The 57,671-nt window shown below is 61.8% G+C and carries 46 protein-coding genes, 1 tRNA gene and 1 pseudogene; 20 read left to right on the forward strand and 28 right to left on the reverse strand.

Annotated features, from left to right (window positions below; all coding sequences use genetic code 11):
- Positions 1–172: 172 nt before the first annotated feature.
- On the reverse strand, positions 173–1,057 hold the full coding sequence (locus MUO32_RS19085; protein WP_374708687.1) for a tetratricopeptide repeat protein: 885 nt from the start codon (positions 1,055–1,057) through the stop codon (positions 173–175).
- Positions 1,058–1,283: 226 nt separating this feature from the next.
- The gene (rpsU, locus tag MUO32_RS19090; RefSeq protein WP_257949983.1) at positions 1,284–1,511 is read right to left on the reverse strand and encodes a 30S ribosomal protein S21; all 228 of its coding nucleotides are present in this window, start codon (positions 1,509–1,511) and stop codon (positions 1,284–1,286) included.
- Between the two features lie 415 nt (positions 1,512–1,926).
- Here rpsU and MUO32_RS19095 point away from each other — a divergent pair, with 415 nt between their 5' ends.
- Genes MUO32_RS19095 through MUO32_RS19115 form a run of 5 tightly spaced genes read left to right on the forward strand, consistent with a single transcriptional unit; the run spans position 1,927 to position 7,453 of the window.
- Complete coding sequence (locus MUO32_RS19095) at positions 1,927–3,180, forward strand: sarcosine oxidase subunit beta family protein (RefSeq protein WP_257949984.1); 1,254 nt, start codon at positions 1,927–1,929, stop codon at positions 3,178–3,180.
- Positions 3,180–3,575 (forward strand): hypothetical protein, encoded by a 396-nt coding sequence (locus MUO32_RS19100; RefSeq protein ID WP_257949985.1) that lies wholly within the window; start codon positions 3,180–3,182, stop codon positions 3,573–3,575. The genes MUO32_RS19095 and MUO32_RS19100 overlap by 1 nt, the downstream gene beginning before the upstream one ends.
- Positions 3,576–3,589: 14 nt before the next feature.
- Positions 3,590–3,922 (forward strand): sarcosine oxidase subunit delta, encoded by a 333-nt coding sequence (locus MUO32_RS19105; RefSeq protein ID WP_257949986.1) that lies wholly within the window; start codon positions 3,590–3,592, stop codon positions 3,920–3,922.
- Positions 3,919–6,912 carry a sarcosine oxidase subunit alpha gene (locus MUO32_RS19110; protein WP_257949987.1) on the forward strand — a complete coding sequence of 998 codons (2,994 nt, stop codon included), beginning with the start codon at positions 3,919–3,921 and terminating at the stop codon, positions 6,910–6,912. The genes MUO32_RS19105 and MUO32_RS19110 overlap by 4 nt, the downstream gene beginning before the upstream one ends.
- Positions 6,905–7,453 (forward strand): sarcosine oxidase subunit gamma, encoded by a 549-nt coding sequence (locus tag MUO32_RS19115; RefSeq protein WP_257949988.1) that lies wholly within the window; start codon positions 6,905–6,907, stop codon positions 7,451–7,453. Before MUO32_RS19110 ends, MUO32_RS19115 begins: the two co-directional genes overlap by 8 nt.
- A 2-nt stretch (positions 7,454–7,455) precedes the next feature.
- Here MUO32_RS19115 and MUO32_RS19120 read toward each other — a convergent pair whose 3' ends face one another.
- From MUO32_RS19120 to MUO32_RS19190, 15 genes are all read right to left on the reverse strand, one after another.
- Positions 7,456–7,980, reverse strand: coding sequence for a GNAT family N-acetyltransferase (locus tag MUO32_RS19120; protein ID WP_257949989.1), 525 nt, complete (start codon positions 7,978–7,980; stop codon positions 7,456–7,458).
- A complete protein-coding gene (locus MUO32_RS19125) occupies positions 7,977–8,465 on the reverse strand; it encodes a MaoC family dehydratase (protein WP_257949990.1) in 489 nt (162 codons plus the stop codon). The genes MUO32_RS19120 and MUO32_RS19125 overlap by 4 nt, the downstream gene beginning before the upstream one ends.
- 64 nt (positions 8,466–8,529) lie before the next feature.
- A complete protein-coding gene (gene glgX, locus MUO32_RS19130) occupies positions 8,530–10,500 on the reverse strand; it encodes a glycogen debranching protein GlgX (RefSeq protein ID WP_257949991.1) in 1,971 nt (656 codons plus the stop codon).
- Position 10,501: 1 nt separating this feature from the next.
- Positions 10,502–12,133, reverse strand: a complete 1,632-nt coding sequence (locus MUO32_RS19135; protein ID WP_257949992.1) for an alpha-D-glucose phosphate-specific phosphoglucomutase — start codon at positions 12,131–12,133, stop codon at positions 10,502–10,504.
- Positions 12,134–12,136: 3 nt separating this feature from the next.
- The gene (glgA, locus tag MUO32_RS19140; RefSeq protein WP_257949993.1) at positions 12,137–13,576 is read right to left on the reverse strand and encodes a glycogen synthase GlgA; all 1,440 of its coding nucleotides are present in this window, start codon (positions 13,574–13,576) and stop codon (positions 12,137–12,139) included.
- A gap of 7 nt (positions 13,577–13,583) precedes the next feature.
- Positions 13,584–14,846 carry a glucose-1-phosphate adenylyltransferase gene (glgC, locus tag MUO32_RS19145; RefSeq protein ID WP_257949994.1) on the reverse strand — a complete coding sequence of 421 codons (1,263 nt, stop codon included), beginning with the start codon at positions 14,844–14,846 and terminating at the stop codon, positions 13,584–13,586.
- 20 nt (positions 14,847–14,866) lie between these two features.
- Entirely contained in the window at positions 14,867–17,080 is a 2,214-nt protein-coding gene (glgB, locus tag MUO32_RS19150; protein WP_257949995.1) for a 1,4-alpha-glucan branching protein GlgB, read from the reverse strand.
- Positions 17,080–19,539: a glycogen/starch/alpha-glucan phosphorylase gene (locus MUO32_RS19155; protein ID WP_374708688.1), complete on the reverse strand. Its 2,460-nt coding sequence runs from the start codon at positions 19,537–19,539 to the stop codon at positions 17,080–17,082. Before MUO32_RS19155 ends, glgB begins: the two co-directional genes overlap by 1 nt.
- Before the next feature lie 207 nt (positions 19,540–19,746).
- Positions 19,747–20,949, reverse strand: coding sequence for a pilus assembly protein (locus tag MUO32_RS19160; RefSeq protein ID WP_257949996.1), 1,203 nt, complete (start codon positions 20,947–20,949; stop codon positions 19,747–19,749).
- 141 nt (positions 20,950–21,090) lie between these two features.
- Complete coding sequence (locus MUO32_RS19165; protein ID WP_257949997.1) at positions 21,091–21,978, reverse strand: transglutaminase family protein; 888 nt, start codon at positions 21,976–21,978, stop codon at positions 21,091–21,093.
- A 22-nt stretch (positions 21,979–22,000) separates the two neighbouring features.
- Positions 22,001–24,367, reverse strand: a complete 2,367-nt coding sequence (locus MUO32_RS19170) for a circularly permuted type 2 ATP-grasp protein (RefSeq protein ID WP_257950291.1) — start codon at positions 24,365–24,367, stop codon at positions 22,001–22,003.
- A gap of 154 nt (positions 24,368–24,521) precedes the next feature.
- Complete coding sequence (locus tag MUO32_RS19175; RefSeq protein WP_257949998.1) at positions 24,522–27,854, reverse strand: DUF2126 domain-containing protein; 3,333 nt, start codon at positions 27,852–27,854, stop codon at positions 24,522–24,524.
- Positions 27,855–27,990: 136 nt separating this feature from the next.
- Positions 27,991–28,767 carry a VOC family protein gene (locus MUO32_RS19180; RefSeq protein ID WP_257949999.1) on the reverse strand — a complete coding sequence of 259 codons (777 nt, stop codon included), beginning with the start codon at positions 28,765–28,767 and terminating at the stop codon, positions 27,991–27,993.
- A 55-nt stretch (positions 28,768–28,822) separates the two neighbouring features.
- Positions 28,823–29,557 carry a thioredoxin family protein gene (locus MUO32_RS19185; RefSeq protein WP_257950000.1) on the reverse strand — a complete coding sequence of 245 codons (735 nt, stop codon included), beginning with the start codon at positions 29,555–29,557 and terminating at the stop codon, positions 28,823–28,825.
- Positions 29,558–29,638: 81 nt separating this feature from the next.
- Entirely contained in the window at positions 29,639–30,100 is a 462-nt protein-coding gene (locus tag MUO32_RS19190) for a MarR family winged helix-turn-helix transcriptional regulator (RefSeq protein WP_257950001.1), read from the reverse strand.
- Between the two features lie 85 nt (positions 30,101–30,185).
- On the opposite strand from MUO32_RS19190, the gene MUO32_RS19195 reads away from it, so the two are divergent.
- On the forward strand, positions 30,186–30,590 hold the full coding sequence (locus MUO32_RS19195) for a GFA family protein (protein WP_257950002.1): 405 nt from the start codon (positions 30,186–30,188) through the stop codon (positions 30,588–30,590).
- Between the two features lie 42 nt (positions 30,591–30,632).
- Here MUO32_RS19195 and ilvD read toward each other — a convergent pair whose 3' ends face one another.
- Positions 30,633–32,468 carry a dihydroxy-acid dehydratase gene (gene ilvD, locus MUO32_RS19200; protein WP_257950003.1) on the reverse strand — a complete coding sequence of 612 codons (1,836 nt, stop codon included), beginning with the start codon at positions 32,466–32,468 and terminating at the stop codon, positions 30,633–30,635.
- Positions 32,469–32,661: 193 nt separating this feature from the next.
- On the opposite strand from ilvD, the gene MUO32_RS19205 reads away from it, so the two are divergent.
- On the forward strand, positions 32,662–33,711 hold the full coding sequence (locus MUO32_RS19205) for a GntR family transcriptional regulator (protein ID WP_257950004.1): 1,050 nt from the start codon (positions 32,662–32,664) through the stop codon (positions 33,709–33,711).
- A 9-nt stretch (positions 33,712–33,720) separates the two neighbouring features.
- Positions 33,721–34,077 carry a VOC family protein gene (locus tag MUO32_RS19210; protein ID WP_257950005.1) on the forward strand — a complete coding sequence of 119 codons (357 nt, stop codon included), beginning with the start codon at positions 33,721–33,723 and terminating at the stop codon, positions 34,075–34,077.
- On the opposite strand, the gene MUO32_RS19215 is transcribed toward MUO32_RS19210, so the two are convergent.
- On the reverse strand, positions 34,078–35,607 hold the full coding sequence (locus tag MUO32_RS19215) for a UxaA family hydrolase (RefSeq protein ID WP_257950006.1): 1,530 nt from the start codon (positions 35,605–35,607) through the stop codon (positions 34,078–34,080).
- Between the two features lie 164 nt (positions 35,608–35,771).
- Here MUO32_RS19215 and MUO32_RS19220 point away from each other — a divergent pair, with 164 nt between their 5' ends.
- Positions 35,772–36,518: a FadR/GntR family transcriptional regulator gene (locus MUO32_RS19220; protein ID WP_257950007.1), complete on the forward strand. Its 747-nt coding sequence runs from the start codon at positions 35,772–35,774 to the stop codon at positions 36,516–36,518.
- 57 nt (positions 36,519–36,575) lie between these two features.
- Positions 36,576–37,724, forward strand: a complete 1,149-nt coding sequence (gene dgoD, locus MUO32_RS19225; protein ID WP_257950008.1) for a galactonate dehydratase — start codon at positions 36,576–36,578, stop codon at positions 37,722–37,724.
- A gap of 55 nt (positions 37,725–37,779) precedes the next feature.
- On the opposite strand, the gene MUO32_RS19230 is transcribed toward dgoD, so the two are convergent.
- Complete coding sequence (locus MUO32_RS19230; protein WP_257950009.1) at positions 37,780–38,184, reverse strand: GFA family protein; 405 nt, start codon at positions 38,182–38,184, stop codon at positions 37,780–37,782.
- A gap of 282 nt (positions 38,185–38,466) precedes the next feature.
- Between MUO32_RS19230 and MUO32_RS19235 the strand changes: the two genes are divergently transcribed.
- Positions 38,467–38,604, forward strand: coding sequence for a lipoprotein (locus MUO32_RS19235; RefSeq protein ID WP_257950010.1), 138 nt, complete (start codon positions 38,467–38,469; stop codon positions 38,602–38,604).
- Between the two features lie 31 nt (positions 38,605–38,635).
- Here the strand turns inward: MUO32_RS19235 and MUO32_RS19240 are convergent, their stop codons facing one another.
- Both MUO32_RS19240 and MUO32_RS19245 read right to left on the reverse strand, forming a co-directional pair.
- A complete protein-coding gene (locus tag MUO32_RS19240) occupies positions 38,636–39,664 on the reverse strand; it encodes a sensor histidine kinase (RefSeq protein WP_257950011.1) in 1,029 nt (342 codons plus the stop codon).
- Positions 39,665–39,815: 151 nt separating this feature from the next.
- Positions 39,816–41,300, reverse strand: coding sequence for a nucleobase:cation symporter-2 family protein (locus tag MUO32_RS19245; RefSeq protein WP_257950012.1), 1,485 nt, complete (start codon positions 41,298–41,300; stop codon positions 39,816–39,818).
- Between the two features lie 339 nt (positions 41,301–41,639).
- Between MUO32_RS19245 and MUO32_RS19250 the strand changes: the two genes are divergently transcribed.
- The gene (locus tag MUO32_RS19250) at positions 41,640–42,038 is read left to right on the forward strand and encodes a hypothetical protein (RefSeq protein ID WP_257950013.1); all 399 of its coding nucleotides are present in this window, start codon (positions 41,640–41,642) and stop codon (positions 42,036–42,038) included.
- Between the two features lie 36 nt (positions 42,039–42,074).
- Here MUO32_RS19250 and MUO32_RS19255 read toward each other — a convergent pair whose 3' ends face one another.
- From MUO32_RS19255 to MUO32_RS29325, 3 genes are all read right to left on the reverse strand, one after another.
- Positions 42,075–42,449, reverse strand: a complete 375-nt coding sequence (locus MUO32_RS19255) for a GFA family protein (protein WP_257950014.1) — start codon at positions 42,447–42,449, stop codon at positions 42,075–42,077.
- A 392-nt stretch (positions 42,450–42,841) separates the two neighbouring features.
- Entirely contained in the window at positions 42,842–45,235 is a 2,394-nt protein-coding gene (locus MUO32_RS19260; RefSeq protein ID WP_257950015.1) for a calcium-binding protein, read from the reverse strand.
- A 910-nt stretch (positions 45,236–46,145) separates the two neighbouring features.
- The gene (locus MUO32_RS29325) at positions 46,146–48,956 is read right to left on the reverse strand and encodes a beta strand repeat-containing protein (protein ID WP_374708689.1); all 2,811 of its coding nucleotides are present in this window, start codon (positions 48,954–48,956) and stop codon (positions 46,146–46,148) included.
- A 229-nt stretch (positions 48,957–49,185) separates the two neighbouring features.
- Here MUO32_RS29325 and MUO32_RS19280 point away from each other — a divergent pair, with 229 nt between their 5' ends.
- On the forward strand, positions 49,186–49,797 hold the full coding sequence (locus MUO32_RS19280) for a recombinase family protein (protein ID WP_257950016.1): 612 nt from the start codon (positions 49,186–49,188) through the stop codon (positions 49,795–49,797).
- A gap of 24 nt (positions 49,798–49,821) precedes the next feature.
- Here MUO32_RS19280 and MUO32_RS29390 read toward each other — a convergent pair.
- Positions 49,822–49,965: pseudogene (locus tag MUO32_RS29390) on the reverse strand (Rmf/CrpP family protein); the annotation flags it as partial.
- A 484-nt stretch (positions 49,966–50,449) separates the two neighbouring features.
- Between MUO32_RS29390 and istA the strand changes: the two are divergent.
- The 5 genes from istA (at position 50,450) to MUO32_RS19305 (ending at position 54,846) form a co-directional block, all read left to right on the forward strand.
- Positions 50,450–52,027: an IS21 family transposase gene (gene istA / locus MUO32_RS19285; RefSeq protein ID WP_257950017.1), complete on the forward strand. Its 1,578-nt coding sequence runs from the start codon at positions 50,450–50,452 to the stop codon at positions 52,025–52,027.
- The gene (gene istB / locus MUO32_RS19290) at positions 52,017–52,829 is read left to right on the forward strand and encodes an IS21-like element helper ATPase IstB (RefSeq protein ID WP_257950018.1); all 813 of its coding nucleotides are present in this window, start codon (positions 52,017–52,019) and stop codon (positions 52,827–52,829) included. Before istA ends, istB begins: the two co-directional genes overlap by 11 nt.
- 414 nt (positions 52,830–53,243) lie before the next feature.
- Complete coding sequence (locus MUO32_RS19295; RefSeq protein ID WP_257950019.1) at positions 53,244–53,672, forward strand: helix-turn-helix domain-containing protein; 429 nt, start codon at positions 53,244–53,246, stop codon at positions 53,670–53,672.
- Positions 53,669–54,370: a hypothetical protein gene (locus MUO32_RS19300; protein ID WP_257950020.1), complete on the forward strand. Its 702-nt coding sequence runs from the start codon at positions 53,669–53,671 to the stop codon at positions 54,368–54,370. The genes MUO32_RS19295 and MUO32_RS19300 overlap by 4 nt, the downstream gene beginning before the upstream one ends.
- Before the next feature lie 17 nt (positions 54,371–54,387).
- Complete coding sequence (locus MUO32_RS19305; RefSeq protein ID WP_257950021.1) at positions 54,388–54,846, forward strand: site-specific integrase; 459 nt, start codon at positions 54,388–54,390, stop codon at positions 54,844–54,846.
- Between the two features lie 145 nt (positions 54,847–54,991).
- On the opposite strand, the gene MUO32_RS19310 is transcribed toward MUO32_RS19305, so the two are convergent.
- A tRNA-Val gene (locus MUO32_RS19310) sits at positions 54,992–55,066 on the reverse strand.
- Between the two features lie 95 nt (positions 55,067–55,161).
- Positions 55,162–55,524 (reverse strand): response regulator CpdR1, encoded by a 363-nt coding sequence (cpdR1, locus tag MUO32_RS19315; protein WP_069061148.1) that lies wholly within the window; start codon positions 55,522–55,524, stop codon positions 55,162–55,164.
- A gap of 192 nt (positions 55,525–55,716) precedes the next feature.
- Here cpdR1 and MUO32_RS19320 point away from each other — a divergent pair, with 192 nt between their 5' ends.
- Complete coding sequence (locus MUO32_RS19320) at positions 55,717–56,601, forward strand: N-formylglutamate amidohydrolase (RefSeq protein ID WP_257950022.1); 885 nt, start codon at positions 55,717–55,719, stop codon at positions 56,599–56,601.
- A gap of 268 nt (positions 56,602–56,869) precedes the next feature.
- Positions 56,870–57,643 carry a histidinol-phosphatase gene (gene hisN / locus MUO32_RS19325; RefSeq protein ID WP_257950023.1) on the forward strand — a complete coding sequence of 258 codons (774 nt, stop codon included), beginning with the start codon at positions 56,870–56,872 and terminating at the stop codon, positions 57,641–57,643.
- Positions 57,644–57,671: the final 28 nt, after the last annotated feature.

Raw genomic sequence — 57,671 nt, forward strand, 5'->3', positions numbered from 1 at the left:
CGGCGATGCCAAGAAAATGACGGACGATATCGTCAAGGCCATGAACCACTGAAGCATTTCCGGTGAACCAGAGTTCATCGAAAACGCTTCAAAAGGTTCCGGCGTGTTCCGGAAATGAAAAAGCCCGCGATCATCTCGCGGGCTTTTTGTTTGGCGGGAGCTGCGTCGTATATCAGGCCGGCTTGGCGCCGCCGCGCGTGCGGGCGAGGCCGGCCTTGGCCGGGGCGTAGTTCGGGTCGAGGCGCAGCGCCTGCGAATAGGACTTCGACGCCTTGTTCATCTCGCCGCGGCGCTCATAGATCAGCGCCTGGTTCGCCCAGGATTCGGAAAGCTTGCCGTCTAGATTGATGGCGGTGTTGAAATCCTGGAATGCGTTGTCGTCGTCGCCCTTGGCGGCGTAGGAAATGCCGCGGCCGTTATAGGGTTCGGCGGAGTTCGGCGAGAGCGAGATCGCTCTCGAGAAGTCTTCGATCGCCTTGTCATGCTGGCGGCGTGCCTGGTAGATCAGGCCGCGATTGTGGTAGGCGCGCGGATCGGTCGTGTCGAGTTCGATCGCCTTGTTGAAGTCGCGGAAGGCTTCGTCGAGGCGCCCGGCCTGACGGTAGAGATTACCGCGGCCGATATAGGCGACGTCATAGCTCGGGTTGAGCTGCAGCGCCGTGTTGTAGTCGGCCGCCGCCTGCGTCTGGTCGCCCATGCTGCGCTCGACGAGCGCGCGATTGGCATAGGCCTGGTAGAAACGCGGCTTGAGTTCGATGGCGCGGTTGAAGTCTTCCAGTGCCCGGCGGTGTTCGCCGGCGCGACCGTAGGCCGAACCACGCACGTTGTAGGCTTCCGGATCCTGCGGATTGGCGGAGATGACGGCGGAGAGCGAGGAGATGTTCTCCTGCGAGCCCTGCGCGCGTTCGACCTTCAGCACATCCGTCGAGGTCGTCGACTGGCAGCCTGCCAGAAGGAGCGCAAGCGACGTGGCGGCCACGGCGGCCATCAGGGGGCGGCGCAGACGGGCGGCCGAGGAGGGGAGACGATCGATCGGGAACCCGGTAGATGCAGCCATGTCCAAGTGCAAATCCTCAAAATGGGCGTCTTCCACGCCTCATGCGTGAAGACATACGCTACTGCCTTGAGAGCAATTCCGGCAAGGGTGCGTAGCGATATCGCCCGGAATAGCACGGAAAAGTCTTTCACTTCCGTGAAAATCTTCCGGTCACATCAAAAAAGGCGGCGGCGAAATGTTCGCCCCCGCCCGGTCTTGCATCCGAAAGCGTCGAAAAGACGACCGATTAACGGGCGCCTGGACGAGCGCTGACGAGGCCTTCGCGCTGGGCGCGCTTGCGGGCCAGCTTGCGGACGCGACGAACGGCTTCAGCCTTTTCACGCGCACGCTTCTCCGACGGCTTTTCGAAATAGTCGCGCATCTTCATTTCACGGAAAATGCCTTCGCGCTGCATCTTCTTCTTGAGAGCGCGGAGAGCCTGATCGACGTTGTTGTCGCGGACAAGTACCTGCACGAGAATCCCGTTCCTTTGGTTGTTGTATGCCCCGCGAGCACAGGTCGCCAGGCAAATTGATTGCGTTCGCGCAGCCCGGAGGCCGGCAATTGGGGCGTCGCTTAGCAGATGCCGCCGGGCGAGTCCAGTCTGAAGCGTGCGCCTGCTAAGGATATTTGCGCGGCAGACCGGAAATCCGGGTGGATAAGGCGGGTGAAGGTGCCTCGTCGAGGCTATCGGGTGGCCGACTTTTCAAAGGGGGCGGTCTCCGGGCGCGCTTTTCGGGCCAAACCAGACAAGCGATGCCAGTCATGTCGCATGTGGTACAAGGTGCGCCTGAATGCGTCGCAAAGGATACGGCGTCCGGCATCAGGATTTGCTTTCTATCGGGGCAGGAAACAGCCGGCTGCGGTCGGCGAGCGTTTGAGGATACGGGATGCGCAAATATTCGGTTTTCGCCGTGGCCCGCGAGGCAATGCGTGGCCATAAGGGATGGGAGGCGCAATGGACCTCTCCCGAGCCGCGCAAGGAATACGACGTGATCATCGTCGGCGGTGGCGGCCATGGTCTGGGCGCGGCCTATTACCTCGCCAAGGAGCACGGCATTACCAACATCGCCGTGATCGAGAAGGGCTGGCTCGGCGGCGGCAATACCGGCCGCAACACGACCATCATCCGCTCGAACTATCTCTATGACGAGAGCATGGATATCTACGAGCATTCCCTGAAGCTCTGGGAAGGCCTGAGCCAGGATCTCAACTACAACGTCATGTATTCGCCGCGCGGCGTGATGATGCTGTCGCACAATGTGCACGACAAGCAGTCCTTCCAGCGCCATGTCCATGCCAACCGTCTCTACGGTATCGACAACGAATGGCTGACGCCGCAGCAGGCGAAGGACTTCGTGCCGGTTCTCGATATCTCGGCCTCCGCCCGATACCCCATCAATGGCGCAGCCCTGCAGCGTCGCGGCGGCACCGCCCGCCATGACGCCGTCGCCTGGGGCTATGCCCGCGCGGCGTCCGATCGCGGCGTGCATGTCATCCAGAACTGCGAAGTGAAGGGTATTCGCCGTGGTCCCGATGGTGCGGTGACCGGCGTCGAGACGTCGAAGGGTTTCATCGGCGCCAAGAAGGTCGCCGTGTCGGCCTCGGGCCATAACTCGGTCATCCTCTCCATGGCCGATGTGAAGCTGCCGCTGCACTCCGTTCCGCTCCAGGCGCTCGTTTCCGAGCCGATGAAGCCGATCTTCCCCTGCGTGGTCATGTCCAATTCGGTGCATGCCTATATCTCGCAGTCGGACAAGGGCGAGTTGGTCATCGGGGCGGGCACGGACCAGTACAATTCCTATTCCCAGACCGGCGGCCTGCAGATCATCACGCACACGCTGGATGCCATCTGCGAACTCTTCCCGATGTTCCGCCGCGTCAAGATGATGCGCCAGTGGGGCGGCATCACCGACAACACGCCGGACCGTTCGGCGATCCAGGGCGTCACGCCGGTGAAAAACCTGTTCGTCAACTGCGGCTGGGGCACCGGCGGCTTCAAGGCGACGCCGGGTTCGGCACATCTCTTCGCGCATCTCATCGCCAAGGGCGAACCGCACAGGCTGGCGGCTGGGCTGACGCTCGACCGCTTCCGCACTGGACGCCTGATCGACGAGGCAGCCGCGGCGGCCGTGGCACACTGATGAATGGCGCGCTCGTCGCCGGATTGCTGATGACGGCCGGTGTGATGCCGGTGGGTTCGATCATTCCCGAACCAGATGATTTCCGTTTTCAGACGATCCACAAGGCGGCGGGCGAGCGGAACTGGCCCTTCATCGCTGAGAGCGGGATGCTGGGATGCGCAAAAATGCTCGGCGAACGGGTGGTCTATTTCATTCCCGACGAGGACGTGGAGCGCGCCTATCACATCGATATCAACCTCTTTGCGATGAGCATGGCCAATATCGGAATAACCGACGTGCTGGCCCCCTACGACGACACTGCGCAACTGCTTCATCGGATTGCGCCCTTCGTCACCATGGGACAGCGACTTTGCGATCAGGAACCGGGCACGCTCGTGACGGAACCAGAGCTTTAAACAGGTAGGATAAAATGCTGCTGATCTACTGCCCCTACTGCGAGGAAGAGCGCTCGGAGCTCGAGTTCCGCCATGGCGGCGACGCGCACATCGCCCGGCCGACCAACATGGCCGATATCACCGACGAGGAGTTCCAGGAGTTCTTCTTCCTGCGCGACAATCCGAAGGGCCTGATCTTCGAACGCTGGCGCCACATCCATGGCTGCGGCCGCTTCTTCAATGCGGCGCGCGATACGGTGAGCGACAAGTTCTACATGAGCTACAAGGCCGGTCAGCCGAAGCCCGATGTTCCGGGTGTGACATCCGCTGCGGCAACCAACGAAAACACGGGAGGAAACGCGAAATGAGCGGCGCCAATCGCATTGCCGGTCAGGGCCGCCTGACGCCCGCCAAGACGGCGCGTTTCACTTTCGACGGAAAGGCCATCGACGCGCTCGAGGGCGATACCGTCGCCTCCGCGTTGCTTGCCAATGGCGTGCATCTCGTCGGCCGTTCGTTCAAGTATCACCGCCCGCGTGGTATTCTTTCGGCCGGCCCGGAAGAGCCGAACGCATTGATCGACGTCTCCCGCGATGCCGCCCGCCGCCAGCCGAACGTGCGTGCGCCGGTGCAGGAAGTCTTCGACGGCATGAAAGTGGCGTCGCAGAACCGGTGGCCGTCGCTTGCCTTCGACATCGGCGGTGTCAACAATCTGATGTCGCCGTTCTTCGCCGCCGGCTTCTATTACAAGACCTTCATGTGGCCGAAGGCCGCGTGGGAGAAGGTCTATGAGCCCTTCATCCGCAAGGCCGCCGGCCTCGGCGTCGCGCCGACGGAAGAGGATCCGGATCATTATGCCAACCGTTATGCCTATTGCGACGTGCTGGTCGCCGGTGCCGGTGTTGCCGGTCTTTCGGCGGCACTTGCCGCTGCTGAAGCCGGTGCCCGCGTCATCCTGGTCGACGAGCAGCCGGAAGTCGGCGGTGCGCTGCACTACGACCTGTCGGTCAAGATCGACGGCCAGAACGGCTACGATTGGGCGCAGGCGACGGCTGCAAAGCTGAAGGCGATGGAGAACGTCACCGTTCTCACCCGCACGACGGCCTTCGGCTACTACAACCACAATTTCGTCGGCCTCGTCGAACGCGTCACCGATCATCTCGCCAAGCCGGACAAGAAGCTGCCGCGCGAGCGTCTGTGGCAGGTCCGCGCCAAGCGCGTCGTGCTTGCGACCGGCTCGATCGAGCGTCACATGGTGTTCGCCAACAACGACCGTCCGGGCATCATGCTCGCCTCGGCCGCGCGCACCTATCTCAACCATTTCGGCGTTGCCGTCGGCCGCAAGGTCGGCGTCTATACGGCAAGCGATTCTGCCTATGAAGCGGCCTTCGACCTGAAGCGTGCCGGCGTCACCATCGCCGCTATCGTCGATAACCGGGAGAAGCCCGGCGACGCCGTGCTGACCGAAGCCCGTAAGCTTGGCATCGAGGTTCTGACCGGCCATTCCGTCATCGACACCAAGGGTAAGCTGCGCGTTTCCGCCATCTCGGTCGCCCGCAATGGCGGCGGCTCGGCGCGGTCGATCGCCGTCGATGCGCTGCTGATGTCTGCGGGCTGGACGCCCTCCGTCCATCTGTTCTCGCAGTCGCGTGGCAAGGTGGCCTATGATGCTGCCTCCGGCCGCTTCCTGCCGGGCACCTACGCGCAGGATTGCCTCTCTGTCGGTTCGTGCAACGGTACGGACGGTCTGCAGGCGACCATCGAGGAATCGCTGGCGGCCGGGGAACTGATGGCCCGCGCCACCGGCAACGAGGGCGGTGGCAAGGTTGAGCTTCGCGGCGAAAACGCCTTCGAATGGACCGGCGGCATGGCAGGCGCTGGCGAAGGTGCCGGCGCCGATACGACCGTCAAGGCCTTCGTCGACTTCCAGAACGACGTCTGCGCCAAGGACATCCGCCTTGCCGTGCGCGAAGGCATGCACTCGATCGAGCACATCAAGCGCTTCACCACCAACGGCATGGCGACGGACCAGGGCAAGCTGTCCAACATCCATGGCCTTGCCATCGCATCGGAAGTGCTGAACCGCGAGATCCCGAAGATCGGCCTCACGACGTTCCGTGCGCCCTATACGCCGGTGACCTTCGGTGCGCTGATCAGCCATTCGCGCGGCGAACTGTTCGACCCGGCCCGCAAGACGCCCATGCATGCTTGGGAGGAGGCGCATGGCGCTGTCTTCGAGGATGTCGGCAACTGGAAGCGCGCCTGGTACTATCCGCGCTCCGGCGAGACCATGCACGATGCGGTCAACCGCGAGTGCCGTACCGTGCGTAACGCCGCCGGCCTGTTCGACGCCTCGACGCTCGGCAAGATCGAGGTCGTCGGCCCTGACGCCGCCGAGTTCCTGAACCTGATGTACACCAATGCCTGGGACACGCTGAAGCCTGGCCGCTGCCGCTACGGCATCATGCTGCGCGAAGACGGCTTCGTCTATGATGACGGTGTCGTCGGGCGTCTTGCGGAAGACCGCTTCCATGTCACCACCACGACGGGCGGTGCGCCGCGCGTCATGAACCACATGGAAGACTATCTCCAGACCGAATTCCCGCATCTCAAGGTCTGGCTGACCTCGACCACCGAACAGTGGGCGGTCATCGCCGTGCAGGGCCCGAAGGCGCGTGAAATCCTCGAGCCGCTCGTCGAAGGCATCGATATGTCGAACGACGCTTTCCCGCATATGAGCGTGCGCGAAGGCAAGTTCTGCGGCGTGCCGACAAGGCTCTTCCGCATGTCGTTCACCGGTGAGGCGGGCTATGAAGTCAACGTGCCCGCCGATTATGGTCAGGCCGTCTGGGAAGCCATCTGGGCCCGCGCCGAACCGCTCGGCGCCTGCGCCTACGGCACCGAGACCATGCACGTGCTGCGCGCCGAGAAGGGCTACATCATCGTCGGTCAGGATACGGACGGCACGGTGACCCCGCACGATGCCAGCCTGAGCTGGGCCGTCTCCAAGAAGAAGACGGACTTCGTCGGCATTCGCGGCCTGAAGCGGCCCGACCTCGTCAAGGAAGGCCGCAAGCAGCTCGTCGGCCTGTTGACGAAGGACCCGAACGTGGTTCTGGAGGAGGGCGCGCAGATCGTCGCCGATCCGAACGAACCGAAGCCCATGAAGATGCTCGGCCACGTGACCTCGTCTTACTGGTCGGAAAACTGCGGTCGCTCGATTGCCATGGCGCTCGTCGCCGGCGGCCAGGCCCGTTTGGGCCAGACGCTCTACGTGCCGATGCCGGACCGCACCATCGCAGTCGAGGTCAGCGACATGGTCTTTGTCGACAAGGAAGGAGGACGCCTCAATGGCTGATCAAGCTCTTCGCAAGGCGCCGCTCGCCGGCCGTCACGGTGGTTCCGCAGGCGCACGCGTCACGCCCGCTGCCCCGGCAACCCGCCTGTCGCTGCGGGCCGGCACCGATGCCATCGGCACGCTGTCGCTGGCTTTCGGCCTTGAACTGCCGCAGCGGCCGAAAACCTCGGCCTCGATCAGCGGCCGCCACGCGCTCTGGCTCGGTCCGGACGAATGGCTGCTGATCGACGAGAACGGTGCCGACCTTGCGGGTATCGCCGCCGGCATTTCGGCGCTGCATTCGGCGACCGATGTGTCCCACCGCAACACGGCGATCCTCGTCTCCGGCCCCGATGCAGCCGCTGCCATCGCTGCCGCCTGCCCGCTCGATCTCGGCAAGACGATCTTTCCGGTGGGCGCGGCTGCGCGCACGGTGCTCGGCAAGATCGAGATCGTGTTGTTGCGCACGGGGGAAGAGGATTATCGCGTCGAATGCTGGCGCTCGTTCTCGCCTTACGCTTTCGGCATGCTCGTCGATGGCGCGGAAGACGCCGGCCTCTGATCTCAGAGGAAACGGTAGAAAAACAGGGCTGTCTCCCGCGAGCCGGGGGACAGCCCTTCGTATAGGTGCCGGTCGTAGCCGCCGAGGATGAAACCCTGGCGCAGATAGAAGCGGCAGGCCGCGACATTGTTCGTCTGCGTTTCGAGCCGGATGCCGGGCAGGGCCATCTCCCTCGCCCAATGGATAGCCTGCAGCATCAGCCGTTGTGCGGCTCCCGTGCCGCGCCATTCTGCATCCACCGCGATGTCGTCGATGACGGCGAACCGGTTCCAACCGACAGAGAGTGCGACATAGCCGACGGGTATTTCATCACCGAGGACGACGAACAGCGCCTTGTCCCCAGCCTGCATGACGCTTTCGAGCTCCTGGGGCTCGAAGCCGTAGTTTTTCGGGTAGGGCTCGACCGGCCGCGCATGGGCCAGCCAGTCGCCCTCATAGGGTGGCGCAGCTTCGCGGGTAACGAGGAAGGAAAAGTCGCAGGCGCCGAGGACCGCCAGGTCCCCGGAAAGGGCAGGGCGGACCTTCACACGTCCTCCGGCCGATCCTTCGGATCGAACTGGATGATGGTGATCCAGTCGGCCGTCAGGGCCGGCTTGTGCTCGTCCTCGATTTCGACGGACACGTCGTAGCGGATCGTCACCATGCCGGCGCCACGGAAGCGGGCTTCGGCGAGCAGGAAACGACCGCGCACGCGCGCACCGCTTTTCACCGGCGCCATGAACCGCACTTTTTCAAAACCGTAGTTGATGCCCATCGTCTGCTCGATGATGCGCGGCACGCAGTCATAGTTCATGGCCGAAAGCAGGGAGAGCGTCAGGAAACCGTGCGCGATCGTGCCGCCGAAGGGGGTTTCGGCGGCGGCCCGCACCGGGTCGGTGTGGATGAACTGGTGATCTTCCGTCGCCACGGCAAAACGGTCGATCATCGTCTGGTCCATGGTGAACCAGCGCGAGAGGCCGATTTCCGTGCCGACGAGGGCGGGGATGTCCTTCAGGTGGATACTGTCTGGCATATGGCTTTCCTGCCGCTCGATTCGGCGCCTCTTCTAAAGAGGCGGTTTGTCCGGGCAATGAAGTTCAGTGCTTCTCGACAAAAATTTCGACGCTGCGGGGATGAAGCAGGCCGGCGGGCGGTTGGTTGACAGAGATAAGGCTCACCCAGCCGTACCCTTCGGGCGGCGGCAAGGTCAGCGCCTGCTCACCGTGCGTGCGGTTGATGGCAATAGCGAGGCGGACGCTCTGTTGCTGCTGAAGGTCCGGTGTCTTGAGAAGCGCCAGCAGGGTGCCGTTAAAGGGAGCTTCCCAGTCGGCGACGCTCATCGGATGGCCGGAGAGCGTCAGCCATTCGACATCGCTGTCACGGAGGAATGTTGTTTCGGCGAGGGCCGGAAAACGCTTGCGGATCGCCGAGAGCATCGCGGTGTGCTCGATCAGGCCCTCGTCCAATTTCTCCCAATGCATCCAGGTGATCGCATTGTCCTGGCAATAGGCGTTGTTGTTGCCGCCCTGGCTGCGCGCGCCTTCGTCGCCCGCCGTCAGCATGACGGTGCCGCGCGAGAGGAAAAGGCTGGAGAGAAGGGCCTTTACATCGGCGCGGCGGGCAGAGAGCACGGCGCCATCCGTCGTGGCCCCCTCGGCGCCGTTGTTCCAGGAGTGGTTTTCGTTGTGGCCATCCCGGTTGTCCTCGCCGTTCGCCCCGTTGTGCTTCACCGTGTGGGAGACGAGGTCCATCAGCGTGAACCCGTCATGGGCGGCGAGGAAGTTGACGCTGCGCGTCTCGTTGCCGCCATGACGGGAGAAAATATCCGAAGAGCCGGCTAAGGCCGTGACGAAGGCGCCGAGGCGGTTGCTGTCGCCGCGCCAGAAGGTTCTGTTGTCGTCGCGGTAGCGGTCGTTCCATTCGAGGAAGGGCGCCGGGAAATTGCCAAGCTGGTAGCCGCCCGGGCCGATGTCCCAGGGTTCGGCGATCAGTACACGGTCTTTCAGGAGCGGGTCGGCGCAGATTTCGGAAAGCAAGGCCGAGCGGGCGGAAAAGCCGTCCGCCTCTCGGCCGAGAATGGTGGCGAGGTCGAAGCGGAAACCGTCGACGCCGGCATGGCACACGAAATGGCGCAGGCTGTCGAGTACGAGCTGACGCACGACCGGGTGCTCGCCGGCAATGGTGTTGCCGCAGCCGGTGTCGTTGATCAGCTCGCCGGGGCGGTCGGCCACGTGGCGGTAATAGGTGAGGTTGTCGAGGCCGCGCATGGAAAGCGTTGCGCCATGGCGATCGCTTTCGCCGGAATGGTTGAAGACGAGGTCGAGAATGACGCCGATGTTTTCCGCGCGCAGGGTCGCGACCGTATCGGCAAGCTCCTTCATGCCGCCGGGCACGAGGCGCGGATCGAGCGCCATCAGCGCGATCGGGTTGTAGCCCCAGCTGTTGGAAAGACCGAGCGGCGGCAGGTGGCGCTCGTCGATCCAGGCCGTGATCGGCATCAGCTCGACGGCATCGACGCCAAGGCGTTTGAGATGCTCGAGCACGGCGGGATGGGCGAGTGCGCCGACCGTTCCGCGCATCGCTTCGGGCACCTCAGGATGCAGCATGGTGAAGCCGCGCACGGCGACCTCGTAGACGAAGCCGCCGGGTCGGAAGATCGGCGGTTCTATCGAAACAGGCCGGTCCCTGACGACGATGGCTTTCGGCACGATATCCGCCGTCTCGATGCTGAAGACGGCGAGGCGGCCGTCATGCCGGAAGGGCCGGTCCAGTTCCTTGGCATAGGGATCGACCAACAGCTTGGCCGGGTCGAACCACAGGCCGTGATCCGGCGAATAAATGCCGTCGGCGCGAAAACCGTAGCGTGTGCCCGCAGTGGCCCCTTCGACGAAGACGCGGTGGAAGCCGCTTTCGTCCCGCCCCATGGTGAGGCGGGCGAGTTCCTTGTCGCCGTCATTGTCGAACAGGCAGAGATCGACGCGGGCGGCATCGCGCGAATAGACCGCGAATTCCACCCCGTCCCCGGAGAGCGTGGCGCCCGGTGCGAAGGAGGGGGCGGTGACGGTCATGTCAGGTGATCACCGTGGGTTCGGTGCGGCCGGTTCGGGTCTTGATGCCGGCGATCTCGTCGGCGACGGCGATGAGATCGGCCAGCGCCTCCTGCGTGTCGATGTCGTGGCGGGCGGCATCGGGCTCGAAGCGCTCGATATAGACGCGCAGCGTCGCGCCAGAGGTGCCGGTGCCGGAGAGGCGGAAGACGACGCGTGAGCCGCCGGTAAAGAGGATACGGATGCCCTGGTTCTTGCTGACGGACTGGTCGACCGGGTCGTTATAGGCGAAGTCGTCCGATGTCTCGACGGTCAGCGCACCGAAGCTCTTGCCCGCAAGCGTGGCGAGCTGGTCGCGCAGATTGGCCATCAGGCCGTTGGCGGCGTCCGTGTCGACTTCTTCATAGTCGTGGCGGGAATAGTAGTTGCGGCCGTAGGTCGCCCAGTGCTGTTCGACGATGTCGAGCGTGCTTTCCTTGCGCACGGCGAGGATGTTGAGCCAGAGCAGCACCGCCCAGAGGCCGTCCTTCTCGCGCACGTGATTGGAGCCGGTGCCGGCACTTTCCTCGCCGCAGATCGTGGCAAGGCCGGCGTCGAGCAGGTTGCCGAAGAACTTCCAGCCGGTCGGCGTCTCGTAGATGCCGATGCCGAGCTTTTCGGCGACGCGGTCGGCTGCACCCGAGGTCGGCATGGAGCGGGCGATGCCGGCGAGGCCCTTGGCATAGCCGGGCGCGAGATGGGCGTTGGCGGCGAGCATCGCCAGGCTGTCGGAGGGCGTGACGAAGATGCCCTTGCCGATGATCAGGTTGCGGTCGCCATCGCCGTCGGAAGCCGCACCGAAGTCCGGCGCATCCTCGGCCATCATGGTTTCGTAGAGCGCACGGGCATGCACGAGGTTCGGGTCGGGGTGGTGGCCGCCGAAATCCGGCAGCGGCATGAAGTTGAGAACCGACCCCTTGGCGGCGCCAAGACGGTTTTCCAAGATTTCCTTGGCATAGGGGCCGGTGACGGCGCTCATCGCGTCGAAGACGATGCGGAAGCCGCCTGCAAGCAGGCCGCGGATGGCATCGAAGTCGAAAAGCTGCTCCATCAGTTCGGCATAGTCGGTGACGGGATCGATGACGGTAACCGTCATGCCCGCGATCTCATGGCTGCCTTCAATGTCGAGGTTGAGATCGTCGGCTTCGGCGATCTTGTAGCTGTCGATGGTCTTGGTGCGGGCGAAGATGGCGTCGGTGATCTTTTCCGGGGCGGGACCGCCATTGCCGATATTGTATTTGATGCCGAAATCTTCCGTCGGGCCGCCGGGATTGTGGCTGGCCGACAGGACGATGCCGCCGAAGGCCTGGTATTTACGGATGACGTTTGACGCGGCGGGCGTCGAGAGGATGCCGCCGCGGCCGACCAGCACGCGGCCGAAGCCGTTGGCGGCCGCCATCTTGATGGCGATCTGAATGACCTCGCGATTGTAGAAGCGGCCGTCGCCGCCGATAACCAGCGTCTGACCCTCAAATCCCTCCAGGCTGTCGAAGATCGACTGGATGAAGTTCTCCGCATAGTTCTTCTGCTGGAAGACGGGGACCTTCTTGCGCAGGCCCGATGTACCGGGCTTCTGGTCGCCATAGGGCGTGGTCGAGACGGTCTTGATGGTCATGGTTTACACTCGCGAAAGAAGGCTGGAATAGAGGTCGGCATAGCGCGCGGCGCTGTTTTCCCAGGAAACGTCTGACTTCATGCCCTGGTTCTGGATGCGACCCCAGATTTTCGGTTCGTTATAGGCTTTGAACACCCGGCGCAGCGCCTGGCGCAGGCCCTCGGCATTGATCGGCGTGAACTGGAAGCCGGTGGCGACCCGGGCGGAAAGGGCTGCCTCGTTGGCATCGATGACCGTATCGGCAAGTCCGCCGGTGCGTGCGACGACGGGAATGCAGCCGTAGCGCAGGCCATAGAGCTGGGTCAGGCCGCAAGGCTCGAAGCGGGAGGGAATGAGAATAGCATCCGCTCCGGCCTGCATGAGATGGGACAGGGGCTCATTGTAGCCGATGACGATGCCGATGCGGCCACGATGGCGCGAAGCGGCGGCGAGCAGAGCGCCCTCCAGTGCCTGGTCGCCGGAACCGAGCACGGCAAGCTTGCCGCCCTGTTCGACGATCCAGTCGGCGACTTCGGCGATCAGATCGATGCCCTTCTGCCAGGTCAGCCGGCTGATGATGCAGAAGATCGGTCCACTATCGTCGTCCAGACTGAACCGTTCGGCGACGGCCTGCCGGTTGACGGAACGCTGCTTGAGCGAGCCGGCCGCATAGGGGCGCGCGATATTGGCGTCGGTCTCCGGGTTCCAGACGGCGGTGTCGATGCCGTTGACGATGCCGAGGAGATCGGTGGCGCGGGCATTCATCAGACCTTCGAGGCCCATGCCGTATTCCGGCGTCATGATCTCATGCGCATAGGTGGGGCTGACCGTGGTGATCGACCAGGCGGTGCGAAGGCCTCCCTTGAGGTAGCCGACGTCACCGTAATATTCGAGCCCGTCCATGGTGAAGGCCTCCGGCGGCAGCGCAAGACCTTCGAAGATATCGGGGCCGAACTGGCCCTGAAAGGCGAGGTTGTGCACCGTGAGGACGGTGGGAATGTGCTGCAGGCCGGTGTAGCGCATGTAGACCGCGGTCATCGCCGCCTGCCAGTCATGGGCATGCACCACGTCCGGCCGCCAGTCGGGCAGCAGGCCGCGGGCGATCTCGGCGCCCGCGAAGGAGAGGGCGGCGAAGCGCCGCCAGTTGTCGACGAAATCCTTGCCGGTGGCATCCACATAGGGACCGCCGGGCCGGTCGTAATAGGCCGGCGCGTCGAGCACGAGGATGTCGAGGCCCTCATGCGTGGCGGCGAGAATGCGTGCGGGTTCGCCAAGGAGGTCGTCGAAACCGGCGACCACCTCTATCCCCGCCAGCCGCTGCATGACCGCGGGATAGCCCGGCATGAGCGTGCGCATGCGCATTCCGTGCCCCGCAAGCGCGATCGGGAGCGCGCCGGCGACGTCGGCGAGGCCTCCCGTCTTGATGAGCGGGAATACTTCGGATGCCACCGAAAGGATGTTCATGTCCCGGCTAGAGCTCCAGCTTGTCGATCATCGGTTGCGTGATGAGGCAGATGCCGCCTTCCGACCGGCGGAAGCGTTTTGCATCGAGTACCGGATCCTCGCCGACGACAAGGCCTTCGGGAATGACGACGCGGCTGTCGATGACGACGTTCTTGAGATTGGCATGTCGGCCGATCATGACGTTCGGCAGGATGACGGCCCCTTCCAGGCGGGAATAGGAGTTCGCCCTGACACCGGTGAACAGCATGCTGCGGTTGAGCGATGCGCCGGAGATGATGCAGTCGCCGGACACGAGGGAGGATATCGCCGAGCCGCGGCGGTCCTCGTCGTCATGCACGAACTTGGCCGGCGGCTTGATCTCGGCGAAGGTCCAGATCGGCCAGGAGCCGTCGTAGATATCGAGTTCCGGGGTGATGTGCGTCAGGTCGATATTGGCCTGCCAGTAGGCGTCGATGGTGCCGACGTCGCGCCAGTAGGCTTCGCGCTCGAAATCCGAACGGACGCAGGATGCGTTGAAGCGGTGGGCGACGGCTTTGCCGTTCTGCACGATGTAGGGAATGATGTCCTTGCCGAAGTCGCGGCTGGAGGTCGGGTCGGCCGCGTCGCGGCGCAGAAGGTCCATCAGGAACTTGGTGTGGAAGACGTAGATGCCCATGGAGGCGAGCGCCATGTCGGGATTGCCGGGAATGCCCGGCGGATCGGCCGGCTTTTCCACGAAGGCGATGATCTGGTCCTTGTCGTCGACATGCATGACGCCGAAGCCGGTGGCTTCCATGCGCGGCACTTCGAGGCAGCCGATTGTCACCTGCGCACCGGAATCCACGTGCTGCTGGAGCATCAGCTCGTAGTCCATCTTGTAAATATGGTCGCCGGCCAGGATGACCATGTATTCGACGCCGTAATCCTCGATGATGTCGATGTTCTGGTAGACGGCGTCGGCGGTGCCTTCATACCACTGCGTCTCGGAGACGCGCTGGGATGCCGGAAGGATATCGAAGCTCTCGTTGCGCTCCGGGCGGAAGAAGTTCCAGCCGCGCTGCATGTGGCGGATCAGCGAATGCGCCTTGTACTGGGTGGCGACGCCGATGCGGCGGATACCGGAATTCAGCGCATTGGAGAGCGCGAAGTCGATGATGCGCGCCTTGCCGCCGAAATGCACGGCCGGCTTGGCGCGCCGGTCGGTCAGTTCCTTGAGGCGGCTTCCCCGTCCCCCTGCCAGGACATAGGCCATCGCGTCACGGGCGAGGGGTTGAATACGCTTTTGCTCCATAGTGTCGCCTCCCAGCTCTGTTATACGTCCAGCTCGATCATCACGGTCGCCAGCGGCGGCAAGGTGATGGCGGCTGCTATTCTTCCGTTGCCTTGTTTTCTGGCTTCGACGGCACCGCCGTTGCCCTTGCCGCTGCCGCCGTAAATCTCAGCATCGGTGTTGAGGATTTCGCGCCACCGGCCCTCCATTGGCAGCGGCACCCCGTAATTCTCCCGGTAGACGGGGGTGAAATTGGTGATGACGGCGATCGGTTTTTCGCCGGGCGCCTTGCGCAGCCAGGCGAAGACCGAGTTTTCGCGGTCATCGGCAATCAGCCACTCGAAACCCTCGCCCTCGCAGTCGCGGGCATGCAGCGCCGCCTTGCGGCGATAGGTGCCGTTGAGGTCGCGCACCAGCCGGCGCATGCCTTCGTGTAGCGGATATTCGAGCAGGTTCCAATCGAGCGACTTCTCCTCGCTCCATTCCTGCCACTGCGCGAATTCCTGACCCATGAAGAGCAGCTTCTTGCCGGGATAGCCCCACATGAAGCCGTAATAGGCCCTGAGATTCGCGAATTTCTGCCAGTCGTCGCCGGCCATCTTGGCGATCAGCGAGCCCTTGCCGTGTACCACTTCGTCATGGCTGAGCGGCAGCACGAAATTCTCGGTGAAGGCATAGAGCAGGCCGAAGGTCATGTCGTTGTGATGGAACTTGCGGTGAACAGGCTCGCGCGACAGATATTGCAGCGTGTCGTGCATGAAGCCCATGTTCCACTTGAAGCCGAAGCCCAGGCCGCCGTCATGCACGGGTGCGGAGACTTTCGGCCAGGAGGTGGATTCCTCGGCGATCGTCAGGATGCCGGGATGGGCGGCATAGACGCGGGCATTCATCTCCTGAAGAAAGCGCACGGCCGCCAGATTCTCGTTGCCGCCATACTCGTTCGGCACCCATTCGCCGTGTTTGCGCGAATAGTCGAGATAGAGCATCGAGGCCACGGCATCGACGCGCAAGCCGTCGAGATGGAACTTTTCCGACCAGTAGAGCGCGTTGTTGATCAGATAGGAGAGCACTTCCGCACGGCCGAAATTGTAGATCGCGGTGTTCCAGTCCGGGTGAAAACCCTGGCGCGGGTCCTCGTGCTCGTAGAGCGCCGTACCGTCGAACTTGCCCAACCCATGGGCATCGGTCGGGAAATGCGCCGGCACCCAGTCGAGGATGACGCCGATGCCGACCTTGTGGCAGCCGTTGACGAAACGGGCGAAGCCCTCGGGCTCGCCGAAACGGGCGGTCGGCGCATAGAGGCCAGTCGTCTGGTAACCCCAGGATGGATCGAAGGGATATTCTGTGATCGGCAGGAACTCGATATGGGTGAAGCCCATATCGACGCAGTAGGGGATCAACCGGTCGGCGAGCTCGTCCCAGGTGAGGAAGTCGCCGGCACCATTGCGCTGCCAGGAGCCGGCATGGACCTCGTAGATGGAGATCGGCTGGCGGCGGGCGTCGGTGGTGGCCCAATGCTGGAGATGGGCCTCGTCTTCCCAGGCCTGCTCGATCGGGCCTGTCGTCATCGAGGCGTTGTTCGGGCGCAGTTCCGAGCGCCGCGCGAAGGGGTCCGCCTTTAGCGGCAGAACCTCGCCGCCGGTGCCGACGATCTCGTATTTATAGGCGTGGCCTTCGGTGATGCCGGGGAGAAATATCTCCCAGATGCCGGTGTCGCGACGCAGACGCATCGCATTGCGCCGCCCGTCCCATTCGTTGAAATTGCCGACGACGGACACGCGCTTGGCATTCGGCGCCCAGACGGCGAAATGGAAGCCATCGATGCCTTCGAGCGTCATCGGATGGGCGCCGAGCTTGTCGAACAGCCTGAGGTGCGAGCCCTCGCGGATATAGTAGTCGTCCATAGGCCCGAGCACCGGGCCGAAGCTGTAGGGATCGACCACCACCCACTCGCCGCCTTCGTTGCGGGCGCGGTAGCGGATCGGCTGCAATTTCTTGACCGCAATCTCGCCGGCGAAGATGCCGGCCGGATCGAGTTGCCGGAGGACGCCGATCTCCTTGCCGGACAGCGTCTCGGCCGTCACTTCGGCAGCGCCCGGCAGGAAACAGCGGGCGATGTACTTGTCGCCGGCCGCGTGGATGCCGAGCACTGCGAACGGGTCCCAGTGCCGACTTTCCAAGATCGCGTCGATATCCGCCTTCGCCAGGACCCCTGACGGTTGTTCCGTCGTGCCTTTGTTCGGCGGTGCGGTCATCAAGCCCTCCAGATTTCCTTGGCATATTGGCGAATGGTGCGGTCGGAGGAGAACCAGCCCATGCGGGCCGTGTTCCGTATGGTTTTCGAATACCAGGCGGTTTTGTCCGCCCAGATGCCGTCGACCTGGCGCTGGGCCTTGGCGTAGGCGTCGAAATCGGCGGCCACCATGAACCAGTCGTGATTGTAGATGCCGTCGACGAGGCCGGCGAAGCGGCCGCGGTCATCGGGGGAGAAGACGCCGGAGGAGATCGCGGCGAGCGCCTGCGACAATTCCTTCGACTGTTCGATGATGGCGCGCGGATTGTGTCCTTCCGAGCGTACCTTCGTCACCTCGTCCGCCGTCATGCCGAAGATCACGATGTTCTCCTCGCCGACATGGTCCCGCATCTCGACATTGGCACCGTCGAGCGTGCCGATCGTCAGCGCGCCGTTCAACGCGAACTTCATGTTGCCGGTTCCCGACGCTTCCATGCCGGCGGTCGAAATCTGCTCGGAGAGGTCTGCCGCGGGCACCATGATCTCGGCGAGCGAAACGTTGTAGTTCGGCACGAAGACCACCTTGAGCAGACCGCGCACGGAGGGGTCGTTGTTGATCACGCGCGCCACATCGTTGGCGAGTTTGATGATCAGCTTGGCATTGTGGTAGCTTGGCGCCGCCTTGCCCGCGAAGAGTTTGACGCGCGGTGCCCAGTCCAGTTCGGGGTGCGAGCGGATCTGGTCGTAGAGTGCGACGGCCTCGATGATGTTGAGGAGCTGGCGCTTGTATTCGTGGATGCGCTTGATCTGGATGTCGAACATTGCCGAGGGATCGATGCGCACGCCCATGCGGCTGCCGACAAGGTTGGCGAGACGGTTCTTGTTCTCGCGCTTGATCGTGGCGAAACGCGCCTGGAAATCCTTGTCGTCGGCAAAGGCGTCGAGCGCCTTCAGCGCCTCCGCGTCGTCCATGAAGCCTTCGCCGATGGAATCTCGGATCAGGTTGAACAGGCCCGGATTGCACTGCATCAGCCAGCGGCGCGGCGTTATGCCGTTCGTCTTGTTGTTGATGCGATCCGGGTAGAGCTTGTGCAGGTCGGCGAAGACCGTTTCCTTCATCAACTCCGTGTGCAGCGCCGACACGCCGTTGATCGAATGGGAGCCGACGAAGGCGAGATTTCCCATGCGCACGCGCCGCTCGCCCGATTCCTCGATCAGCGAGATGTTGCGGATGCGCTCGTCCTCGATACCCTTTTCCTTGCGGGCCTCGATGAGGATTTTTGCGTTGATCGCGTAGACGATCTGCATGTGGCGGGGCAGCAGTCGTTCGAACAGCGGCACGGACCAGCTTTCCAGCGCTTCGGGAAGAAGCGTGTGGTTCGTATAGGAGAAGGTACGGCGGCCGATATCCCAGGCGATGTCGAAATCGAGCCCGTGCACGTCCGTCAGCAGGCGAATGAGTTCGGCGACCGAGACGGCGGGGTGCGTGTCGTTGAGCTGGATCGCGACGGCATCCGGCAGGGACGTGAAGTCCGGATATTGCTGGAGATGGCGGCGCAGGATGTCCTGCAGCGAGGCGGAGCAGAAGAAGAATTCCTGGCGCAGGCGCAGTTCCTGGCCGGCGGGCGTGGCATCGGCCGGGTAAAGAACGCGTGTCAGGCTTTCCGCCCTGTTGCTTTCCTTCAGCGCGCCGATATGGTCGCCGGCATTGAAGGCTTCGAGCAGGATCGGATCGATCGGGTTTGCCGCCCACAGACGCAGCGTGTTGACGCGCTTGGCCCGCCAGCCGACGGCCGGGGTGTCGAAGGCGGTCGCGATGACGCGCTCGGCCGGCTTCCAGACGAAGCGCTGCTTGTCCTCGCCGATATTGATCGTTTCGACGCCGCCGCCGAAGCCGATCTCATAGGAGCTTTCGCGGCGCTCGAATTCCCAGGGGTTGCCGTGGGCAAGCCAGGTCTCCGGCAGTTCAACCTGCCAGCCATCGGCCATCTGCTGACGAAAGAGGCCATGGACATAGCGGATGCCGTAGCCATAGGCCGGCACGTCGACCGTCGCCATGCTCTCCATGAAGCAGGCGGCAAGACGCCCGAGGCCACCATTGCCGAGGGCTGCGTCCGGCTCCAGTTCGGCGATGACGTCGATATCGACGCCGTGCATGGCGAGCGCCTGGCGCATCTCGTCCATGATGCCGGTATTGGTCATTGCGTCGCGCATCAGGCGACCGATGAGGAACTCGAGCGATAGGTAGTAGACGCGCTTGGCACCCGTCGCATAGGTACGCCGGGTGCTATCCATCCACTTGTCGGTGATGCGGTCGCGTGCGACCAGGATCGCAGCGGTCAACCAGTCATGCGGCTTGGCGACTTTCGGGTCCTTGCCGATGCGGTATTTGAGGCGTTCGAGAAGCTCCGTCGCGAGTTGTTCGACATCGGAGGTTCGTAGGGCGGGCGCGAGATCGTTGTTGGTAACCCGGTTCATCATTGGTGAACTTTACCCCCCTCGCATTCAATGCGTTCGTTCGTGCGAAATCGCCTTTAAATCAATTTATGCATCTATCCGAAGCGCTTGCAATATGCGTTTTCAAGAAATGCCCCATGCATTTTCGACATGTCTGAAACATGGCCGAAATGCTAAAAAACCCGCTGCGTTCGACGCAGCGGGTTCGATTCTCGGCTGTTGTGACGCGCGTTATTTCGTCAGGCGGGAGACCACGGCGGAGGTACGCTCGCCGATCACCTTGAAGGCTGCGACGAGGGCCGCCATGTTCTCGGCCTCGAAGTAGTGCGAGGCGTCCGTCGCACACGCCTTCAGCAGGTTCTGTCCGGCAGTCGGCGCCATGAAGGCGACGCTGTAGACCTCGATGCCGGCAGCCTTGGCGCTGACGCAGGTGGCCTTGGTGCTCGTGTCGTCGGCGGACGAATTGTTGGCGCCATCCGTCATCAGCACGAGGTACTTTGTCGGCACCTGACCGTTCTTGGTCTTGTGCACGGTGTTTTCCGACGTGGCGATCAGCTTGTTGTAGGCGATCTTCGTCGCATTGCCCGAGGCGGTGCCGCCATCGGCGTTGAGCAGGTTGACATAGGCGAGCGATGCCGTGGAACCCCAGGCAAGTTCACTCGGCGTGTAGGTTGCGGAGTCATACGCGATGGTGCCGGTGCGGACGAAGGTGCTCGTCGGATCCGCGATGGCGAACTGCGTGAAGAGGCTTGCGACTGCGAGTTTCAGGGCGGCCATCTTGGAGACGTAGCAGGGGCTCGTCGCCTTGGTTTTGTTGTTGCCCCAGTTCGCTTCCGTCCAGTTGATGCAGGACGTCAGCACCTTGTCTTTCTCGTTGGTGATCCAGGCCATCGAGCCGGACTTGTCGAGGACCAGGAACATCGAAAGGGCGTTCTTCGATTCCGTTGCGCTCTCTGCAGTGCTCTTGGCCTTCAATTCCGTCGATTGCTGGCCGAGCAGCCGAGTGAAGGCGTTGAAGTTGAGGGTGTGCTTTGTGGAGATGTCCACCTTGTAGGACTTGCCGTTGCCGAGCATGGCCGTCTCCGTAATGGAGATCTGCGTGGCTGACTCGAATTCGCCTGTCCCATTGATGGCGGGATCGACTTCGCCACCGGTGCCGCCGTACATCTGCGTCTTGAGGAACTGCATGGCGAGGAGCTTGGCTTCGGCCTGGCTCTTGCTGTCGTTCGCAAGGGCCGAGGCGGCTGCGAGGGCCGCCGAATCGACGGCGTCCTGCAGGCTTGCCCGCGTCATCACGATGTTGGTGAGATCGATCGCCACGCCGCCGGCCGCCAGGATAAGCGGGCAGACGATCGCCGTCATCATTGCGAAATTGCCGCCGCGGTCGCCAAGGAGCCGCGCGATCAAGGTCCGTTTTTCAGTCTTCGTCGTCATGAGACTTCACCCACCATCTTCATAATGTGGGCAGAAGCTAGCAATGAAGTGTTATTTAACGGTTCGGAGCCGTGGTATAGTTTTCGTAAAATTCTACCGGCCTTGAAATTCCGGCATTTCCCGCTGTTTCCAATCGGGATTTCACGCCGTCTGGCGCACCGGTATGACGTCAACCGCCTGGCTTGTCTTGTGTTGGCCGTATCCCTTGAGCACGCCGATGACGGGTGCGACATCCGCATAGTCGCGACCGTAGGCGACGACGATATGGTCCGTGCCGGCGGGAATGTTGTTGGTCGGATCGAGTTCCATCCATCCGTTCACCCGCCCACACCAGTAGCGCACCCAGGCGTGCATGGCGTCTGCGCCCTCCAGCCGTTCCTTTCCCGGGGGCGGGATGGTGCGCAGGAAGCCGCTGACATAGCCGGCGGGAATGCCGAGGCTTCTGAGCGCCACGATCATCACATGGGAAAAGTCCTGGCAGACGCCGCGCTTCAGCTTGAAGGCCTCGCGCGGGGTCGTGTCGACATTCGTCGCTTTCGGATCGTAGGTGAAGTCCTTGTGAATGCGCGCGCAGATCGCCGTTGCGACGGCGCGGATCGTCATATCGGGTTTTGCGATCGCGCGGGCGTATTCGGCAATCTCGGAGCAATCCTTCAGCCGCGGGCTGGGGCCGGTATAGTGGTGCGGCGAGCCGGCATCGAGCGACCAGTAGCCGGCGATATCCTCCGGCAGGTCCGCGACGCGCGGTGAGAAATCGGCCGCCGGTTCCGGCACGTCGACATGCACGCGCGCCTGCATGCGGATATCCAGCCGGTCATGCGCGCTGCGAAAGAGGATGGCGCTCATCGGATTTTCGAAGAAATCGCTGTGATCGACCCGCTCGCCCGGTCCGGGTGTGACCCCGACCGTACCGGCGACAAGCCGCTGGCGCCCGCCGATGGAGAGCGGCAGCACGCGCACGATGTGCCGCCCGCCGGAGACCGGCGTATCGTAGAGGTAGCTGATAAGAAGGTTGACGTCGTAGAGCATGGTTTGCGCGCCTCCCTTTCGCTCAGCTCAGATAGGTTTTCGCAAGAATGTCCGAGAGCTTTTCGAGTTCCGCCTCGAAGCGCTTGTAGACCGCATCCGTCATCCCCTCCGGCGTCATCACCGCCAGCCCCGCGTGAAGGCGCATGGCTTCGCGGTAGAAAGGCGACATCTGGCCGTTGGAATAGGCGTTCGGCAGTTGCTCGACCTCGTTCTTGATCTCGTTCAGCTGGTAGAGGATCGAGCGCGGGTTGAGGGGGTCTAGCGCAAGCAGGTCGGTGACGGTGAGGCGCGCGGTCGCCACGTTGTAGCGACGGCGGTGGGTCATCACGCTGTCGCCGATCTCGAGCAGCATGTCGAGCGCGCCGTCGGGCGCGTCCTCGCCGGACATGTGGCCGAGCAGGCGCGTCATGTGCAGGCCGCGTTCGAGATAGCGGCCGATGGAGAGGAAGCGCCAGCCGGTGAAACGATACATGTTTTCATGCACGAGACCGGCAAAACCCGCGAGCTTGCGCAGGAGCACGGTCATGGCGCGCGTCGCGTCGTCGCCCGGCTGGATGCTGACATGGAAGCGCCGCGCGGTTTTTGCCAGGTCGTTCAGCGCGAGCCAGCCGTCCGGCGAAAATCGATCGCGGATGTTGCTGGCGGAGAAGACGGCGCTGTCGATGCTGCGGATGAGGGTCGACGGCACGGCTTCCGACGTGTCGATGTCGAGCGCTTCGAGATAGTCGCTGACATCCTTCAAGAGCGGCTGTTCGGGATTGGCATATTCGGCGTAGCGGCCGTGCCAGGCGCGCAGGATGCGCAGCGCCCCTTCCGCCCGTTCGATATAGCGGCCGAGCCAGAAGAGGTTGTCGGCCGCGCGGCTCGGCAGGCTGCCGGGCATGTTGCGGGTAAACACCTCCTCCGCCGGCAAAAGCGAGGTGCGCTCGACAGGCTTCGGGCTGACGATCCAGACGTCGGCGGCCGATCCGCCTTCCTGCATGGCGATGGCCGAGACGTTGTCGCCGGCGCCGATGCGGGCAAAGCCGCCGGGCATGATCTGCCAGCCATCGCGCGTGCGGGCGGCGAAGACGCGCAGCGACATGGGCCGCGGCACCAGCTTTCCATCGACGAAGGCGGGCGTTGTGGACAGCGTGACGGCCTCCTGGCCGACGAGCTTGGGACCGTCCGTCGCCAGCCATTCGGCGATCGACTGTTTTGCCGTGTCGCGCAGCGTGGAGCCCAGCACGGACTGTTCGTTGTCGTCGAAGAAGGGGCGCGTCGAATAGGCGGGTCCGATGACCATGCGCTCGATATTGGCCGCGACGTGCTGGCGCTCCTCCTTCTGGCCGCACCACCAGGTGGCGATGGAGGGGAGGCGCTGTTCCTCGCCGAGCAATTGCCGACAGATGTTCGGCAGGAAGGCGAGCATGGCGCGTGTTTCGACGATGCCGGCACCGAGCGCATTGACGAAGGTGACGGAGCCGGAGCGCAGCGCTTCCACCATGCCGGGCGTGCCGATATGGGAGTTCTGGTTCAGTTCCAGTGGATCGGCGAAGGCCGCGTCCAGGCGGCGCCAGAGCACGCCGACGGGCTTCAGGCCCGCGACCGTGCGCACCATGACCTTGCCGCCCACGACCGTCAGGTCCTCGCCCTCCAGCAGCATGAAGCCGAGGTAGCGGGCGATGTAGGCATGTTCGAAATAGGTTTCGTTGGCGAGACCCGGTGTGAGAACGGCAATGCGGTCTTCCGCCGATTTTTCCGCCTGCAGGGTGTCGCGGAAGGCGCCGAAGAAGCCGGCCAGGCGGTGGGCGTGGGTTTCGGCATAGACGTCGGAGAAGGCACGCGTCGTCGCAACGCGGTTTTCCAGCGCAAAGCCGGCGCCGGAGGGAGCCTGGGTGCGGTCGGAAAGCACCCACCAGTTGCCATCGGGCCCGCGGCCGATCTCGAAGGAGACGAAATGCAGGAAATGCTGGCCGTGCGGATGCACGCCGACGAGAGGACGCAGGAATTCATTGTTGGAAGCGACGAGGGCGGGCGGTATCAGGCCGTTCGCGACCAGCTCGTTCTTGCCGTAGATATCGGCGACGACGGCTTCCAGCAGTTCGGCGCGCTGGATGAGGCCGCGTGACAGGTTTTGCCATTCGGCTTCGTCGATCAGCACGGGTATGTGGGAAAGCGGCCATGCGCGGTCGCCGTTCGCCTCCTTGCCGTAGGCGCGGTAGAAGACGCCGGCATCGCGCAGATACCTGTCGGCGCGGGCGAAGCGGCCGGCAAGGTCCGTCTCGTCCATGCGCTCGAGCGCCGAAAGGAAATGCCGCCAGACGGGGCGGACCTTGCCCTGCGTGTCGACCATCTCGTCGGCCACGTCAGGCAGCGGCGCATAGGCGCGGGGGGACGCTTCCACCATATCGGCTTCGATACGCCCCGCTTCCACACTCGTGGTCTTCAATCCATTTCTCCTGGAGCATTGCCGCAATGCGCGAAAATGCTCCGTTTCCTTGTTTTCGCGCAATTCCGCAGGCAAAACCGCTACGCGCTTTGCAGGCATTGCTCCCCGAGGGCTAGATGCCTGGCGGCCGGCGCAGATCCAGCGTCAGCGGGAAATCCGCCGACGGCGTTTCCGGCCACAATGTGTAACCGCCCGCTCTGTGCCCCCAGGGCTCGAACCGCGCCAGCCGGCGCGCCTCGGCTTCGTTTCCGTTCACCGGGAAGGTGTCATAGTTGCGTCCGCCCGGATGGGCAACGTGGTAAATGCAGCCCCCGATCGCTCGCTTCGACCATGTATCATAAATGTCGAAAGTAAGCGGTGTGTTGACGGGCAGCACCGGATGCAGGCCCGATGCGGGCTGCCACGCCTTGTAGCGCACGCCCGCGACGGAGACGCCCCCGGTGCCTGTCGACCGAAGCGGCATGGGTCGCCCGTTGCAGGCCACGGTGTAACGTTCGGGATTGGCGGTCTCCAGCTTCACCTGAAGCCGTTCGACGGAGGAATCGACATAGCGCACGGTGCCGCCGACCGCACCCTCTTCCCCCATGACGTGCCACGGCTCGAGCGCCTGGCGTACTTCGAGATTGGCGCCCTCGTATTCGACCTCGCCGCAGAAGGGGAAGCGGAATTCGAGCTGGGCGGAAAACCATTCGGGCCTGAGGTCGAAGCCGTTGGCCTTGAGGTCGGCGAGCACGTCCAGAAAATCCTGCCAGACATAATGCGGCAGCATGAAACGATCGTGCAGGGTCGTGCCCCAGCGCACGAAGCCGCCCTGCGCCGGGTTCAGCCAGAAGCGGGCGATCAGCGCGCGGATCAAAAGCTGCTGGGCAAGGCTCATGCGGGCATTCGGCGGCATTTCGAAGCCGCGGAACTCGACGAGGCCGAGACGGCCGGTCGGCCCGTCAGGTGAAAAGAGCTTGTCGATGCAGATTTCCGAGCGGTGCGTGTTGCCGGTGACGTCGGTCAGGAGGTTGCGGAAAAGCCGATCGACGAGCCACGGTAGCGGCGGTGCGCCGCCATTGGGTGCTGGCACCTGCGCCATCGCGATTTCCAGCTCGTAGAGACTATCGTGCCGCGCCTCGTCGAAGCGCGGAGCCTGGCTCGTCGGGCCGATGAACATGCCGGAAAAGAGGTAGGAGAGCGACGGATGGCGCTGCCAGTGCAGCACGAGGCTCTTCAGTAGATCCGGCCGGCGCAGGAACGGGCTGTTGTTGGGATTGTCGCCGCCGACGACCACATGGTTGCCGCCGCCCGTGCCGGTATGGCGGCCGTCGATCATGAATTTATCGGCGCCGAGCCGGGTGAGACGGGCTTCCTCGTAGGTCGCGGTGGTGATCGCCACGCAATCCTGCCAGTTGGCGGCGGGATGGATGTTGACCTCGATGACGCCCGGATCGGGTGCGACCCGCATGACATTGATGCGCTCGTCGTGCGGCGGCGCATAGCCTTCGATATGGACCGGCAGGCCGAGATCGGCCGCCGCCTTCTCCGCGGCGGCGATCAGGTCGAGGTAATCCTCGATACGCTCGACCGGCGGCATGAAGACGCACAGACGGCCGTCACGCGGTTCGACGCTGAGCGCGGTGCGCACGGCGCCGCGGATATCGCCTGTCGATCCCGCGATATTCTGTTCGTTGCGGTCCTGCTGGGGTTCGCTCGCCCGCAGCGATACCTGCGCCAGCGTTCTCGCCGGAGCGCTGTAGTCGGGCAGCGGTTCTCGGGGGATCGAGGGGTCGGCCTGGTGAATGTAGGGATATTGCGAGGGCGGCACATAGGGCAGGGTGCCGAGCGGCATGCGGAAGCCGATCGGCGAATCGCCCGGTATAAGGAAGATCTTGCCACGGCGGGTGCGCCATCGCTCGCTCACCCAGCGCCGGCCGCCGGCCTTGGCGTTCCAGGCCTGCACCGGCAGAATATAGCCGGTCGCGGTCGTAAGCCCCCGCTCGAACACCTTGGCGATGCGCGCCCGTTCTTCCGGGCTTTCGAGCTTGGAGTTGGAGGGATCGACATTTTCCGGCAGACTGCCTTCCTTGATGATCCATTCCGCCGGGTCTTCGAATGCGGGGATGATCATCTCCGGTTCGATATCGAGTTCGGCGGCGATGCCGGCCAGAAGCGCTTCGGCCTGCTTTTCGGTGACATCGGTGTCGGCGGCCTCGGTGGCGATCAGCGCGGGATTGTGCCAGATCGGCTTGCCGTCCTTGCGCCAGTAGAGCGAGAAGGTCCAGCGCGGCAGGCTCTCGCCGGGATACCATTTACCCTGCCCATAGTGCAGGAAGCCGCCGGGGGCGAAGCGCTCGCGCAGGCGCCGGATCAGTTGGTCGGCCTTTTCGCGCTTGGTGGGGCCAACGGCCTCGGTGTTCCATTCCCCTGCCTCGAAATCGTCGATGGAGACGAAGGTCGGCTCACCCCCCATGGTGAGGCGCACGTCATTGGCCGCAAGAACGGCATCGACGTCGTGGCCGAGCGCGTTCAGCGCCTCCCAGCTTTCGTCGGAAAAGGGTTTGGTGATGCGCGGATGTTCGGCCACGCGGTTCACCGTCATGGCGAAGTCGAATTCGGTGTTCGCCTCGCCGAAGTAGCCGCCGCTGATCGGCGCCGCATTGCGGAAATGCGGCGTTGCAGCCAGCGGAATGTGGCTTTCGCCGGTCAACAGGCCCGAGGTCGGATCGAGGCCGATCCAGCCGGCGCCGGGCAGATAGACCTCGCACCAGGCGTGCAGGTCGGTGAAGTCGACCTCGGTGCCGGAGGGGCCGTCCAGCGCCTTCAGGTCCGGCGCGAGCTGGATGAGGTAACCCGAGACGAAGCGGGCGGCGAAGCCGAGATTGCGCAGGATCTGCACGAGCAGCCAGCTCGAATCGCGACACGAGCCCAGCGCGCTCGTCAATGTCTGTTCCGGCGTCTGCACGCCCGGTTCCATGCGGATGACATAGCCGATCTGCTGCTGGAGGCGCGCATTGAGGCCGACGACCATGTCGACCGTACGCTGTTGCGGCGTGCGGTCGACCGTTTTCATGAAGGCTTCGAGCGCGGCATCCATCGGTTCGGGCGCGCGATAGATCTTCAGGTCTTCGCGAAGGTCTTCCGGATAGTCGAAGGGCCACTGCTCGGCCTCCTCCTCCACGAAGAAGTCGAAGGGATTGTAGACCGTCATGTCGGCGACGAGATCGACCTCGATCTTCAGTTCCGTCACCGGATCGGGGAAAACGAACCGGGCGAGATAGTTGCCGTAGGGATCCTGCTGAAGGTTCACGAAATGGTTTTCGGGCGAAACCTTCAGCGAATGACTGATAACCTTTGTCTTGGAATGCGCCGCCGGTTTCAACCGGATGATCTGGGGTCCAAGGCGGACCGGATTGTCATAGATGTAGTGGGTGAGGTGGTAGATACCGGCCTTGATCGACATGCGCGCTCTGTTCCCCTCGGGCGGTCTATGCCGCCATCGAAGGGAGTTTGTGCAATGCGAAGAGAGATTGCAAGCGGGAATGGCATGGGGCGCCGGCGAACCCGGCACCCCGCTCGTTCGTCGGCCGGCGGCCCTATCAGCGATGCATGGCGACCAGCGAGAAATACGCGCCCTGCGGGTCGGCGCAGTTGATGATCCAGGCGCCGCCGGGCACCTCCATCGGCTCCATCATGACCTGGCCGCCGCCGTCGGTCACGCGCTTGCCCGCCGCGTCCAGCCCCTCGACGACGAAATAGTAGCCCCAGGCCGGCGGCATGGGCGACCCGGGCGGGTTTGTCATCATGCCACCGATCGCATTTCCGCCGCGCACGGCAAACGTCTGGTAGGTGCCCATGCCGGCATCCGCCATGTCGACCGCCATGTCCTTCGTCCAACCGAAGGTTTTCGAATAGAAGGTCCAGGCCTCGTCGAGGTCGCCGGCCATCAGTTCGTGCCAGCCGATGCGGCCGGCCTCCATCATGCCGGGCTCCGGCGGACCTTCATCCTCGGTGGAAAAGAGCGAGAAGATGGCGCCGTGCGGATCGGCGGCGACAGCGAAGCGGCCGATGCCGGGAATGTCCTGCGGCTGACGATGCACCTTGCCGCCGTTCTCGGTGATGTCCGCCAGCGTATCCTCGATCGTGTCGGTGAAGATGTAGCCCATCCACATCGGCGGCATCTCGCCGGCCTCGTCGGGCAGCGACATCAGGCCGGCCACCTGGTTTTCGCCGGAATAGGCGAGCGTGTAATTCATGCCCTCCATGCCGGAATCGCGGGTCGACCAGCCGACGACCGACGCATAGAAGCGTTCGGCCGCGGCGACGTCCGGTGTCATCAGTTCGTACCAGCAGAACTTGCCATAGTCCTTGTGCATGTGTTCTTCCCTTCTGTTCTCGTTGGGCTGTGGTGGGGCCGTTGCCTTTTCGCCGTCAGCCGCAGCAGGAATGCGTCTTCGGCGTCTCGGCATATTCGTCCTTGCGCTTGACGAAGCTCAGCGTTCCCGTCTCGTTGCGGCCTTTTGGCGCCCTGTCCAGGATCATCAAGGTGCCGAGTGCCTCCTCGCCGCCGCGGGCATAGTCGGAATAGGTGTGGTAGACCGTACCGTCTTCGTCTCTGGAGAAGGCGCTGAGGCCGGGCAACTCGTCATGCGCGTCGGCGGATGGCGTTTCGCGGTAATTGTACATCACCTTGCCGCTCGCCAACTCGTCCTTGGTGAAGGAGACGTGGTAATCGAAGTTGAAGTCGCTGCCGAAGGCCGACACCCAGGGGAATGTCCAGCCCATGCGCTTCCTGTAGGCCTCGAGCTTTTCCAGCGGCGCGCGCGAAACTGCGATCATGGTGACGTCGTGGTTGTTGAGATGCGGCAGCATGCCGTCGATGTGATCGGCCATGAAGGAGCAGCCGGGGCAGCCGGCGTCCCATTCGGGGCCATACATGAAATGGTAGACGATAAGCTGGCTGCGGCCGTCGAACAGCTCGGCGAGCGTCTTACGGCCTTCGGGCGTCTGGAAAGTATAGATCTTGTCGACCTCGACCCAGGGCAGGGTCAGACGTTCGGCGCGCACCTTGTCGCGCAGCTTCGTTTCCTCCTTCTCCATGGCCAGCAGCGCCTTGCGGGCTTGCAGCCATTCTTCCCGGGATACGACCTCGTGATTCGGTCTCATGCTCGGAACTCCTCTTTCGCGGGCTTTCGACGAATGCGTTGGTATCAACATTTTTGGCTCGTGTCAAAGTGCAAGCCGGTCTCACCCTTCCGGCACGGACTGTTTCTCAACGGCCTGTAACGCGGCAATGACGGTTTGTGTTGCCTCCGCGATTTCTTTTGTACCGAGCACATCGCCGAGCGCGTTGGCCCAGACGGCCTGCCGGGCCTTGATCGTATCGAGTGCCGCGGCGCCCCGTTCCGTCAGCGTCATCAGCTTGGCGCGCTGGTGGGCGGGGTTGTCGGCGTAGAGGATGAGGCCATCCTTCTCGAGCAGGTCGGCGACGCGCTGCACGCCCTGCCGCGTCATGCCGAGCGCGCGGCCGGCATCGGCGACGGACATCGGCGCGTGGTCCGCGGCGGCGAGCACTTGCCAGCGTGCGCTGGTCTGGCCCGCGGGTTTGGCGAGTGCATCTCCGGCATTCTGCAAATGCCCGGCAAGGCGCAGCACGGAGATGGCGAAGGCGGCGAAGGCGTCGCCGGCAGGGGTGCGATCAGAACTCATATTGACAACATGCTGTCAGTCTGTAAAAGTGCATTTGACAACATCTTGTCATTTTGCGACCGATAAGGCAAGCGAGGAAAAAGCGATGCTGAAGACCTACAAGGGGAGCTGCCACTGCGGAAAGATCCGCTACGAGGCCGATATTGACCTCGCCGCCGGCACGGGCCGTTGCAATTGTTCGATCTGCTCGAAGAAACGGTACTGGGGGGCCCAGATCAAGCCTGACGCTTTCCGCCTGCAATGCGATGAAGCGGACCTTGGCGACTACCAGTTCGGCACGATGAGCGGGCATCACCGCTTCTGCAGGAATTGCGGTGTTGCGCCGTTCGGGCACGGCTACATCGAGGCAATCGGCGGGGACTATGTTTCCATCAACGTCGCCTGCCTCGACACTATCGAGCAGAGCGAACTGGCGGATTTGCCGATCCAGTATTTCGACGGACGAAACAATGCCTGGTGGAACACGCCGGAGGTGACGAAGCACCTCTGAAAAGCAAACCGGGCGCGGAAGAGATCCGCGCCCGGCAAAAGATCATTCCGGCAGGATGCGCACGGCGCCCTTGTCGGCGCTCGAAGCGAAGGCGGCATAGGCCTTCAGCGCCGTCGTGACATTGCGCTTGCGCGGCGCGGCCGGCTTCCAGCCGAGCTTGTCCTGCTCGTCGCGGCGGGCAGCGAGTTCCGCTTCCGCAACCGCGAGGTTGATCGTGCGGTTCGGGATATCGATCTCGATGAGATCGCCGTCACGCACCAGGCCGATGGTGCCACCCTGCGCCGCTTCCGGCGAGGCGTGGCCGATCGACAGGCCGGACGTGCCGCCGGAGAAGCGGCCGTCGGTGACGAGCGCGCAGGCCTTTCCGAGGCCCTTCGACTTCAGGTAGCTCGTCGGATAGAGCATTTCCTGCATGCCGGGGCCGCCCTTCGGGCCTTCATAGCGGATGACGACAACGTCGCCGGCCTTCACCTCGTTGGCAAGGATGCCCTTGACCGCCGCGTCCTGGCTCTCGAAGACGACCGCCGGACCGGAGAACTTCAGGATCGATTCATCGACGCCGGCCGTCTTCACGATGCAGCCGTCGAGCGCGATGTTGCCGGAGAGAACAGCGAGGCCGCCGTCCTTCGAGAACGGGTGTTCGACGGAACGGATGACGCCGTTTTCACCGTCCGTATCCAGTTCGTCCCAACGCGCTTCCTGGCTGAAGGCGACCTGGGTCGGAATGCCGCCCGGTGCCGCGCGGAAGAAGGTGCGCACCGTCTCGCTGGTCGTGCGGGTGATGTCCCAGCGGTCGATGGCGTGGCCGAGCGTTTCGGCATGGACGGTCGGCGTGTCGCGGTGGATGAGGCCGCCGCGGTCGAGTTCGCCGAGGATGCGCATGATGCCGCCGGCGCGGTGCACGTCTTCCATGTGCACGTCCTGCTTGGCGGGCGCGACCTTGGAGAGGCACGGCACCCGGCGCGACAGCTGGTCGATGTCATCAAGGTCGAAATCGATGCCGCCTTCATAGGCGGCTGCGAGGATGTGCAGCACGGTGTTGGTCGAGCCGCCCATGGCGACGTCGAGCGACATGGCGTTCTCGAAAGCCTTCTTGTTGGCGACGTTGCGCGGCAGGATGCTGTCGTCTTCCTGCTCGTAGTAGCGGCGGGCGAGATCGACGATCAGGTGGCCGGCCTCGACGAACAGGCGCTTGCGGTCGGCATGGGTGGCGAGCGTCGAGCCGTTGCCCGGCAGCGACAGGCCGAGGGCTTCGGTCAGACAGTTCATCGAATTGGCGGTGAACATGCCGGAGCAGGAGCCGCAGGTCGGGCAGGCGGAGCGCTCGATGACGGCGACATCCTCGTCGGAGATCTTGTCGTCGGCGGCGGCGACCATGGCGTCGACGAGGTCGAGCGCGTGGGTCTTGCCGTGCAGCACGACCTTGCCGGCTTCCATGGGGCCGCCGGACACGAAGACGGAGGGGATGTTGAGGCGCATGGCGGCGTTCAGCATGCCGGGCGTGATCTTGTCGCAGTTCGAGATGCAGACCATGGCGTCGGCGCAATGCGCATTGACCATGTACTCGACCGAGTCGGCGATGATTTCGCGCGACGGCAGCGAGTACAGCATGCCGTCATGGCCCATCGCGATACCGTCGTCGACGGCGATCGTGTTGAATTCCTTGGCGACGCCGCCGGCCTTCTCGATTTCGCGGGCGACGAGCTGGCCAAGGTCCTTCAGGTGCACGTGGCCGGGCACGAACTGGGTAAAGGAGTTCACCACCGCAATGATCGGCTTGCCGAAATCCGAATCCTTCATGCCGGTCGCGCGCCAGAGGCCGCGGGCACCGGCCATGTTGCGGCCGTGGGTGGTGGTTCGGGAGCGATATGCGGGCATGGTCAATTCCTCGAGGTGGACGTGGCTGGCATATGGGCGTCTTCAAGCCGGATTGCGAGCCTTACGAGGGTTTCCCTAGCGCAAAACGCCCCCCACGTCACGAAAGGAATGACGATTTTTTGACGGTGCGACGCAATTTCCTTGCCGGCGGCTCTCGGTGTCGCGACCGTTGTCGGCATGGTGCATTCGTGCCATGGTCCACGCCATGAACGGCACGGGACAGGATTTGGCGGAAGCGGGTGCTGAGGGCGCCGAGGCGGGGCTCGACAAGAGCCCGCTTTATCTGCGCATTCGCGACGTGCTGGCGCAGGCGATTTCCGCCGGCCGCCTGCCGAAGGGCGCACTGCTGCTGGAAGGCCCGGTCGCGACCCTCTTTGCCTCCACCCGCACGCCGGTGCGTCAGGCGCTCGTCCTCCTTGAGGAGGGCGGCATGATCCGTCGCTTCGACGGGCGTGGCTTTCTGGTCGGGCAGGGACGCAGCGGGCCGAAGCGCGTGGCGCTGACATCAAACATGCTCGGCCTCAGCGAGGAAGCGCCCGGCCTGCGCAAGGCTTTGGGCTGGGAGGCGATCTATGAGAACCTGGAGCGGGAGATGGTGCATCTCTCCGTCTTCGGCCGCCATCGCATCAACGAGGTGGAACTGGCGCGCGCCCGCGGCGTCGGCCGGCAGGTGGCGCGCGATGCGCTGACGCGGCTGGAAGCTCTTGGCATCGTCGAGAAGGACGAGCGCATGCGCTGGACGCTGGTGCCGCTCGACGAGAGCCGCATGCGCGACCTGCACGATATCCGCGTCGCGCTGGAGCCCGTGGCCCTGATGCAGGCGGCGCCCTTCATTCCACCCGCCGAACGCCGGATGATGAGCGACCGGCTGGAGGAGGCGCTGGCCGCCTATCCCGATCTTTCGGTCGAGGCGATGGACGACCTCGAAACCGACCTGCACATCACCTGCCTCGGCTACTGCCCGAACCGGGAGCTGCTGATCGCGCTGCGTCGCGCGCGGTTCATGCTGAATGTCAGCAAGCACATCATCGGCGTCTCGCACCGCATGCCTGCCGCCGAACCCTTCATTGCCGAGCATCTGGCCGTGTTCCGCGCGCTTGATGTCGAGGATGTCGCGCGGGCGGCCGAGACCTTGCGCCATCACATCGTCGTCTCGCTGCCCAAGGTGATCAGCCGCGTCGCGGAACTGCGCGCGGCGCACCGGCCCGATGTTCCCGCCTATGCGACGCCGGTTCCGCGCTGAGGAGCTGCCATGAAGGTCAAGCGCATCGTCGCCAATATCGAGACGGCCGATCCGGGCGCGGTCGCGCGCTTCTACAAGGACGTGCTCGGGCTGGACCTCCTGATGGACCATGGCTGGATCGCCACCTATGGCAGCGACGGCACCACCATGCCGCTGCAGGTGAGCTTTGCCTCCGAGGGCGGTTCGGGCACGCCGGTGCCTGGGCTTTCGGTCGAGGTCGACGATGTCGAGGCAGCCTATCAGGCCGTCCTCACGGGCGGTTATGCCGTGGAATACGGACCGGTGGACGAGCCTTGGGGCGTGCGGCGCTTTTTCGTGCGCGATCCCTCGGGCACGCTCGTCAACATCGTCATGCACACGCGCTGATCAGGTGATCGCGCCGACCTGCCAGGGCACGAATTCGTTGTCGCCATAGTCGAAGGCTTCGCTCGCCGTCTTGCGGCCGGAGGCGGTCTCGATGACGAAGTCGAAGATGCGGCGGCCGGCCTGTTCGATGGTTTCCGTGCCATCGACGATCGTGCCGCAGTTGATGTCCATGTCTTCCCTGATGTGCTCGTACATCGGCGTGTTGGTGGCGATCTTGATGCAGGGCGCCGGCTTGTAGCCGGAGACCGAGCCACGGCCGGTGGTGAAGGCGACGAGGTTGCAGCCGCCGGCGATCTGGCCGGTGACGGCGGCCGGGTCGTAGCCGGGTGTGTCCATGAAGACGAAGCCCGCTTCCGTCACCTCCTCGGCATATTCATAGACGGCGTTGAGCGGCATCGAGCCACCTTTGGCGACGGCCCCGAGCGACTTTTCGAGAATGGTCGTGAGGCCGCCGGCCTTGTTGCCGAAGGAGGGATTGTTGTTGAGTTCGGCGTCGTTCTTCGCCGTGTAGTCCCGCCACCACTCGATACGGGCGAGCAGTTTTTCGGCAACCTCCGGTCGGGCGGCGCGGCGGGTCAGCAGATGCTCGGCGCCGTAGATTTCGGGGGTTTCGGACAACACGGTCGTCGCGCCTTGCTGCACGAGAAGGTCGGACGCGACGCCGAGTGCCGGGTTTGCGGAGATGCCGGAATAGCCGTCCGAGCCGCCGCATTCCAGCGCCAGCTTGATGCCGGAGAGCGGTTGCGGTGTACGGCGGATGCGGACGACATCCGGCAGCATGTCGTCGATCATGGCGCAGGCCGCCTCGATCGTCTTGCGCGTGCCGCCCTGCTCCTGGATCATCATCTTGCGGAAGGTTTTTCCCTCCTCGAGCCCGGCTTCCTCGACGAGCGGGCCGTACTGGAAGGTTTCGCAGCCCAGCCCGATCATCAGGATACCGCCGAAGTTCGGGTTGCGGGCATAGCCTTTGAAGGTACGCGTCAGGATGCGCCCGCCTTCGGACTTGAGGTTCAGTGCACAGCCGCCGCCATAGGTCAGCGCCACCACGCCGTCGATGTTCTCATGGCCGGTCTCGCGGAACCTGCGGGCATAGTGCTCCGCCACGTAGCGCGAGACCGTGGCGGAACAGTTCACCGTCGAGAGGATACCGATATAGTTGCGCGTGCCGATGCGGCCGTTGCCCCGGTCATAGCCATCGAAGGTGCGGCGCTCGGCCTGCGGCACCATGACAGGCGGGGCATTGTCGACGCAGAATTCGTGCCTGAGGGCAACATCGAGTATGGCGAGGTTCTGCAGGTGCACGTGCTCGCCAGGGCGGATTTCTCGCGTCGCGTAGCCGATGATCTGACCATATTTCAGCACGGGCGCGTTTTCGGCGATCGGTGCGACGGCGACCTTGTGGCCGCGCGGAATACGCTCGGCGGCGGTGACGCCGTTCACCAGCGCCCGACCGGCATCGATATTGGCGGGCACCACGCCGACATTGTCTTTCGGGTTGAGCACGAGCACGGCGGGAAGGTCGGCGAGCATGGCGGTTCCTCCAGTGGGATCGGCGCATTATGCACTTTGCCGGCAAAAGTCAATCATGGGGATTTTTGCCGCCGAAAAACGCAGGGGCATGGTTGCCGCCATCAATTTGTCATATCATTGCGTCGTAATTGTACGATGATTTAATCTGCAGATCGGGAGGTTGCGTGCCGGAGAAAGCAAGAAGACAGGCCCAGCGGTCTTTGTCGCGCCGTCCGCGCGTGCGTCACAACGTGACGGCGGCGATTGGCACGGACATCTGCGGTGGCCGTTTTCCGCCCGGAACGGTTCTGCCGCGCGAAAGCGACCTTTGCGAGACCTATGGTGTCAGCCGCACCGTCATCCGCGAATCCCTGAAGGTTCTGGAGACCAAAGGCCTTGTGCGCGGCCGTCCCCGTGTCGGGACGCTCGTCTGCGACCGCTCGGAATGGAACGTGCTCGACGCGCAGATCCTCGAATGGATGGGGCCGGACGTGCTTTCGGCCGAACTGCTGGGCTCCATTCTGGAGGCGCGCCGCACGGTGGAGCCCGCCGCCGCCTTCCTCGCCGCCTCGCGCGCCACCGCGCAGGAGATCGCCGATCTCGAACGGGCCTGCGACGAGATGGGCGAGGCCGAAGGCGATCTGGAAACCTTCACGGCTGCTGACGCCCGTTTCCACGAGACCCTGCTCAGGGCCAGCCACAACAGGGTCTTTCACCAGCTGTCGTCCATCATCCATGCCGCCCTTTCCTATGCGCTGTACGCGTCCAACCGGGCATCGGCAAAGCGCGACGAGGCGCTGGATGTGCATCGCGATCTCGTGGATGCGCTGCGGCTTCGTGATGGCGCGCGGGCGGAAGCCTGCTCCCGCCACATTCTCGATCTCGCCGCGCGCGACCTGTCCGGCCTGATGGGCAAGGCGGACGAAACCTGACGAATTTTGCGGGTGGAAGAGGCTCGCGATGCAAGCAGACTGACGAGGGATGGAACCATGAAGATCACCAAGCTCACCACTTATATCGTGCCGCCGCGCTGGCTGTTCCTGAAGGTGGAGACGGACGAGGGCATCGTCGGCTGGGGCGAGCCGGTCGTGGAGGGCCGCGCGCTGACCGTCGAAGCCGCCGTGCACGAACTGTCCGACTATCTCGTCGGCAAGGATCCGCTGCTGATCGAGGACCACTGGCAGGTCATGTATCGCGGCGGCTTCTATCGCGGCGGGGCCGTGCACATGTCGGCGCTTGCCGGCATCGACCAGGCGCTCTGGGACATCAAGGGCAAGGCCTATGGCCAGCCGATCCATGCGCTGCTCGGTGGCCAGGTGCGCGACAAGATCAAGGTCTATAGCTGGATCGGCGGTGACCGCCCCGCCGACGTCGCCAACAATGCCCGCGAAGTGGTCGCCCGTGGCTTCAAGGCGATCAAGCTCAACGGCTGTGAGGAAATGCAGATCGTCGACACCTGGGACAAGGTGGAGAAGGCCGTCGAAACCATTGCGACGATCCGCGAGGCGATCGGCCCCTATATCGGCATCGGTGTCGATTTCCATGGCCGCGTGCACCGGCCGATGGCCAAGGTGCTGGCCAAGGAGCTCGAACAGTTCAAGCTGATGTTCATCGAGGAGCCGGTCCTGTCCGAAAACCGCGAGGCGCTGAAGGAGATCGCCAACCATTGCTCGACGCCGATCGCACTCGGGGAGCGGCTCTATTCGCGCTGGGACTTCAAGTCGGTGCTGGCGGACGGCTATGTCGACATCCTCCAGCCCGACCTGTCGCATGCCGGTGGCATCACGGAATGCCGCAAGATCGCGGCCATGGCGGAAGCTTATGACGTGGCGCTGGCGCCGCATTGCCCGCTGGGGCCGATCGCGCTTGCCGCCTGCCTGCAGGTCGATGCCGTCTCCCACAATGCCTTCATCCAGGAGCAAAGCCTCGGCACCCACTACAACAAGGGCAACGATATCCTCGACTACATCTCCAACAAGGAGGTCTTCCACTATGCCGACGGCTTCGTCTCGATCCCGCAGGGACCGGGCCTCGGCATCGAGGTGGACGAGCAGTATGTCATCGAGCGCGCCAAGGAAGGCCATCGCTGGCGCAACCCCGTCTGGCGGCATGAAGACGGCAGCGTTGCCGAGTGGTGAGCCGCCGGCATCGTTGATGAAAAGGCCGGGGATGTCCCGGCCGCCTGCCTTGTTTTCAGCGGTCTGGAAGGCCGTTGAAATGTTCGAGCGTTTCGTCGAGTTGCAACCAGACATGTTTGTGTTGCTCGAAGACGGAAAGGGTGGGCGGCGCGAAGCCCGGATCGGCGTACGCGCCGACCGCCACCCCGATCCAGGATGGCGACGCCTCTGCCTCCCAATAGACGGTTGAACCGCAGGTCGGGCAGAAATGCATCCGGACCTTGCGGCCGCTCTCGGCGGTGCGAAGAAACTGGGTGGACGGTCCTGAAACTTCGACGCAGCCTATCCTATAGAACGTGTTGGCGCTGAATGGCGCTCCCGTTCTCCGCTGGCATGCGAAGCAGTGGCAGAGCGCCGTCAGTTGCGGCGGCTCGGCGAATGTCAGTCTGAGAGCGCCGCAGGCGCATTGGGCATCGGCCATGGGGAAACCTCCCGGTTGCACGGTTCATATGCGTGAGATTGAGGGATGAAAGCGCAGGGCGAGCCGAAATGTCGTGCGGCGGACGATGCGCAGGCTGAGGCCTGAGACGGTTTCAGGCTTGCCAAAACATCGAGATAGGTCGCGCGGTGCCGAAGTCCAGAGACAATTTGTTTGGTCGGTGCGGGTTTGTCGCGCATGCCATCGGGTTTTTCATGCCTCTGGCAGGTGGACGGAATCGCTGCAGGTTCCTATGTCTTACGGGTATCAAGTAAGGAGAGATTCATGCGTCCCATTTCCGGTTTCATTGTCGCCGCGCTCGCTGTTCTGGCGCTTGCCGGCTGCAGCACGACGGCAGCCGACAACACGACCTATGCCCGTCCTGCCGCATCGGGTGGTGCGATTTCGATTCCGCTGAACTGATATCCTGCGGGGCTGGGAGACGTAACGATCTTCAGGCCTTGCGGAGCGGTAGCGTGATGGCGGCCCGGTAGCGGTCGCCGTCCATCGGGCCCGACGAGAACCGCCATCGGCTACCGAAACGGGCCTGAAGCCGATCGGCGATGTTCCTGAGGCCGATGCCCATACCGGCCGGCTGGCGATCCATCTGCCCGGCCGGCAGGTCGTTTTCCACGCTTATCAGCAGATGGTCTCCCTCCTGCCGTGCTTCCAGCACGATGGTCACGCGTTTGGTGGACCGGGCAACGCCGTGTTTGACGGCATTTTCGATCAGCGGCTGAAGAATGAGGTTGGGGACCAGCGCGGTTTCGAGTTCCGCCGGAAGCCGGATATCGAACGCCATACGGTCCCCGAAGCGCTCGCGCTCGATTTCGAGATAATCGCGCTGCAGCGCGATTTCCTGCGCGAGCGGCACGTCGTGCAGGGGGTTGAGCGAAAGGGTCGTCTTCAGGAAGCGCGACAGGGACAGCACCATGCGGTCCGCCCGTCCTGCCGATCCCTCCTCGATAAGGCCGGCAATGGAATTCAGCGTGTTGAAAAGGAAGTGCGGATTGAGTTCGTAGCGCAATGCCCGCATTTCCGCGTCCAGCTTGCGACGTTGTGCATTGAGCAACGAGAGCGCCGCCACGTAGAAGCCGAAAACGATGACGTTCCAGATCATGCTGAAGCGGAACTGCAGGAGGGCCTTCTCCCACGTATTGGCGATGGCGAAGCCGGGAACGCTTAGGCCGCCCGGCAACACATGCGGACCGGCCAGCATGATGACGGCGATATCGAACATGGCCTGGCCGATCCCGGCAGTGAAGACGGCGAGAATGCCAAAACCTATGGCTAGCGCCTTCGGCTGGTTTTGCAGGTGCTGGAGTATTCTTGCGAGAACCAAAGCGAGCAGAATGCTGCTCAGCCAACCGGGGGCGATGAGCGGCAGACCGCCAGGCAGCATCAGGATGTCGTTGATGGACAGCGCCGTCCACAGGGTGAGTGCCAAAACCAGCGCCTCGCGCCCGCTCAACATGCCTGCCATGAATGCTCCCCAAGCTGCTTTCTATTGACGACAACGTGGCACACGTTTCGTCCCGCCTTGGAAGTAGGATGGGAAAATGTCCAGGCAACCGCTGGGTACGAAAAACCCGGCTTGGGATGCAAGCCGGGTTTTCATGGCGGGTGTGAAACGCCTAGTGCGAGTCGGCCATGCGGGCCGCTTCGACCGCGGAGGATTGGTTGAACCCGACACCGTTGAAGAAGGCATTGAGGATGACGGCGACGATCGAGGCGAGCACGATGCCCGATTCGATGATCGGATGGATCGCATGCGGCATCCACATCAGATAGTTCGGCGCAAGCAGCGGAATGAGGCCGAAGCCCACTGAAACGGCAACCACGAAGAGGTTGTTGCGCGAGGACTTGAAGTCGACATTGGCGAGGATGCGAACACCCGTTGCCGCGACCATGCCGAACATCACCAGGCCCGCACCACCGAGCACGAAGGTCGGAACCGCTTCCACGAGGGCGCCCATCTTCGGAATGAGGCCGAGGATGATCATGATCACGCCCGCCGCCACGCAGACATGGCGGCTCTTGACGCCGGTGACCCCGACGAGGCCGACATTCTGCGAAAAGCTCGTATAGGGGAAGGTGTTGAACAGGCCGCCGATCATCGTGCCGATGCCATCGACGCGCAGGCCCGCCGTCAGCTGCTGTTGGCCGATCGGCCTGTCGGTGATTTCGCCGAGGGCCAGGAACATGCCGGTCGATTCGATCATCACGACGATCATGACGAGCGCCATGGTGGCGATGAGAACGGGTTCGAAGATCGGCATGCCGAAGCGCAGCGGCGTGACGACGGCAAACCAGCCGGCATCGCCGACGCGGTCGAAATGCATCATGCCGAAAATCGAGGCGGCGATACAGCCGATGACGACGCCGGCAAGCACCGCGCTATTGCTGATCAGGCCCTTGCCGAAGCGGGCGATCAGCAGGATGGAGATCAGCACGACGGCCGAAAGCGCGATATGGCTCGGTTCCGCATAGACCGGGTTGGAGATGCTCGGCGCGATGGCGAGGCCATCGGGAACGGCCGGGCCGCCGGTCCTGGCGAGTTCCTTCATCTGGGACAGCCATTCGGCATGCGACGGGTCGATCAGCTTCGGCGCGGTCGGGCCGAACGGATTGCCGAAGGTCCAGTTGATGCCCACGCGCATCAGCGACACGCCGATGACGAGGATGATCGTGCCCGTCACGACGGGCGGGAAGAAGCGCAGCAGGCGTCCCATGAGGGGTGCAAGCAGCAAGGCGATGAAGCCGGCCCCTATGATGGCGCCGAAGATCATGCGCGCACCTTCCTGGCCGGGGTTGAGTGTGGCCATGGAAACCATCGGGCCGACGGAGGCGAAGGTGACACCCATCATGACCGGCAACCGGATGCCGACATGCCGGCCAACGCCGAGCGACTGGATGATGGTGACGAGGCCGCAGACGAAGAGGTCGGCGGAGATCAGGAATGCCACGTCCTGCGGGCTGAGCTGCAAAGCCCGGCCGACGATCAGCGGCACGGCGACCGCGCCGCCATACATGACGAGGACATGTTGGATGCCCAGCGTTGCGAGCCTGCCCACGGGCAGCTTCTCGTCCACCGGATGTATGCTGGATGCGTCGCTCATGGATACTCCTCCTATCACGTCGACCGTACCTGCCCCGTCCTCCAACGGGTGGGGCATCCTTTGCGCGGCGGTAGTACGCGGCAAGCATAGTCAGGTGATAAACACTTTACGTATTTCAGGGGTAATCGTGCGGCAGCAACGCGTCGCCACAGGCTGAATATTTCTGGAATATCGACGCCTTTTCAGAAAGTTGGCGTAGAATTCCGATGCAGGATATGGCTTGTTCCAAGCATTATTTGAGCGCATAAGACAAGCGGTCGTCAACTGTTTCCTGCAGGGCATATGTGTATTTCCGCCGCCTGCCCCGTCATCGCGCAACGTGCCTGAAGGAGTGTCGCCATGGGCGAAAAATCGCCTGAAAATCCGGCAGAAGCCGAGGCTCTTTCCTTGGCGCAGAAGGGGATCGAGGCCGGTGCGCACGGGCAGCATGAAGACGCGGTTGCATCCTGGAGAGCGGCTTCGGTGTATGCGGATGCGCATCTCTCCGGTGCCGATATCGACTATTGGATCAAGAGTGGCCTCGGTGCCGCCCTCTACGACATCGGCGCCTATGCCGAGAGTATCGCCGTCTCGAAGCAGGCACTCGACTGGTGCTCCGCGCGCAAACGGCCGCTTCCGGCCCTGACCATCGCGAAGAGCTATCGCAGCCTTGGCGATCACGAAGCCGCGCGGGTCAACATCGACCACGCCCGCAGCCTCGTGGGCGATTCGATTCTGAGGGAATGGGCGGCCGATTGATTCATCTCCGTTGGCGATGACGAAGGCGTGCGCCGATCAGGTTCGGTTCTCGTCGTACTGTTCGGCGCCGTCGACCGGCCGCAGCCACGGCTCCCGGCGTTTGACCCAGAGTTCGTAGCTCGGAACCAATCCCGCCGGAGCCATCGAGAGGATGCCGAGCTTGATTTCGGCCTCTTCGCCATCGCGTGCGAAAAGCCGCGAGCCGCAATGCGGGCAGAAGCGCTGCCCGCGAAATTCGGCAGGGTCGCCCCTGCATTCGAAAGCGTCTGCTGGCCAGATGCCGTAGTAAGTAAAGGCCGAGCCGCTTTCCTTGCGGCAGTCCATGCAATGGCAGATGCCGATGCGAAGGGGCTCTCCATGCACCGATACCTCGACTTGCCCGCACAGACATTTTCCCAGAAGCACAGTCATCGCTTCATCTCCCGACCAGCCCGCGTTGCCGATGAAGGGTAGACGGGCGTTTCCGTTCCACATGCTGCGAAAGCGGAAGATAGCGCCCCGCAGGGGACAGGGAAGTGGGGAGAAAGTCTTTGTTTCCCCGGAAATGAGAAAGGCCTCAGCGGTTTCCCGATGAGGCCCTGAATTCGAATGGTGGGCGGGGCAGCGGTTGAACCTGTGCCCCTACGATGTCAATCTAGCGAGATTGACGTGGAGAATGCTTTTGGCTTCAAAAAAGGCATTCTATATCAAGCTACTGTCAAGGCTTTCATGGGCTTTTCCCTCCCCGCCAATCGCGGTTTGCAGGTCACCTTTAGACGGTCCGCGCTCCGTTTCCTGGGCTTTTGTCACCATTCGACACCGGATTAAAGGACAAAGAAGTCAGCAGCCGAGATCGCCGGTTTCCCGTTGAGCGTTGCGAAGTGAACCGCCGCTCCATCGCCTGAACCGTCTGCATCGTAGAAAAGTTTTCCGGTGTCTGTTTCGTAGACTATGCGGTCTTTTGCATCCATGGCTGTGCCGTCGCTGTTGGTAACGAAAGCTGAAGATGCGAGTTTGCCGGTTGTGGTCAAAGCCTTGAATACAGCGTTCTCCAAGTAGATGGTGTCGTCCTTGGCTGAAAAATCTGTGATGCGGTCCACATTTTTCGATGCATTTAGGGCCTTATTGAAGAGGAACGTATCCTTGCCTAATCCACCTGTTAGAATGTCGTTGCCCTTGCCGCCGGAAAGCGTGTCGGCTCCGGCCTTGCCGTCGAGAATATTGTTGCCGGCATTGCCGATGATGACATTGGCGGTGCTGTTGCCGGTTCCGTTCACGGCGGCAGAGCCGGTCAGCGTGAGGTTCTCGACATTGGTCGCGAGCGTGTAGCTGACGGATGCCCTGACGAGGTCGGTGCCCTCATTAACTGTTTCGACGACCTTGTCGCCCTTGTTGTCGATAATGTAGGTATCGTTGCCCTTGCCGCCGGAAAGCGTGTCGGCTCCGGCCTTGCCGTCGAGAACATTGTTGCCGGTGTTGCCGATGATGACATTGGCGGTGCTGTTGCCGGTTCCGTTGACGGCGGCAGAGCCGGTCAGCGTGAGGTTCTCGACATTGGTCGCGAGCGTGTAGCTGACGGATGCCCTGACGAGGTCGGTGCCCTCATTAACTGTTTCGACGACCTTGTCGCCCTTGTTGTCGATAATGTAGGTATCGTTGCCCTTGCCGCCGGAAAGCGTGTCGGCTCCGGCCTTGCCGTCGAGAACATTGTTGCCGGTGTTGCCGATGATGACATTGGCGGTGCTGTTGCCGGTTCCGTTGACGGCGGCAGAGCCGGTCAGCGTGAGGTTCTCGACATTGGTCGCGAGCGTGTAGCTGACGGATGCCCTGACGAGGTCGGTGCCCTCATTAACTGTTTCGACGACCTTGTCGCCCTTGTTATCGACAATGTAGGTGTCATTGCCCTTGCCGCCGACCAGCGTGTCTGCACCTGCTTTTCCATCGAGGATATTGTTGCCGGTGTTGCCGGTTATCACGTTCACGAGGCTGTTGCCGGTGCCGTTGATGGTGGCGCTTCCCAGCAAGGTCAAGTTTTCGATTTCACCGAGCACTTTGCTGCTATTGGAAATGCTGAATGAGATTGTGCTTTGAACCTCATCAATGCCGTCTCCGGTGCTTTCGTCGATGATGTCGCCGCTGTCGGTTACGAAATAGATGTCGTCGCCGTAACCTCCGATCATAGTGTCCCTGCCAGCTCCGCCATGCAGCGTGTTCTGACCCGCCCCGCCGACCAGAACATCATCGCCATTGCCGCCGAGGAGCTGGTCATCGCCGCCGTAACCCTCGATCGTATCGTTGCCCGTTGAACCGAACAGTCGATCATGGCCTCCCCAAGTCTCTGTGCCCTGGATGATCGAGCCGGAAGCCGTTGAATAGATGAAGTCGCTCGCTTTCAACTGCGCGAAGGTTACGCCCTTGATCAGCCACTCGTGGTCAATGCCGCCGAAATAGGCGTTGAAATAGGCGTCATTGGCATTGCTCGGGGACGGTTCCAGGATCGCTTTCAACTGGTCGAAGCTGGAAATACCATAGCTGGACAAGTCAATCCGATCCGTGCCTTGTACGAAGTCTGCGACAATGTCGTAGGATTGGATGGTGTATACCGTGTCGAAGAAGGGGAGCCTGATTGAGGCGGCAAACACATCCCTGCCAGCTCCGCCATGCAGCGTGTTCTGACCCGCCCCGCCGACCAGAACATCATCGCCATTGCCGCCGAGGAGCTGGTCATCGCCGCCGTAACCCTCGATCGTATCGTTGCCCGTTGAACCGAACAGTCGATCATGGCCTCCCCAAGTCTCTGTGCCCTGGATGATCGAGCCGGAAGCCGTTGAATAGATGAAGTCGCTCGCTTTCAACTGCGCGAAGGTTACGCCCTTGATCAGCCACTCGTGGTCAATGCCGCCGAAATAGGCGTTGAAATAGGCGTCATTGGCATTGCTCGGGGACGGTTCCAGGATCGCTTTCAACTGGTCGAAGCTGGAAATACCATAGCTGGACAAGTCAATCCGATCCGTGCCTTGTACGAAGTCTGCGACAATGTCGTAGGATTGGATGGTGTATACCGTGTCGAAGAAGGGGAGCCTGATGGAGGCGGCAAACACATCCTTGCCAGCTCCGCCATGCAGCGTGTTCTCACCCGCCCCGCCGACCAGAACATCATTGCTCGAAGTGCCGTTCAAGCTTTCATTGGAGGTGGTGATGCCTGTGATCGTTGCCATTCATTGCCCCTACTCATGCTTTACTATCTCTTAGGATCTGTAAATTAAAACTTCAAGCTGTATTCGGTGCGCATGCAGAGGTGGCCTCTGTAAGTTTTCCCTGATGAACGTTCAGCCTTTTGGTTTATTGTCTCTTTCGCTATGTGTCTTTCATTGCCGTTTCAATGTACTTCTGAGACTCAGAAGCCGTACTTCAAGAAGGATTGCTTTTCAGAGGTCAGATCAAGTTTCCTGAAACAAAAAAGAGCGCCCCGAAGGACGCTCTCGTGAAAAGTTCTGGTGCCGCCGAATGCGATTTACCCCGGTGTATTCGACTTGGCCTGCCCCGGCCAAAGGACACTTGGTAAGCTCGAACGACGACGGAAGGGAGCTCACCCATATTTGCCAATGAATTGGCAAATATCCTCTATTTCGGAGCCGTCTGACACCCTTGTTCTCGCACCCTGCGGAGAGCGCAATCAAGTGCGTTGAGTTCGCCGGATTCTCTGAAACTCACTGCAAAGAGCCTACCCTACGAGGGCGGCGCTTCAGGGGCTCGATTGGGTTCTTTTCCGAATCAAAGTCACTTCGATGATCGGCATTTTGCTGAGGGATAGATGGAAAATACTAGCAACCGCAGGCGGTTGCTAGCTTTGAAAAGCCCTGAAAACGGAAAAATCCGCCGAAGCGGATTTCTCAACGTAATTCGAATGGTGGGCGTGACAGGGATTGAACCTGTGACCCCTACGATGTCAATTTAGCGAGTTCCTCTAGCCTGTTTTTTGGCTTGACGGAAAATCGTTTTAAATCAATTTCTTGAATGCGTTCTCGGCGGCCTGCGTCTTGCTGTTCTTGAAGATTGTAGCTCGGCTGTAGTCGTCATGTGTTGGGTTTGCCTTCGGATTTGGCACCATTTGGCACCTAGCAAGAGCTAGATAATGAAGAAATCAGCAACCGATATGGTCGGTTTCCCACTGAGCGTTGCGAAGTGAAAAGCCGATCCGTTCCCGGAGCCGTCTGCATCGTAGAAGATTTTTCCGGTGTCTGTTTCGTAGACTATGCGGTCTTTTGCATCCGTCGCCGTGCCGGTCACGTTGGCGGCGAAAGCGGAAGATGCGAGTTTGCCCGTTGCGGTCAACGCCTTGAAGATCGCGTTCTCTAGGTAAATGGTGTCATCCTCGGCAACGAAATCCGTGATGCGACCCACATTGTTCGATCCGCTGAGGGCTGTGTTGAAGAAGAACGTATCCTTGCCTGCCCCACCTGTGAGGATGTCGTTGCCCAGTCCACCATTCAGAATGTTGTTGGCAGCATTACCGATGATTACGTTCGCGGCACTGTTGCCGGTGCCGTTGATAGCGGCAGAGCCAGTCAGTGTAAGGTTTTCGACATTGGCCGCGAGGGTATAGCTGACGGAGGCCTTGACGAGCTCGGTGCCCTCGCTGGCCTTCTCTACCACCTTGTCGCCAGCGTTATCGACAACATAGGTGTCATTGCCCTCGCCACCGTTGAGCGTGTCCGCGCCCGCCTTGCCGTCGAGGATGTTATTGCCGGTGTTGCCTGTGATGACGTTGGCGACGCTGTTCCCCGTGCCGCTGATGGCAGCAGAGCCAGTCAGCGTGAGGTTCTCGACATCGGCCGTGAGGGTGTAGTTGACTGATGCTTTGACGAGATCGGTGCCCTCGCCAGCTTTCTCGATGACCTTATCGCCAACGTTATCGATGATGTAGGTATCGTTGCCTTTACCACCAGTGAGCGTGTCCGCGCCCGCCTTGCCGTCGAGGATGTTGTTGGCGGCGTTGCCGGTGATGGCGTTCGCCGCACTGTTGCCAGTGCCGTTGATTGCACCGGAGCCAGTCAGCGTCAGGTTTTCGACATAGGTCGCAAGCGTATAGGTGAGAGACGCCTTGATGAGGTCCGTGCCTTCGCTCGCCTTCTCGATCACCTTGTCGCCAGCGTTATCAACGATGTAGGTATCGTTGCCCTTGCCGCCGGTGAGTGTGTCCGCGCCTGCCTTGCCGTCGAGGATGTTGTTGCCGGTGTTGCCAGTGATGACATTTGCGAGGCCGTTGCCGGTGCCGTTGATGGCCCCGCTTCCTAGCAAGGTTAAGTTTTCGATTTCGCCAAGTACTCGACTGCTATAGGAAATGCTGAGAGAGATTGTGCTTCGAACTTCATCAATGCCGTCCCCCGCGCTTTCATCCACGACGTCTTCATTGTCAGTTACGAAATAGACATCCTGACCATAACCACCGATCATGATGTCGTCGCCAGCCTCCCCATAAAGCCAATCATTCCCGCCGCCGCCATACAGCATATCGTTACCGCTTCCTCCGAAAAGCTGGTCATTCCCACCCCTGCCGTCGAGCATTTCTGCTCCGGTGCTGCCAAACAGGCGGTCGTCACCCCCGGTTCCAGTAACGTCCCGCCCGATCTGCTTGTCGAAGATGAAGTCGCTTGCCTTCAGGGCGTTCCTGCCGATGTTCTTGATGGTGGTGCCGAATTCGTAGCCGTAGGAACTGTAGTAGGCGCTGAAATAGGTATCCTTGGTGCCGCTAGCCTCTAGGATCAGTTGAAGCTGGTCGAGGCTGGAAATACCGAATGCCGAAACATCGATCTTGTCGGTGCCCTGAACGAAATCCATGATCGTGTTGTCTATGTCGGTAGAGCCGGCCCGCTCTTCCGCCATGAAGATGTCGGCTCCGGCTCCGCCATAGAGCGTGTTATAGCCCCTTCCACCGAGCAGCGTATCATTCCCGTTGCCGCCAAAAAGCTGGTCGTTTCCGCTCCTGCCGTCGAGCATTTCTGCTCCGGTGCTGCCAAACAGGCGGTCGTCACCCCCGGTTCCAGTAACGTCCCGCCCGATCTGCTTGTCGAAGATGAAGTCGCTTGCCTTCAGGGCGTTCCTGCCGATGTTCTTGATGGTGGTGCCGAATTCGTAGCCGTAGGAACTGTAGTAGGCGCTGAAATAGGTATCCTTGGTGCCGCTAGCCTCTAGGATCAGTTGAAGCTGGTCGAGGCTGGAAATACCGAATGCCGAAACATCGATCTTGTCGGTGCCCTGAACGAAATCCATGATCGTGTTGTTTATGTCGGTGGAACCGGCTCGCTCTTCCGCCATGAAGATGTCGGCTCCGGCTCCGCCATAGAGCGTGTTATAGCCCTCTCCACCGAGCAGCGTATCATTCCCGTTGCCGCCAAAAAGCTGGTCATTCCCACCCCTGCCGTCGAGCATTTCTGCTCCGGTGCTGCCAAACAGGCGATCGTCACCCCCGGTTCCGGTAACGTCCCGCCCGACCTGCTTGTCGAAGATGAAGTCGCTTGCCTTCAGGGCATTCCTGCCGATATTCTTGATGGTGATACCGAAATCGTAGTTGTAGGTGCCGTAGTAGGCGCTGAAATAGGTATCCTTGGTGCCGCTAGCCTCTAGGATCAGTTGAAGCTGGTCGAGGCTGGAAATACCGAATGCCGAAACATCGATCTTGTCGGTGCCCTGAACGAAATCCATGATCGTGTTGTTTATGTCGGTGGAACCGGCTCGCTCTTCCGCCATGAAGATGTCGGCTCCGGCTCCGCCATAGAGCGTGTTATAGCCCTCTCCACCGAGCAGCGTATCGTTCCCACCGTAGCCGTACAGCGTATCATCACCTTCTAAGCCTAAAACAACATCACCGTTGGAGGTCCCACTTAAAGTTTCGTCGGAGTAAGTGCCCTCAATCGTCGCCATGGGTTGCTCCTGCATATATCGTTATAGTCTTCTAGGTGGCGCAATTTAAAACTTCAAGCTGCAATCTCCTTTGCTGTAAATCTAATCTCTCGGGCATTGGAGCCCGTCGCTATGAGCTTTTCCTGCTAGTTTACTAAGGTGTGCTGATCCTGAACCAGTCTTTTTCTGGTTCATTTTGATCGTTTGACTATTCAAAATAAACCGCTGTTATGGAAACCATCCTAACTAAACCGATGAGGTTTCCATGCTCGCCCGAGCTTATCTCCGCGCGTCAACAGACGAGCAAGACGCTACCCGCGCACGCGCTCAGCTTGAGGCGTTCGCCGAAGAGCGAGGCCTGATCATTGCGTCTACATATGTGGAGAACGAAAGCGGTGCGAAGCTCGCCCGTCCCGAACTGTTCCGCCTTCTGTCGGATGCCCGGCCCGGCGACATTCTTCTGATCGAGCAGGTGGACCGCCTGTCGCGTCTGACTGCATCCGACTGGCAGAAACTCCGAGGAGAACTCGACGCCCGGCAAGTGCGGGTGGTTGCTCTGGACCTTCCTACATCGTGGATGTTAGCAGCGCCTTCAGATGATTTCACCGGAAGGATGTTTAGCGCCATCAACTCTATGATGTTGGATGTCCTCGCTGCCGTGGCCCGCAAGGACTACGAGGATCGTCGCCGCCGACAGGCGCAAGGGCAAGCTAAAGCCAAGGCTGAAGGCCGCTACCGTGGGCGTACCGAGGACGTAAAGCGCAATGCCGGAATAGCCTCAATGCTCCAAGCGGGAATGTCATGGTCCCAAATCCAGAGCGTTACGGGCGCGTCCCGTGCAACTGTTGCCAAGATTGCGAAGCGGCGGAGCCCCTAATGCCTCCGGGGCCTGCAAACGGCGTCAGTTATCGTCGTCATCTACATCTGCAAGCATGTCGGCAGCGGAATAATAGCCGTCCATCCATGCGGCTGCCAGATCAGCGTCATCATCTTCATTGAAAGGGCACTCGGTTGGAGGAATGCCTTGCTTGGCTGCGTCCTGCCCGTAGTCATATGCCTTATCTCGGGCGAGATGGTCCGCATCCTACTTCGGTGCAGAGTTGTCGTTGTCCGGTTTGAGACCCACTGCGGTTTCCAAGGTCGGTTTCGTCGTGTGACTGCAATTAACGTACCTTGAGGGCGCGGGGAAGGGGGCAGATCGTTGGGTTCCCCTTTGACAAGCGTGCTCAGCCACGCGAATAAGAATGCAGAGCGGTACGTGCCGCTTCGGGGCGTGGAAACCCCTTCGAACGGTTGGTGTTGGCCGATACAGCACCACACTCCTTGACCTTTAGGTCGGGGAGCCTGACGCTATGTCCAGGTTCTCCGAACTAAAAGCTCAGGGCCGTTTCGAACGGTTTCCAACTCCCCGATCATAGATCAAGGGGCACTTTCGCGGGGACGTACCGCGACGACCACCCCAATTTGGGTGTTGATTTGCACTGAGAGCTGACCCGGGATAGCGGGAAATTATCACTGAGATTTGACCCATGTTTCAATCATCCCTCGCGAGGTTTCAGCGGGGGCTCTGGAGTGATCGACATGGCGTACTGAGCGTAATCCGACGCTGGCATTTTCGAGAGCATCTATCGATCCGGGAGATTTGCCGCAGGACCGGTCTGTCCCGGAACACTGTCCGCAAATACCTGCGCCTGGACGGCGTGGAGCCGAAGTTCAAGGTCCCGGAGCGGCCGAGCAAGCTTGATCCGTTCGCGGATCGGCTTTCGGCCTGGCTGAAGACGGAATCCAAGAAGGGCCGCAAGCAAAAGCGCACCCTGAAGCAACTCCATGCCGACCTGGTGAGCCTTGGCTATGACGGCTCCTATTGCCGTGTTGCGGCCTTTGCCCGGGAATGGAAGGCAGACCGTCAGAGGGAATTCCAGACGACAGGGCGTGGAACGTTGGTGCCTCTGGCCTTCGGACCGGGCGAAGCGTTCCAGTTCGACTGGTCGGACGACTGGGCCATTATTGGCAATGAGCGCACCAAGCTGCAGGTGGCCCATACGAAGCTGAGCTATAGCCGTGCTTTCATTGTTCGGGCCTATCTTCTGCAGACGCATGAGATGCTGTTCGATGCCCATAATCATGCATTCCGGGTCTTCGGCGGCATCCCCGACCGCGGTATCTACGACAACATGCGCACGGCAATCGACAAGGTCGGCCGTGGCAAGGAGCGAGACGTCAATGTGCGCTTCCTGGCGATGGCCAGTCACTATGTGTTCGAGCCGGAGTTCTGTAACCCTGCGTCCGGCTGGGAGAAAGGGCAGGTTGAGAAGAACGTTCAGGATGCGCGTCATCGGTTCTTCCAGCCGATCCTGCGCTTTCCATCATTGGATGCCCTGAACGACTGGCTGGAGCTCCGATGCAAGGAGTTCTGGACAAAGACCCCGCACGGACAGATGCGCGGCACCATCGCCGACATCTGGGCCGAGGAGGCCTTGGCGTTGATGCCGGTTTCGCGGCCGTTCGACGGCTTCGTCGAATATACGAAGCGGGTCACGCCGACCTGCCTCGTCCATCTGGAACGCAATCGCTATAGCGTGCCGGCATCCTTCGCCAATCGACCGGTGAGCCTGCGGGTCTACCCGGATCGGGTCGTGGTCGCTGCGGAAGGCCAGATCGTCTGCGAGCATCGTCGCGTCATCGATCGCTCTCACGATCGGCCGGGACAGACGATCTACGACTGGCGGCACTATCTGGCGGTGGTGCAACGCAAGCCAGGTGCTCTGCGCAATGGTGCACCGTTCGTCGAACTCCCCAATGCATTCCGGGCCTTGCAGCAATATCTCCTGAGGAAGCCGGGTGGCGACCGCGAGATGGTCGATATCCTGGCGCTGGTCCTCCAGCACGACGAGCAGGCCGTGCTATCGGCGGTCGACATGGCGCTGAAGTCCGGCGTCCCCACGAAGACGCATGTGCTGAACCTGCTGCATCGCCTCGTCGACGGCAAATCCTTCACGCCGTCCACCATCGACGCGCCTCAAGCCCTGACGCTCACCAACGAGCCCAAGGCCAATGTCGAACGATACGATGCCCTGAGAAAGACGGAGGTTCGCCATGCGTCATAATCCAGCAAGTGGCGCTGTCGTCATCATGTTGCGGCAACTGAAGATGCATGGCATGGCCCAGGCCGTCGGCGAGCTCACCGAGCAGGGATCGCCAGCGTTCGAGGCCGCCGTCCCGATCCTGTCGCAGCTCCTCAAGGCCGAGACCGCGGAACGAGAGGTTCGATCGACAGCCTACCAGCTCAAGACAGCACGCTTTCCAGCCTATCGTGATCTGAATGGCTTTGATTTTACCAGCAGCGAGATCAACGAGGCGCTCGTCCGCCAACTTCATCGCTGCGACTTCCTCGACGACGCCAACAACATCGTTCTGGTCGGCGGCCCCGGCACGGGCAAAACGCACATTGCGACGGCAATCGGGGTCCAGGCCATCGAGCATCACCACAAGCGGGTTCGGTTCTTCTCGACCGTGGAACTGGTCAATGCTCTCGAGCAGGAGAAGTCCCAAGGTCGTCCAGGCCAGATCGCCAACCGCCTGGCACACTCCGATCTCGTCATCCTCGACGAGCTCGGTTACCTGCCGTTCAGTGCTTCAGGCGGTGCGCTGCTGTTCCATCTGCTGAGCAAGCTCTACGAGCACACCAGCGTCATCATCACCACCAACCTGAGCTTCAGTGAATGGGCCAGCGTCTTTGGTGATGCCAAGATGACCACCGCTCTGCTCGACCGCCTCACGCATCATTGCCATATCCTCGAAACCGGAAACGACAGCTTCCGATTCAAAAACAGCTCAGCCCATGAGCCCAAAGCGACGAAGGAGAAACGGAGGAACTTGACCATCCCAACCACGACGGACGATACCTAAGGCGGGTCACTTCTCGGCACAAATCCCGGGTCAGCTCTCAGTGCAAATCAACACTTCTATGTAGAAGACGGATGCATTTCCATATCCTTCACTCCCTCTGGGGCTCACTGCCACGACGGCACGCAGCTTGCGTCCTCCGAAGCGTCCCTCAGCAACGCCTTACATGAGCGGTAAATCCAGCGCCTCGTGAGACGGATTTTGCAACATGTTGCACGGTTTCTCGATCACCGAAATCTTATATCTTTTTCAATAAAATCAATCACTTAATTCTATTTTCACTTGATTGTTCGCCGTACTCCGTGGCAATTTCGGTGTGCTGGCGATGGTCGTCAGCATCACCTGTTCCGCTGGTCTCGGCCTTAACGGCGCTCGCACGTGAGCGACCGGTGGATTTCTGCTGTCTGGGAGTTGGAAATGGAAGTTCGAGATACTGAAGATGAACAGGGGCAAGCTGGAAAGCTGCCCTTAATAGAGCGGATGCGCAAATTCGATGATCGGGATCGGCAACTCCATCCACACCGCTATGTCAATGCGGTCGATGGTCTGGGACCGAATTGGCTTTTCGTGGAGAATGCGGCAGCGATGTTGGGGGCGACGGTCGATTTCGTTCGCCGGATCAGCCGCGAAGAGTTGCCCGCCGCCATTGTGGGCAAGCGCGTGATTTATGCCCGTACCGATATTGATGCGTATATCACGCAACGGATACAGCGCGCCTCCCGCCATTATGTCCCCGATAAAAAGCTCCGCGTCGTGTCAGGCGAAGCCGGGAGCATCGAGAGTGCCGCTAGAGGAGCGACGTTCGATCCCGTCGCCAAGGTGCTGGCTGTGGGTGGTGGAAAATGAGCAAACCGAGTTTGAAGACGGAGAAACGCGGTCCCTTCACCATTCGGCCTCGAAAGCGCGACGGGTCGCTGACGGGTGCATGGGTCGTTGATATTCCGCCTCATGTTAGCCCTTCGGGCAAGCGCGTTCGCGAGACGCACGAAACCAAGACCGCCGCGCTTAATGCGGCGGAACGTATGCTGCGTGATTTGCAGTTGATGGGTGCGATCCGGGGCGATGGCGCAGTCAAGCCGAGCGGTATCACCTTCGCCGAGTTCGCGGAACGGTGGCTTGAGAAACAGAGTGACCGGGTGGCGACCGGCAAGAAGCGTTCGTCCTCTCTCCTAACGAATGCCTATCAGGTGAAAGCCTTGCTGAAGACGTTTGCCGTTAAGGACATTTCCCGTGTCGTGACGAAGGACATTGAAGACTATCAGAAGAAACGCACGGTGGAGGACGCCTGCAAGCCGCCCACCATCAACGGCGAAGTGGCGACATTGGTGCAGATATTGTCGTGGGCGCAGGAACTTCAGTTGATCCGGCAAGTACCAAGGCATGAAGGAATTCCGGTCTCTCCCCGGAAGGTCAGCATTCCGACACCGGAAGAAGTAACGCGGATTGTCGAGCACTTGGCAGACAGAACCGGCCTTCTTGCGCTCTTTCTTGCTGAAACAGGTTGCGAAAGAACGAGGCGTTTTCGCTTGAGTGGTCCGATCTAGACCCGGAGGCGCTGCTCGTGATGATCCAGAGAAAGGAAGAGTTCACGCCGAAGTCTCGCCACAGCGAGCGCGGTATTCCTATCTGTGACACGCTGATGAAAAGGCTTATCGCGGCCAAAGCTGATGACGAGACGGCGGCGCGTGAGAACAACGGGCCTTCGGTGCGCTACGTTTTTCCGGGTCGGTTTGGCGGCAAGCGTACCGATATGCGCAAGGCACTGGCTTCCGCCGTGAAAAAAGCGAAGGTGCTGCGCGGTGAACAGCCCATCCACCTGACGATGCACGTCTTTCGCAAGGCCATTGCGACTTGGATGACAATGAAGGGCGTACCGACACGTATCATTCAATCTCATCTCGGCCATGCGCCCGGATCGCGGGTTACGGATCAGGTCTATGTGCATACGACACCCGACGATCACAGGGCTGTCATCTTTGATTTGTCGAAGATGAGGTCGACTGGTAAGCGCGCCGCGTGAAGATCGCTCCATGCCGTTGTGCCAAACTCTTGGCACCGGCAACCTCTCTTTCTCAAGATGCGCTTTGCACCATCCGAACTTGGCACCATCTGGCACCAGAAACGACAAAGGCCTCAGCGCATTACCGCCAAGGCCTTGAAAAGGATGGTGGGCGTGACAGGGATTGAACCTGTGACCCCTACGATGTCAACGTAGTGCTCTCCCGCTGAGCTACACGCCCATCCGATGAGGGGCATAGACCACAAAACATCCGGCGGCGTCAATAGGCTTTTTGAAGCTTTTTTTACACGCCGATTTTGTGGTCTTTTCCGGGGCTTAGGCGGCCAGCATCTTGTTGACCTCGTCAACGAGGTCGCGCAGGTGGAACGGCTTGGAGAGGACCTTCGCGTCCTTCGGGGCCTTGGAATCCGGGTTGAGCGCGACGGCGGCGAAACCGGTGATGAACATGACCTTGAGGTCCGGATCGAGTTCGGTGGCGCGGCGTGCCAGCTCGATGCCGTCCATCTCGGGCATCACGATGTCGGTGAGCAGCAGCGAGAAGGGTTCTTCGCGAAGCCGGTCATAGGCGCTGGCGCCGTTGTCGTAGGACAGCACCTGATAGCCTGCCTTTTCGAGCGCTTTCACCAGGAAGCGGCGCATGTCGTTGTCGTCTTCGGCGAGGAGAATCTTGGGGGTCATGGAATTCGGGAACCATTGCTGAAGGTTGTCGGCCCGCGGACGGGCGGTTCTGATACACAATCGTATTCCGGTAAATATCCGGTGAATGTGGCAGGGCAAGGCTTGTGCCCCAATGTTCTCAGTATGGACACGCGCGCATGCCGCTGGCAACATGGGCGACGCAATGACTTTCAGGCATGGTAAAGGACGGCAATGGTGGGGGCCCCAAGCGAAAACAGCCACTTCGAGGTGTTGGAGCCGGTTTCGCAGAGCGTGCCCCTCGTCTTCAACTCGCCTCATAGCGGCCGGCGTTATCCACAGGGCTTTCTTGCGCAGTCGCGCCTGGATGCCGTCGGCATCCGCCGTTCGGAAGATCACTATGTCGATGAACTCTTCTCCGTAGCCCCGGCGCTTGGCGCGCCGATGCTGATCGCCCATTTCCCGCGTGCCTGGCTCGACGTCAACCGCGAGCCCTACGAACTCGATCCGCGCATGTTCGACGGCGTGCTGCCGTCCTATGCCAATATCAATTCCATTCGTGTCGCCGGCGGCCTTGGCACGGTGCCGCGGGTGGTGGCGGAGAATATGGAAATCTACCGCCAGCGTTTCCCCGTCGAAGAGGCTCTGGATCGCGTCGAAACCGTCTACAAGCCCTATCACGCCCGCCTGCGCGGACTTGTCGTGCACACCCATATGAGGTTCGGTTTCTCGGTGCTGATCGATTGCCATTCGATGCCGGGCAATATCCGCGTCGCGGGCTCGGGGCTCCGGCCGGATTTCATCATCGGTGACCGCTACGGCACCAGCGCCTCGGGCGAGCTGTCGCGCACCGCGATGCGGCTCCTGGAGGACATGGGCTTCACCGTCGTGCGCAACAAGCCCTATGCGGGCGGCTTCATCACCGAGCACTATGGCCGGCCCGCCAAGGGGCTGCATGCGCTGCAGATCGAAGTGAACCGCGCGCTCTATGTCGATGAGACGACGCTTGCAAAGAGGCCGGACTTTGCCGTTCTGCAGACGGCGATTTCCGCTTTCCTGCAGGACTTTTCCGATCATGTGGAAGATTATGCCGCGGACCGGGCGCTCGCCGCCGAATAGGCCCGCCTCCTTTCAAAAAAAACCGCGCTTGTGGCGCGGTCAAGTCTAGGGAGGAAACACCCAAGGAGGGTATTTACAGTCGGTGAAGACTGTAAGGAAAGAGTAATATTGCGCTGCACAAATGTCAAGCGCAACTGCGGGGCAAATTTGCGATCCGTCAAGCAACAATGTTGCGTCGGCCTTCGGTGTCACGCCGCGTCAATCCGGTTCCGTTTTGCCTTTGGATGCAGTAAGGAAAAGCGTCAGAAATCCCTCCGAGAGAGCCTCCATGTTGCCTGATCGCGCCTTTTTCGACCTTCTTGCCGATGCGGCGGCGAAGGAAACCCTGCCACGCTTCCGTGTCGGGGCCGACGTCGTCAACAAGGAGGCCGCCGGCTTCGATCCGGTGACGGAGGGCGACCGCGCCGCCGAGACCGCGATCCGCACGCTGATCGAACGGCATTTCCCCGATCACGGCATTCTCGGCGAAGAGCATGGCTCGGTGGGTCTCGACCGCGAATATGTCTGGGTCATCGACCCGATCGACGGCACGCGCGCCTTCATTTCCGGCGTGCCGGTCTGGGGCACGCTCATCGGGCTGTATCGCAACGGCGATGCGGTGATGGGCCTTGTCGACCAGCCCTTTACGAAGGAGCGTTATTTTGCCGACGGCAAGGCCTCGCACTATGCCGGGCCCGATGGCAGCAAGGTGCTTTCGACCCGGCCCTGCAACAACCTGTCGGATGCCATCCTGTTCACGACGTCGCCGCATCTCTTCAAGGACAGCGGCAAGGCGCGCTTCGAGACGGTGCAGGACAAGGTGCGGCTGTTCCGTTACGGCGTCGATTGCTACGCCTATGCGTTGCTGGCGGCCGGCCATGTCGACCTCGTCGTCGAATGCGGCCTGAAGCCCTATGATGTTGGCGGTCTTATCCCGGTCATCGAGCAGGCGGGCGGCATCATCACCGCCTGGGATGGCGGGCCGGCGGAGAATGGCGGCGAGATCATCGCGGCAGGCAGCCGGGCGGTCTATGATCAGGCGATGGCAATTTTGAACGCTTGACGCGTGTTTGCGCGCGATTCCTTCCCTT

It is taken from the genome of Shinella sp. CPCC 101442, from assembly GCF_024704725.1.
Lineage (GTDB): Bacteria > Pseudomonadota > Alphaproteobacteria > Rhizobiales > Rhizobiaceae > Shinella.

What these genes read in the sequence shown, in the direction of transcription:
- MUO32_RS19205 (WP_257950004.1), top strand. Translation starts at nt 32,662, where the DNA reads ATGGTCCACGCCATGAACGGCACGGGACAGGATTTGGCGGAAGCGGGT.
- MUO32_RS19135 (WP_257949992.1), bottom strand. Translation starts at nt 12,133, where the DNA reads ATGACCATCAAGACCGTCTCGACCACGCCCTATGGCGACCAGAAGCCC.
- MUO32_RS19280 (WP_257950016.1), top strand. Translation starts at nt 49,186, where the DNA reads ATGCTCGCCCGAGCTTATCTCCGCGCGTCAACAGACGAGCAAGACGCT.
- MUO32_RS19230 (WP_257950009.1), bottom strand. Translation starts at nt 38,184, where the DNA reads ATGGCCGATGCCCAATGCGCCTGCGGCGCTCTCAGACTGACATTCGCC.
- MUO32_RS19100 (WP_257949985.1), top strand. Translation starts at nt 3,180, where the DNA reads ATGAATGGCGCGCTCGTCGCCGGATTGCTGATGACGGCCGGTGTGATG.
- MUO32_RS29325 (WP_374708689.1), bottom strand. Translation starts at nt 48,956, where the DNA reads ATGCAGGAGCAACCCATGGCGACGATTGAGGGCACTTACTCCGACGAA.
- MUO32_RS19155 (WP_374708688.1), bottom strand. Translation starts at nt 19,539, where the DNA reads ATGATGAACCGGGTTACCAACAACGATCTCGCGCCCGCCCTACGAACC.
- MUO32_RS19250 (WP_257950013.1), top strand. Translation starts at nt 41,640, where the DNA reads ATGGGCGAAAAATCGCCTGAAAATCCGGCAGAAGCCGAGGCTCTTTCC.
- MUO32_RS19105 (WP_257949986.1), top strand. Translation starts at nt 3,590, where the DNA reads ATGCTGCTGATCTACTGCCCCTACTGCGAGGAAGAGCGCTCGGAGCTC.
- MUO32_RS19170 (WP_257950291.1), bottom strand. Translation starts at nt 24,367, where the DNA reads ATGGTGGAAGCGTCCCCCCGCGCCTATGCGCCGCTGCCTGACGTGGCC.
- glgB (WP_257949995.1), bottom strand. Translation starts at nt 17,080, where the DNA reads ATGACCGCACCGCCGAACAAAGGCACGACGGAACAACCGTCAGGGGTC.
- MUO32_RS19240 (WP_257950011.1), bottom strand. Translation starts at nt 39,664, where the DNA reads ATGGCAGGCATGTTGAGCGGGCGCGAGGCGCTGGTTTTGGCACTCACC.
- MUO32_RS19085 (WP_374708687.1), bottom strand. Translation starts at nt 1,057, where the DNA reads ATGGCTGCATCTACCGGGTTCCCGATCGATCGTCTCCCCTCCTCGGCC.
- MUO32_RS19190 (WP_257950001.1), bottom strand. Translation starts at nt 30,100, where the DNA reads ATGAGTTCTGATCGCACCCCTGCCGGCGACGCCTTCGCCGCCTTCGCC.
- MUO32_RS19095 (WP_257949984.1), top strand. Translation starts at nt 1,927, where the DNA reads ATGCGCAAATATTCGGTTTTCGCCGTGGCCCGCGAGGCAATGCGTGGC.
- MUO32_RS19110 (WP_257949987.1), top strand. Translation starts at nt 3,919, where the DNA reads ATGAGCGGCGCCAATCGCATTGCCGGTCAGGGCCGCCTGACGCCCGCC.
- MUO32_RS19300 (WP_257950020.1), top strand. Translation starts at nt 53,669, where the DNA reads ATGAGCAAACCGAGTTTGAAGACGGAGAAACGCGGTCCCTTCACCATT.
- MUO32_RS19180 (WP_257949999.1), bottom strand. Translation starts at nt 28,767, where the DNA reads ATGCACAAGGACTATGGCAAGTTCTGCTGGTACGAACTGATGACACCG.
- cpdR1 (WP_069061148.1), bottom strand. Translation starts at nt 55,524, where the DNA reads ATGACCCCCAAGATTCTCCTCGCCGAAGACGACAACGACATGCGCCGC.
- MUO32_RS19295 (WP_257950019.1), top strand. Translation starts at nt 53,244, where the DNA reads ATGGAAGTTCGAGATACTGAAGATGAACAGGGGCAAGCTGGAAAGCTG.
- MUO32_RS19210 (WP_257950005.1), top strand. Translation starts at nt 33,721, where the DNA reads ATGAAGGTCAAGCGCATCGTCGCCAATATCGAGACGGCCGATCCGGGC.
- MUO32_RS19235 (WP_257950010.1), top strand. Translation starts at nt 38,467, where the DNA reads ATGCGTCCCATTTCCGGTTTCATTGTCGCCGCGCTCGCTGTTCTGGCG.
- glgC (WP_257949994.1), bottom strand. Translation starts at nt 14,846, where the DNA reads ATGGAGCAAAAGCGTATTCAACCCCTCGCCCGTGACGCGATGGCCTAT.
- MUO32_RS19215 (WP_257950006.1), bottom strand. Translation starts at nt 35,607, where the DNA reads ATGCTCGCCGACCTTCCCGCCGTGCTCGTGCTCAACCCGAAAGACAAT.
- hisN (WP_257950023.1), top strand. Translation starts at nt 56,870, where the DNA reads ATGTTGCCTGATCGCGCCTTTTTCGACCTTCTTGCCGATGCGGCGGCG.
- ilvD (WP_257950003.1), bottom strand. Translation starts at nt 32,468, where the DNA reads ATGCCCGCATATCGCTCCCGAACCACCACCCACGGCCGCAACATGGCC.
- MUO32_RS19165 (WP_257949997.1), bottom strand. Translation starts at nt 21,978, where the DNA reads ATGCTCTACGACGTCAACCTTCTTATCAGCTACCTCTACGATACGCCG.
- MUO32_RS19320 (WP_257950022.1), top strand. Translation starts at nt 55,717, where the DNA reads ATGGTGGGGGCCCCAAGCGAAAACAGCCACTTCGAGGTGTTGGAGCCG.
- MUO32_RS19185 (WP_257950000.1), bottom strand. Translation starts at nt 29,557, where the DNA reads ATGAGACCGAATCACGAGGTCGTATCCCGGGAAGAATGGCTGCAAGCC.
- MUO32_RS19245 (WP_257950012.1), bottom strand. Translation starts at nt 41,300, where the DNA reads ATGAGCGACGCATCCAGCATACATCCGGTGGACGAGAAGCTGCCCGTG.
- istA (WP_257950017.1), top strand. Translation starts at nt 50,450, where the DNA reads ATGTTTCAATCATCCCTCGCGAGGTTTCAGCGGGGGCTCTGGAGTGAT.
- MUO32_RS19260 (WP_257950015.1), bottom strand. Translation starts at nt 45,235, where the DNA reads ATGGCAACGATCACAGGCATCACCACCTCCAATGAAAGCTTGAACGGC.
- MUO32_RS19125 (WP_257949990.1), bottom strand. Translation starts at nt 8,465, where the DNA reads ATGCCAGACAGTATCCACCTGAAGGACATCCCCGCCCTCGTCGGCACG.
- glgA (WP_257949993.1), bottom strand. Translation starts at nt 13,576, where the DNA reads ATGAACATCCTTTCGGTGGCATCCGAAGTATTCCCGCTCATCAAGACG.
- dgoD (WP_257950008.1), top strand. Translation starts at nt 36,576, where the DNA reads ATGAAGATCACCAAGCTCACCACTTATATCGTGCCGCCGCGCTGGCTG.
- MUO32_RS19175 (WP_257949998.1), bottom strand. Translation starts at nt 27,854, where the DNA reads ATGTCGATCAAGGCCGGTATCTACCACCTCACCCACTACATCTATGAC.
- glgX (WP_257949991.1), bottom strand. Translation starts at nt 10,500, where the DNA reads ATGACCGTCACCGCCCCCTCCTTCGCACCGGGCGCCACGCTCTCCGGG.
- MUO32_RS19115 (WP_257949988.1), top strand. Translation starts at nt 6,905, where the DNA reads ATGGCTGATCAAGCTCTTCGCAAGGCGCCGCTCGCCGGCCGTCACGGT.
- MUO32_RS19195 (WP_257950002.1), top strand. Translation starts at nt 30,186, where the DNA reads ATGCTGAAGACCTACAAGGGGAGCTGCCACTGCGGAAAGATCCGCTAC.
- MUO32_RS19255 (WP_257950014.1), bottom strand. Translation starts at nt 42,449, where the DNA reads ATGACTGTGCTTCTGGGAAAATGTCTGTGCGGGCAAGTCGAGGTATCG.
- MUO32_RS19160 (WP_257949996.1), bottom strand. Translation starts at nt 20,949, where the DNA reads ATGACGACGAAGACTGAAAAACGGACCTTGATCGCGCGGCTCCTTGGC.
- istB (WP_257950018.1), top strand. Translation starts at nt 52,017, where the DNA reads ATGCGTCATAATCCAGCAAGTGGCGCTGTCGTCATCATGTTGCGGCAA.